Source organism: Paraburkholderia sp. J41, from assembly GCF_905220235.1.
Taxonomy (GTDB): Bacteria; Pseudomonadota; Gammaproteobacteria; order Burkholderiales; family Burkholderiaceae; genus Paraburkholderia.
Window position 1 is genome coordinate 56,990 of sequence record NZ_CAJMZE010000014.1, and the last position, 57,671, is coordinate 114,660.

The 57,671-nt window shown below is 66.0% G+C and carries 49 protein-coding genes (2 of these 49 running past the window's edge); 32 read left to right on the top strand and 17 right to left on the bottom strand.

Going from position 1 to position 57,671, the window contains the following annotated elements; all coding sequences use genetic code 11:
• The 7 genes from U5805_RS16500 to U5805_RS16530 form a co-directional block, all read left to right on the top strand.
• On the top strand, positions 1-39 hold the final stretch of the coding sequence (locus U5805_RS16500; protein ID WP_322104559.1) for an ABC transporter permease. Its footprint begins 999 nt before the window's first position; the window shows 39 of its 1,038 coding nt (coding positions 1,000-1,038); its start codon lies off the left edge, out of view; the stop codon is at positions 37-39.
• A 29-nt stretch (positions 40-68) separates the two neighbouring features.
• A complete protein-coding gene (locus U5805_RS16505) occupies positions 69-386 on the top strand; it encodes a UxaA family hydrolase (protein WP_322104653.1) in 318 nt (105 codons plus the stop codon).
• A gap of 47 nt (positions 387-433) precedes the next feature.
• Positions 434-1,741 carry a UxaA family hydrolase gene (locus U5805_RS16510; protein ID WP_322104560.1) on the top strand — a complete coding sequence of 436 codons (1,308 nt, stop codon included), beginning with the start codon at positions 434-436 and terminating at the stop codon, positions 1,739-1,741.
• Positions 1,742-1,755: 14 nt separating this feature from the next.
• Entirely contained in the window at positions 1,756-2,790 is a 1,035-nt protein-coding gene (locus U5805_RS16515; RefSeq protein ID WP_322104561.1) for an aldo/keto reductase, read from the top strand.
• 19 nt (positions 2,791-2,809) lie between these two features.
• Positions 2,810-3,661: an amidohydrolase family protein gene (locus U5805_RS16520; RefSeq protein WP_322104654.1), complete on the top strand. Its 852-nt coding sequence runs from the start codon at positions 2,810-2,812 to the stop codon at positions 3,659-3,661.
• A 254-nt stretch (positions 3,662-3,915) separates the two neighbouring features.
• On the top strand, positions 3,916-4,665 hold the full coding sequence (locus tag U5805_RS16525; protein ID WP_322104562.1) for an SDR family oxidoreductase: 750 nt from the start codon (positions 3,916-3,918) through the stop codon (positions 4,663-4,665).
• A 43-nt stretch (positions 4,666-4,708) separates the two neighbouring features.
• Positions 4,709-5,557 (top strand): ureidoglycolate lyase, encoded by an 849-nt coding sequence (locus U5805_RS16530; RefSeq protein ID WP_322104563.1) that lies wholly within the window; start codon positions 4,709-4,711, stop codon positions 5,555-5,557.
• 84 nt (positions 5,558-5,641) lie between these two features.
• Here U5805_RS16530 and U5805_RS16535 read toward each other — a convergent pair whose 3' ends face one another.
• Positions 5,642-6,070: a PaaI family thioesterase gene (locus tag U5805_RS16535; RefSeq protein WP_322104564.1), complete on the bottom strand. Its 429-nt coding sequence runs from the start codon at positions 6,068-6,070 to the stop codon at positions 5,642-5,644.
• A 303-nt stretch (positions 6,071-6,373) separates the two neighbouring features.
• On the opposite strand from U5805_RS16535, the gene U5805_RS16540 reads away from it, so the two are divergent.
• Complete coding sequence (locus U5805_RS16540; protein WP_322104565.1) at positions 6,374-7,936, top strand: methyl-accepting chemotaxis protein; 1,563 nt, start codon at positions 6,374-6,376, stop codon at positions 7,934-7,936.
• A gap of 28 nt (positions 7,937-7,964) precedes the next feature.
• On the opposite strand, the gene U5805_RS16545 is transcribed toward U5805_RS16540, so the two are convergent.
• A complete protein-coding gene (locus U5805_RS16545) occupies positions 7,965-9,059 on the bottom strand; it encodes an AGE family epimerase/isomerase (protein ID WP_322104566.1) in 1,095 nt (364 codons plus the stop codon).
• Between the two features lie 139 nt (positions 9,060-9,198).
• On the opposite strand from U5805_RS16545, the gene U5805_RS16550 reads away from it, so the two are divergent.
• The 5 genes from U5805_RS16550 to U5805_RS16570 all read left to right on the top strand — a co-directional run bounded on the left by U5805_RS16550 (position 9,199) and on the right by U5805_RS16570 (position 12,658).
• The gene (locus U5805_RS16550; protein ID WP_322104567.1) at positions 9,199-9,885 is read left to right on the top strand and encodes an MgtC/SapB family protein; all 687 of its coding nucleotides are present in this window, start codon (positions 9,199-9,201) and stop codon (positions 9,883-9,885) included.
• A 209-nt stretch (positions 9,886-10,094) separates the two neighbouring features.
• Positions 10,095-11,063 carry a hypothetical protein gene (locus U5805_RS16555; RefSeq protein ID WP_322104568.1) on the top strand — a complete coding sequence of 323 codons (969 nt, stop codon included), beginning with the start codon at positions 10,095-10,097 and terminating at the stop codon, positions 11,061-11,063.
• Positions 11,064-11,250: 187 nt separating this feature from the next.
• Positions 11,251-11,406, top strand: a complete 156-nt coding sequence (locus tag U5805_RS16560) for a hypothetical protein (RefSeq protein WP_322104569.1) — start codon at positions 11,251-11,253, stop codon at positions 11,404-11,406.
• A 217-nt stretch (positions 11,407-11,623) separates the two neighbouring features.
• Complete coding sequence (locus U5805_RS16565; RefSeq protein ID WP_322104570.1) at positions 11,624-12,238, top strand: flavin reductase family protein; 615 nt, start codon at positions 11,624-11,626, stop codon at positions 12,236-12,238.
• A gap of 123 nt (positions 12,239-12,361) precedes the next feature.
• A complete protein-coding gene (locus U5805_RS16570; protein WP_322104571.1) occupies positions 12,362-12,658 on the top strand; it encodes a hypothetical protein in 297 nt (98 codons plus the stop codon).
• A 142-nt stretch (positions 12,659-12,800) separates the two neighbouring features.
• Here U5805_RS16570 and U5805_RS16575 read toward each other — a convergent pair whose 3' ends face one another.
• A complete protein-coding gene (locus U5805_RS16575; protein WP_322104572.1) occupies positions 12,801-13,952 on the bottom strand; it encodes a porin in 1,152 nt (383 codons plus the stop codon).
• Positions 13,953-14,150: 198 nt separating this feature from the next.
• On the opposite strand from U5805_RS16575, the gene U5805_RS16580 reads away from it, so the two are divergent.
• Entirely contained in the window at positions 14,151-16,802 is a 2,652-nt protein-coding gene (locus tag U5805_RS16580) for a penicillin-binding protein 1A (protein WP_415914617.1), read from the top strand.
• A 305-nt stretch (positions 16,803-17,107) separates the two neighbouring features.
• A complete protein-coding gene (locus tag U5805_RS16585; RefSeq protein WP_322104574.1) occupies positions 17,108-17,980 on the top strand; it encodes a peptidyl-prolyl cis-trans isomerase in 873 nt (290 codons plus the stop codon).
• Positions 17,981-18,121: 141 nt separating this feature from the next.
• On the opposite strand, the gene U5805_RS16590 is transcribed toward U5805_RS16585, so the two are convergent.
• Entirely contained in the window at positions 18,122-20,116 is a 1,995-nt protein-coding gene (locus U5805_RS16590; protein WP_322104575.1) for a Cache 3/Cache 2 fusion domain-containing protein, read from the bottom strand.
• A 237-nt stretch (positions 20,117-20,353) separates the two neighbouring features.
• Complete coding sequence (locus U5805_RS16595; RefSeq protein ID WP_322104576.1) at positions 20,354-22,858, bottom strand: heavy metal translocating P-type ATPase; 2,505 nt, start codon at positions 22,856-22,858, stop codon at positions 20,354-20,356.
• Between the two features lie 311 nt (positions 22,859-23,169).
• On the opposite strand from U5805_RS16595, the gene U5805_RS16600 reads away from it, so the two are divergent.
• Both U5805_RS16600 and U5805_RS16605 read left to right on the top strand, forming a co-directional pair.
• Positions 23,170-24,609: a DUF1254 domain-containing protein gene (locus tag U5805_RS16600; protein WP_322104577.1), complete on the top strand. Its 1,440-nt coding sequence runs from the start codon at positions 23,170-23,172 to the stop codon at positions 24,607-24,609.
• Between the two features lie 380 nt (positions 24,610-24,989).
• Positions 24,990-28,844, top strand: coding sequence for a DUF748 domain-containing protein (locus U5805_RS16605; RefSeq protein WP_322104578.1), 3,855 nt, complete (start codon positions 24,990-24,992; stop codon positions 28,842-28,844).
• A gap of 7 nt (positions 28,845-28,851) precedes the next feature.
• On the opposite strand, the gene U5805_RS16610 is transcribed toward U5805_RS16605, so the two are convergent.
• A complete protein-coding gene (locus U5805_RS16610) occupies positions 28,852-30,384 on the bottom strand; it encodes a PLP-dependent aminotransferase family protein (protein ID WP_322104579.1) in 1,533 nt (510 codons plus the stop codon).
• A gap of 175 nt (positions 30,385-30,559) precedes the next feature.
• Between U5805_RS16610 and U5805_RS16615 the strand changes: the two genes are divergently transcribed.
• From U5805_RS16615 to U5805_RS16630, 4 genes are all read left to right on the top strand, one after another.
• Complete coding sequence (locus tag U5805_RS16615; RefSeq protein WP_322104580.1) at positions 30,560-31,660, top strand: ABC transporter ATP-binding protein; 1,101 nt, start codon at positions 30,560-30,562, stop codon at positions 31,658-31,660.
• A 128-nt stretch (positions 31,661-31,788) separates the two neighbouring features.
• On the top strand, positions 31,789-32,832 hold the full coding sequence (locus U5805_RS16620; RefSeq protein WP_415914618.1) for an ABC transporter substrate-binding protein: 1,044 nt from the start codon (positions 31,789-31,791) through the stop codon (positions 32,830-32,832).
• 73 nt (positions 32,833-32,905) lie between these two features.
• The gene (locus tag U5805_RS16625; RefSeq protein WP_322104581.1) at positions 32,906-34,195 is read left to right on the top strand and encodes an ABC transporter permease; all 1,290 of its coding nucleotides are present in this window, start codon (positions 32,906-32,908) and stop codon (positions 34,193-34,195) included.
• A gap of 9 nt (positions 34,196-34,204) precedes the next feature.
• Positions 34,205-35,044 carry an ABC transporter permease gene (locus tag U5805_RS16630; protein ID WP_322104582.1) on the top strand — a complete coding sequence of 280 codons (840 nt, stop codon included), beginning with the start codon at positions 34,205-34,207 and terminating at the stop codon, positions 35,042-35,044.
• Positions 35,045-35,122: 78 nt separating this feature from the next.
• Here U5805_RS16630 and U5805_RS16635 read toward each other — a convergent pair whose 3' ends face one another.
• Positions 35,123-36,598 carry an amidase gene (locus U5805_RS16635; RefSeq protein WP_322104583.1) on the bottom strand — a complete coding sequence of 492 codons (1,476 nt, stop codon included), beginning with the start codon at positions 36,596-36,598 and terminating at the stop codon, positions 35,123-35,125.
• A 514-nt stretch (positions 36,599-37,112) separates the two neighbouring features.
• Here U5805_RS16635 and U5805_RS16640 point away from each other — a divergent pair.
• Entirely contained in the window at positions 37,113-37,715 is a 603-nt protein-coding gene (locus tag U5805_RS16640) for a response regulator transcription factor (protein WP_322104584.1), read from the top strand.
• Between the two features lie 190 nt (positions 37,716-37,905).
• On the top strand, positions 37,906-38,772 hold the full coding sequence (locus U5805_RS16645; RefSeq protein ID WP_322104585.1) for a M48 family metallopeptidase: 867 nt from the start codon (positions 37,906-37,908) through the stop codon (positions 38,770-38,772).
• Positions 38,773-39,033: 261 nt separating this feature from the next.
• On the opposite strand, the gene acnA is transcribed toward U5805_RS16645, so the two are convergent.
• From acnA to U5805_RS16670, 5 genes are all read right to left on the bottom strand, one after another.
• Positions 39,034-41,751 (bottom strand): aconitate hydratase AcnA, encoded by a 2,718-nt coding sequence (gene acnA, locus U5805_RS16650; RefSeq protein ID WP_322104586.1) that lies wholly within the window; start codon positions 41,749-41,751, stop codon positions 39,034-39,036.
• A 65-nt stretch (positions 41,752-41,816) separates the two neighbouring features.
• Positions 41,817-43,268 (bottom strand): bifunctional 2-methylcitrate dehydratase/aconitate hydratase, encoded by a 1,452-nt coding sequence (locus U5805_RS16655; RefSeq protein ID WP_322104587.1) that lies wholly within the window; start codon positions 43,266-43,268, stop codon positions 41,817-41,819.
• A gap of 19 nt (positions 43,269-43,287) precedes the next feature.
• Positions 43,288-43,821, bottom strand: coding sequence for a hypothetical protein (locus U5805_RS16660; RefSeq protein WP_322104588.1), 534 nt, complete (start codon positions 43,819-43,821; stop codon positions 43,288-43,290).
• Between the two features lie 266 nt (positions 43,822-44,087).
• Positions 44,088-45,098 (bottom strand): HpcH/HpaI aldolase/citrate lyase family protein, encoded by a 1,011-nt coding sequence (locus tag U5805_RS16665; RefSeq protein WP_322104589.1) that lies wholly within the window; start codon positions 45,096-45,098, stop codon positions 44,088-44,090.
• Between the two features lie 179 nt (positions 45,099-45,277).
• Complete coding sequence (locus tag U5805_RS16670) at positions 45,278-46,264, bottom strand: malate dehydrogenase (RefSeq protein WP_322104590.1); 987 nt, start codon at positions 46,262-46,264, stop codon at positions 45,278-45,280.
• Between the two features lie 595 nt (positions 46,265-46,859).
• Between U5805_RS16670 and U5805_RS16675 the strand changes: the two genes are divergently transcribed.
• The 7 genes from U5805_RS16675 (at position 46,860) to gltA (ending at position 52,773) form a co-directional block, all read left to right on the top strand.
• Positions 46,860-47,654: a GntR family transcriptional regulator gene (locus U5805_RS16675; RefSeq protein ID WP_322104591.1), complete on the top strand. Its 795-nt coding sequence runs from the start codon at positions 46,860-46,862 to the stop codon at positions 47,652-47,654.
• Between the two features lie 148 nt (positions 47,655-47,802).
• Positions 47,803-48,219 carry a succinate dehydrogenase, cytochrome b556 subunit gene (gene sdhC / locus U5805_RS16680; protein ID WP_322104592.1) on the top strand — a complete coding sequence of 139 codons (417 nt, stop codon included), beginning with the start codon at positions 47,803-47,805 and terminating at the stop codon, positions 48,217-48,219.
• A 3-nt stretch (positions 48,220-48,222) separates the two neighbouring features.
• Complete coding sequence (gene sdhD / locus U5805_RS16685) at positions 48,223-48,591, top strand: succinate dehydrogenase, hydrophobic membrane anchor protein (protein WP_322104593.1); 369 nt, start codon at positions 48,223-48,225, stop codon at positions 48,589-48,591.
• Positions 48,592-48,595: 4 nt separating this feature from the next.
• Positions 48,596-50,371: a succinate dehydrogenase flavoprotein subunit gene (sdhA, locus tag U5805_RS16690; protein ID WP_322104594.1), complete on the top strand. Its 1,776-nt coding sequence runs from the start codon at positions 48,596-48,598 to the stop codon at positions 50,369-50,371.
• Positions 50,372-50,399: 28 nt separating this feature from the next.
• The gene (locus U5805_RS16695) at positions 50,400-51,101 is read left to right on the top strand and encodes a succinate dehydrogenase iron-sulfur subunit (protein WP_158952683.1); all 702 of its coding nucleotides are present in this window, start codon (positions 50,400-50,402) and stop codon (positions 51,099-51,101) included.
• 12 nt (positions 51,102-51,113) lie between these two features.
• Complete coding sequence (locus tag U5805_RS16700) at positions 51,114-51,380, top strand: succinate dehydrogenase assembly factor 2 (RefSeq protein WP_158952682.1); 267 nt, start codon at positions 51,114-51,116, stop codon at positions 51,378-51,380.
• Positions 51,381-51,471: 91 nt separating this feature from the next.
• Positions 51,472-52,773, top strand: a complete 1,302-nt coding sequence (gltA, locus tag U5805_RS16705; RefSeq protein ID WP_322104595.1) for a citrate synthase — start codon at positions 51,472-51,474, stop codon at positions 52,771-52,773.
• A 115-nt stretch (positions 52,774-52,888) separates the two neighbouring features.
• On the opposite strand, the gene U5805_RS16710 is transcribed toward gltA, so the two are convergent.
• The gene (locus tag U5805_RS16710; protein WP_322104596.1) at positions 52,889-53,353 is read right to left on the bottom strand and encodes a VOC family protein; all 465 of its coding nucleotides are present in this window, start codon (positions 53,351-53,353) and stop codon (positions 52,889-52,891) included.
• A gap of 203 nt (positions 53,354-53,556) precedes the next feature.
• Between U5805_RS16710 and U5805_RS16715 the strand changes: the two genes are divergently transcribed.
• Positions 53,557-54,870 carry a sensor histidine kinase gene (locus U5805_RS16715; protein ID WP_322104597.1) on the top strand — a complete coding sequence of 438 codons (1,314 nt, stop codon included), beginning with the start codon at positions 53,557-53,559 and terminating at the stop codon, positions 54,868-54,870.
• 21 nt (positions 54,871-54,891) lie between these two features.
• Positions 54,892-55,548 (top strand): response regulator transcription factor, encoded by a 657-nt coding sequence (locus tag U5805_RS16720; protein ID WP_322104598.1) that lies wholly within the window; start codon positions 54,892-54,894, stop codon positions 55,546-55,548.
• A 93-nt stretch (positions 55,549-55,641) separates the two neighbouring features.
• Here U5805_RS16720 and U5805_RS16725 read toward each other — a convergent pair whose 3' ends face one another.
• The 4 genes from U5805_RS16725 to U5805_RS16740 all read right to left on the bottom strand — a co-directional run.
• Positions 55,642-56,052, bottom strand: coding sequence for a TerB family tellurite resistance protein (locus tag U5805_RS16725; protein ID WP_322104599.1), 411 nt, complete (start codon positions 56,050-56,052; stop codon positions 55,642-55,644).
• A 57-nt stretch (positions 56,053-56,109) separates the two neighbouring features.
• The gene (locus U5805_RS16730) at positions 56,110-56,394 is read right to left on the bottom strand and encodes a zf-TFIIB domain-containing protein (RefSeq protein WP_322104600.1); all 285 of its coding nucleotides are present in this window, start codon (positions 56,392-56,394) and stop codon (positions 56,110-56,112) included.
• Positions 56,395-56,500: 106 nt separating this feature from the next.
• Complete coding sequence (locus U5805_RS16735; protein ID WP_322104601.1) at positions 56,501-57,487, bottom strand: TerC family protein; 987 nt, start codon at positions 57,485-57,487, stop codon at positions 56,501-56,503.
• 165 nt (positions 57,488-57,652) lie between these two features.
• Positions 57,653-57,671: the end of a MipA/OmpV family protein gene (locus U5805_RS16740; RefSeq protein WP_322104602.1), read on the bottom strand. 908 nt of this gene lie beyond the right edge of the window; the window shows 19 of its 927 coding nt (coding positions 909-927); its start codon lies off the right edge, out of view; the stop codon is at positions 57,653-57,655.

Sequence of the window (57,671 nt, forward strand, 5' to 3'; positions counted from 1 at the left end):
ATGGTGGCGCGGCTCGCGGGCGGCGAGGCACAGAACTGAGGCATTCAGCGGAGATTCATGTGAACGCAATCACAACGCAGACGGACTCGCGTCTCATCCTGCTTTCGCCCGACGACAACTGCCTGATCGCGGCGGCGCGTCTGGAAGCGGGCGAGACGCTGGAGATAGAAGGCGAGCGCGTGACGCTCGCCAGGACCATCGAACTCGGCCACAAGGTCGCGCGCCGCGCGCTCGCGCAGGACGAAAAGGTGGTGCGCTACGGCGCGCGCATCGGCCATGTGACCACGGCGGTTGCGCGCGGCGAGCATCTGCATACGCATAACGTCGAAAGCGATTATCTGCCTACTTACACGCACGACGCGGGACACGAATTCGTTTCGCACTAGCGCGAACGCCAGCACGAACATCAGCACGCACCAGCAGGATTCACGTCATGACTTCAAGCAACGTCACTTCATTGCCGACCGATGCGCCCATGCTCGAAGGCTGGTTGCGCAACGACGGCCGCAAGGGCATCCGCAACGTGGTTGCGGTGGCCTATCTCGTCGAATGCGCGCATCATGTGGCGCGCGAAATCGTCGCGCATTTCCGCGTGCCATCCGATATTTTCGGCGATGGCGAGGCGCCCCGCGAGCCGCCCGTGCATTTGATCGGCTTTCCCGGTTGTTTTCCCAACAGCTACGCCGAAAAAATGATGACGCAACTCGCCACGCACCCGAACGTGGGCGCGGTGCTGTTCGTTTCGCTCGGCTGCGAAAGCATGAACAAGCATTATCTCGTCGATCAGGTGCGCGCGAGCGGCCGGCCCGTAGAAGTGCTAACGATTCAGGAAAAAGGCGGCACGCGCAGCACGATTCAATATGGCGTGGATTGGGTGCGCGAGGCGCGCACGCAACTCGCACAACAAAAGAAGGTGCCGATGCGCCTGGACGAACTCGTGGTCGGCACGATTTGCGGCGGCTCGGACGGCACGAGCGGCATCACGGCGAACCCGGCGGTGGGCCGCGCGTTCGACAAGCTGATCGACGCGGGCGCCGCCTGCATCTTCGAAGAAACCGGCGAACTCGTGGGCTGCGAATTCCATATGGAAAGCCGCGCGGCACGGCCGGAACTGGGCGCGGAAATCGTCAAGTGCGTGGCCAAGGCCGCGCGTTACTATTCGATCCTCGGGCACGGTTCGTTCGCCGTGGGCAATGCCGACGGCGGCCTCACCACCCAGGAAGAAAAGTCGCTGGGCGCCTATGCCAAAAGCGGTGCTTCGCCGATCGTGGGCATCGTGAAGCCCGGCGACGTGCCGCCGACCGGCGGCTTGTATCTGCTCGACGTGGTGCCCGACGGCGAACCTCGTTTCGGATTCCCAAACATTAGCGACAACGCCGAAATCGCGGAACTCATTGCGTGCGGCGCGCATGTGATCCTGTTCACGACAGGGCGCGGCTCCGTGGTCGGGTCGGCGCTCGCGCCCGTAATCAAGGTGTGCGCGAATCCCGTTACCTACCGCAATCTGTCCGGCGACATGGACGTGGACGCGGGCCGCATACTCGAAGGCCGCGCCACGCTCGACGAAGTGGGCAGCGAGGTGTTCGCGCGCACGCTGGAAGTCGCGCGCGGAATTCGTTCGAAGTCCGAAGAATTAGGGCATCAGGAATTCATTCTTACGTACAAGACATTCGAGCCGGTCGGTCCCGCTTGCCTGCCCGCGAGCGCGCGCTTGCCGATTGTCGAAGCAGCGCCGCACTGAGCCGGAGCGAGCAGATGCAGCCCCATCCGAAGGTAACGCAAAAGCGCCGCGTCGGCCGCACGGCGCTGGAAGTGACGGCGTTGAGTCTAGGCACCGCGCCGCTCGGCGGCCTTTATCGCGATCTCAGCGAAGAAGAGGCGCAAGCCACGGTCGACGCCGCATGGCAAGCGGGCATCCGCTATTTCGACACCGCGCCGCATTACGGTCATACGAAGGCCGAGCATCGGCTGGGCGCGGCGCTGCGCCGTTATCCGCGCAACGAATACGTGCTCTCGACCAAAGTGGGGCGCCGCTTCGTGCCGCGCACGCATCCCTACGACGGCAGCGAAGGCTGGCAAGATCCCCTGCCGTTCGAGGCGATTTACGACTACACGCGCGACGGCATTCTGCGTTCGTTCGAGGACAGCCAGATGCGGCTTGGCATCGTCGATATCGACATGTTGCTCGTACACGATATCGGCCGCGTTACGCATGGCGATCGCAATACGCATTACTGGCGCCAGCTCGGCGAAGGCGGCGGCTTTCGCGCGCTCGACGAATTGCGCGCGGCGGGCGCGATCAAGGCGATCGGGTTTGGCGTGAACGAGCGCGAAGTGATACGCGAAGCGATGCGCGAGTTCGATATCGACTGCGCCTTGCTCGCGGGCCGTTACACGCTGCTGGAGCAAGCGCCGCTCGACGATCTATTGCCCGAATGCGAGAAGAAAGGCGTGAGCATTCTGCTGGGCGGCGCGTTCAATTCGGGCATTCTCGCGCGCGGTTTGCTCGGCGATCTCAGGTTCAATTACGGCGATGCGCCGCGCGACGTCGTCGATCGCGTCGCGCATCTCGAAGCCGTGTGCCGCGCGCACGATGCGCCGCTCGCGGCCGCCGCGTTGCAGTTTCCCTATGCGCACCCGGTTGTGGCCACGGTGCTCAACGGCGCGCGCAGCGCGGCCGAAGTGCGCGAGAACGTGGCGTCGTTCGAAACCGCGTTGCCGCGCGACTTGTGGCTTGCGTTGCGCGACAACGGTCTCGTCGATTCGCGCGCGCCGTTGCCGCAGGTGTGAGATGAACCTGCCGATCGTGATTGCCGTCGACGCTCATCAGCATTACTGGAACCCCGCGCGCGGCGACTATGGCTGGCTCACGCCGCAAATGACCGCGCTCTACCGCACGTTTGCTCCCGCCGATCTCGCGCCGTTGCGCGCCGCGTGCGGCGTTCAGCGCACGGTGGTCGTGCAGGCCGCGCCGACTGTCGACGAAACGCGTTACCTGCTCGATCTCGCGCGCCACGACGATTCGATCGCGGGCGTCGTGGGCTGGGTGCCGCTCGACGATCCGCACGCCGCAACGTTGATTGCCGAACTCGCGCGCGAACCGAAGTTGCGCGGCGTGCGGCCGATGCTGCAAGACTTGCCCGACGACGACTGGATCGCGACCGCGAACACGGCGCGCGCCGTCGATGCACTGATCGCGCACGACCTCGCTTTCGACGCGCTCGTTTTCACGCGCCATGCGAATGCGCTCGCCGCCTTTCTCGCGCGGCATCCCGCGTTGCGCGTGGTGATCGACCATGGCGCGAAGCCGCCGATTGCCGATGGCGCGCGACACGAGGCCGTCGATCCCGCGTGGTTCCAGGCGATTGCGCGGCTCGCGCGGTTTGCGCAAGTGCATTGCAAGCTTTCGGGCCTTGCGACCGAAGCCGCGCCGGGTTGGAGCGACGCCACGCTCGCGCCGTGGGTCGCGCATCTGCTCGCGAGCTTCGGCGCGCGGCGCGTGATGTGGGGCAGCGACTGGCCCGTGCTGAATCTCAACGGCGATTACGCGCGCTGGCACGCGTGCGCGCAGCGTTTGCTCGCGCCGTTGACGGACGAGGAACGCGCGGCGGTGTTCGGCGGCAACGCGGCGCGTTTTTATCGGCTGGCTCGAATGGATTGACGCGTGGGTCAATGCATGGCTCAAGGCATGGATCAACGCACGGATCGGCGTGAACGAATGCGGGTCGGTTAGCGTGGACGCCGGTCCAGCCGGTTAGACAACGCCTGGCGAACGCCACGCAACGCGTGGGCGTCGCCATAATGTCGGGCTGCATCGTCGTGACGTCTTCCGCTGGCTTTTTCCTTTCAACGCGGCATGAGGCGCTTACTGCAATACCGGGTATCGCCGCGCCGCGCTTCCAACCGGAGTGGCAGATGGTACAAAGACTGGCCGGCAAGACGGCCTTGATCACCGCGGCGGGCCAAGGCATCGGCTACGCCACCGCCGGGTTGTTCGCGCGCGAAGGCGCACGCGTGATCGCGACGGACATCCGCGTCGACTCGCTGGCCGCGCTGGGCGGCCAGGTGGAGGCCCGCAAGCTCGACGTGCTCGACAATGCCGCCGTGCAGGCGCTCGCGAAGGAACTGGGCGCCATCGACGTGCTGTTCAATTGCGCGGGCTTCGTGCATGCGGGCTCGATTCTGGAGGCGAGCGAGGAAGATTGGGACTTCGCGTTCGACCTGAATGCGAAGGCGATGTACCGCACGATTCGCGCGTTCTTGCCCGCGATGCTGGAAGCGGGCGGCGGCTCGATCATCAATATGTCGTCGGCGGCTTCGAGCGTGAAGGGCGTGCCGAACCGCTTCGTCTACGGCGCTTCGAAGGCCGCTGTGATAGGGTTGACCAAGGCGGTCGCCGCCGATTTCGTCACGCGCGGCGTGCGCTGCAACGCGATTTGTCCCGGCACCGTGAATTCGCCGTCGCTGGAAGAACGCATCGCCGCGCAAGCGGCGGCGCAAGGCACGAGCGTGGATGCAGCGCGTGCGGCGTTCGTCGCGCGTCAGCCGATGGGGCGCGTGGGTCGGCCCGAAGAAATCGCGGCGCTCGCGCTTTATCTCGCTTCGGACGAAGCGTCGTTCACCACCGGCCAGGCGCATGTGATCGACGGCGGCTGGTCTAACTAGTTGGTCGGTTCGCAGACATTCCGTACATAAGGAACTTGAGACGATGAAACTGCTTCGCTATGGCCCGAAGGGCCACGAAAAACCGGGTCTGCTCGACGCGCAAGGCGGCATTCGCGCGCTTTCGGGCGCCGTGGCCGATATCGCGGGCGACGTGCTTTCCGACGCCGGCCTCGCGCAACTGCGCTCGATCGACCCCGAAACGCTGCCGCTCGTCGGGGACAATCCGCGCATCGGGCCGTGCGTGGGCCAGATCGGCAAGATGGTGTGCATCGGCCTGAATTACGCCGATCACGCGGCCGAATCCGGCATGCCGGTGCCCGCGGAGCCGGTCGTGTTCAACAAGTGGACGAGCGCGATTGTCGGCCCGAACGACGACATCGAAATTCCGCGCGGCTCGAAGAAAACCGACTGGGAAGTCGAACTGGGCGTGGTGATCGGCAAGTACGCGAAGAACGTGAGCGAAGCCGAGGCGCTCGACTACGTGGCGGGTTACTGCGTCATCAACGACGTGTCCGAGCGCGAATGGCAGATCGAGCGCGGCGGCCAGTGGGACAAGGGCAAGGGCTTCGACACGTTCGGCCCGACCGGCCCGTGGCTCGTTACGCGCGACGAGGTGCCCGATCCGCAGAATCTTTCGATGTGGCTCGAAGTGGACGGTCATCGCTACCAGAACGGCAGCACGCGCACGATGATCTTCACGGTCGCGAAGCTCGTGTCGTATCTCTCGCAGTGCATGAGCCTCCAGCCGGGCGACGTGATTTCCACGGGCACGCCGCCGGGCGTGGGCATGGGCGTGAAGCCTTCGCCGGTGTATCTGAAGGCGGGGCAGACGGTGCGGCTCGGCATCGAAGGGCTCGGCGAGCAGACGCAGAAGACGCGCGCGGCGGAATAAGCGCGGCGTCGCCGATAAAGCGCGCGAAGCGGGGCCGGTCAACGCCGGTTTCGCCTCGCGCGCGGTATGTTGCGCCGCCGTCAATCAGTCGTCGAGATTTTTCCCTTCGCCCATGCGGCTCACGGTGCCTTGCGCGATCGCGATCAGCCGCTCGTCGCCGTTTTCCATCACATACACGCTGCATTGGCAGGTCGCCTGCTGGCGCCCCGCGTGTACCACGCGCGCCCGCGCCATCAGCGTGCCGGTAAGCGCCGGCCGCAAATAGTTGATCTTGTATTCGGCCGTGACCACGCGCGGCCCGAGCGCGAGCGCGCCCGCGAACGTGAGCGCGTTGTCGGCGAGATAACTGACGACGCCGCCGTGTACGAAGCCGTGCTGTTGCTTCAGCTCCTCGCGCACAGGCAGCCGCAGCGTGAGTTCGCCGGCGCCGACGTGCGTGAGTTCCGTGCCTAGCAGCATGCTGAACGGTTGAGCATGCAGCGCGCCGCGCGCGCGATCCGCGAGATCCGTCATTGTCGAATTCCCTGGGCCAACGCCCGCGTGGTGTCCCAACCACTCTAGGAAGCTTTCCGGCGGCGTCAAGGTGAATCGCCGGAGCGCCGCCGAGAGGATTGTTGCGGGAATTGCGCGAAATCGGCGCGCGAATATTCCCGAAACGATCCGGCGCTGTTTTTCGCGCGCTTTTTTCCGCTTTTTTCCGCTTTTTTCGTGTGCCGCACCTCAAAACAACGTTTGCGTAGCCGTAAACCGCAGTGCGGGCCCGAGCGATCACATGCGCGGGGCCGCGCTCAATTCACTGCTATCCCAGGGTTCCCGATGTTCAGCAAGATCAAGGTCGCATCCGGCCTGTTGTGCGTTCTCGTCGCGTTTTGCGTATTGCAGCTCGTGACCGAAGGACTTGGTTTCTGGTCGCTCACGCGCAGCCACGACGACGTGGCCGCGCTGTCGAAAGTGGCGCTGCGTCAGGCGAGCGCCGCCGACGTCATCACCCAGCAGTTGATGGACGCGCGCATCAACCTGTCGCGCGCCGGCACGCGCATGGTGCGCGGCGGCGCCGTGCCCACCGAAATGGTCAACCACGCGCGCGATCAGCTCAGCCTGGCCGACCGCTCGTTCGCCGAACTGATGGACGTGCCGCCGATCAACGACGACAACCGCGAACGCGTGGCCGCACTCGCGCAGCGCTACCAGGTGCTGCGCAAGGCGCTCGGCGAACTCGTCGACGATCTCAACAGCAACAATCTGCAAGCGTTTCTCGACCAGCCCACGCAGTCGTATCAGGACGCTTATCTCGCCGAATTGCACAATTTCGCGCAGTTCAACGCCGCGACGAGCCATGCTTCGCTTCAGTCGATCGACTCGCGTCTCGCGGTGTTCGAGGGCGTGGGCGCCGTGATTCTGATCGTGCTGATCGCGCTGGTCGCGGGCGTGCATGTCTCGCTGCGCCGTGGCCTCGTCGAACCGCTCGAGGAAGCGGGGCGCCACTTCGAGCGCATCGCGCGGGGCCGCCTTGACGAGCGCGTGAGCGCGCGCGGCAACAACGAAATCGGCCGCCTGTTCCAGGGTCTCGCGCTGATGCAGTCGAGCCTCGCGCGCACGGTCCACACGGTGCGCGAAACGGCCGGCTCGATTCATGTGGGCGCCGACGAAATCGCCACCGGCAACGCCGACCTTTCGGCGCGCACGGAATCGCAAGCGGCCTCGCTCGAAGAAACGGCCGCGAGCATGGAGGAGCTGACCGGCACCGTGCGCAACACGGCCGAAAACGCGCGCGAAGCGAATTCGCTCGCCGAAGCCGCGCTCGACGCGACCGCGCGCGGCGGCGCCGTGGTGGGCGAAGTCGTGGAGCGCATGCGCGGCATCGCGCAAAGCTCGGACAAGATCGCGGAAATCATCGGCGTGATCGACGGCATCGCGTTCCAGACCAACATTCTCGCGCTGAACGCGGCCGTGGAAGCGGCGCGCGCGGGCGAGCAGGGACGCGGGTTCGCGGTCGTGGCGGGCGAAGTGCGCGGCCTCGCGCAGCGCAGCGCGCAGTCGGCGAAGGAAATCAAGACGCTCATCAGCGAATCGGTTTCGCAGATTCGCGGCGGCTCGGAACTCGTGGAACGCGCGGGCGAAGCGATGCGCGAAGTGTCGAATTCGATCTCGCGCGCCACGCAGATGATGGCCGGCATCAGCGCGTCCTCGCTGGAGCAAAGCACCGGCATCGACCAGGTGAATCAGGCCGTTTCGCAGATGGATCAGATGACGCAGCAGAACGCCGCGCTCGTGGAGGAGGCCGCCGCCGCCGCGGCTTCGCTGCATCAGCAGACGCAGGCGCTCGCGCAGGCCGTGGCGGCGTTCGAGATTTCGCCGGCGGTGCTGGCGGCGAGCTGAGCGCCAGCCGCCGAAGCCGCGGCGCCGCTCAGACGCCGATGCCCATGTAGGCCGTGAGCAGGTGATAAGGCGTGGTCGACGGCATGTCGGCGCGCGCCACGTTGCCCGCCGCATCGCGGCATTCCACCCAGCCTTGCGCCGTGAGAAAACGCGGCGCGAAGCGCGCGATCTGCGGCGCGAGCTGGTCGCGCACGGCGCTTTCGCCGTGCGTGGCGATCGCGCGCAAATATTCCGTTTGCGCCCAGATGCGCTGGGTCGCGTCGATCACCTGGCCGCTTTCGTCGAGCGCGGCGGCCACGCCGCCCGTGGCCGGGTCCAGCCCGTGCTGCTGTGCGAAGACGAACGCGCGCCCGAGCGCTTCCTCGAGGCCCGAGTCGCCCAACCGCGCGCCCGCGCGCGAAGCCAGCCAGAACCATTCGAACTGATGCCCCGGCTCCAGCCGGTTGCCCGCATCGCCCATCGGCAATTCGGCGATACAGCCCGTGGGCGCGTGCAGGAACGTGCGCGCGACGGCTTCCACGAGACGCGTGATGGCCGTGTCGAACGCGGTGTCGCCGGTGGCTTCGCTCGCCACGAGCCACGCTTCGACCAGATGCATCAGCGGATTTTGCAGCAGCCCGCTGGCGGCGTTTGCAAACGAGACGTCGAGCGCGGCGTGGAGCAGGCCGTCGCGCGCCTTGAAGCGGTCGACGATGAGCGCCGACGTTTCGCGCGCCACGTCCAGCGCCTCCGTCACGCCGAAGCGCTGGCCGTAGGCGGCGCACGCGAACACGACGAACGCATGCGTGTAGAGGTCTTTGGTGGTGTCGAGCGGCGCGCCGTCGGCGCCGACGCTGTAGAACCATCCTCCGTGCGCGCGGTCCAGAAAATGGTGGCGCAGCGTTTCGAACAGCGTGTGGCAATGGTTTGCATCGCCTGCTTGCGAGAACACGAAAAGCTGGCGGGCGCAGGCCATTGCGCGATAGCGCGCGGCGGGCAGCGTAGCCGCGCCGCTGGCGTCGAGTGCCTCGAACGGCAGGCGCAGCGCGGCGTTGAAACCGGGGCCGCGCCACAGCGGCAGCACGACGCGGTCGAAATGTTCGCGCAGGCCGGCCGCGCTCGGTGTGGGGGTGATCGCGCTCATCGGAACGGGCAGGTAAGAGGGGTGAGGTCAGCGATTGTACGCTCTGCGTTACGCGCCTGGCCACGCCGAGCCGTGCGTCACCTCGATCAATCAGGCGGCCCGCTCTCGCGGCGACCGCCGACGACGGCAAGGAGCAACCATGATCGGAAACTGGGAACTCGTTGCGCGGCTCGTGCTGGCGGCCGCGCTTGGCAGCGTGATCGGCTTCGAGCGCGAGCGGCTTTCGTGGGCGGCCGGGCTGCGCACGCATATGCTCGTGTGCGTGGGATCGGCGCTCATCATGCTGGTTTCGGCATTCGGTTTCGCCGATGTGCTTTCCGCCGACCACGTCGTGCTCGACCCTTCGCGGATGGCCGCGCAGGTGGTCTCGGGCATCGGCTTCCTGGGCGCGGGCTCGATCCTGCTGCGCGGCGAGATCGTGCGCGGCCTCACGACGGCGGCGAGCCTCTGGTCGGTGGCCGCCGTGGGCCTTGCGGTGGGCGGCGGTCTCTACACGGCCGCAATCGCCGCGACCATCATCATTCTCATCATTCTCGCGGGCATCAAGCCGCTCGAGCGGCGCTTCATCACGTTCCGGCAGCGGCGCCAGTTCACGCTGCTCGTCGAGCGCGGCACGCTCACGTTCCACTCGTTGCACGACGCGCTCGGCACGTCCAGCTCGCGCGTGAAGCAGTTCGTGATGCAGCAAAGCGACGATTCGCCGGAACTCGACGAAGTGATGATCACGCTGAGCCGCGTGTCGTCGATGGAATACGAGGTGATTTGCGGCACGCTGCGCAAGCTGCCGGGCGTGAAGGAGTTTCGCGGCGACGGCGCGAACGGTTGAGCGGCGAACGTCGAACGGTTGAACGTCGAACGGCGAACGGCGAACGTCGAGACGATGCGGCGCGGGTCGATTCCGAATTCGGAGACGGCGCGGCCATGATGGCATGCGACAATGCGGGCTCGAACGCAGGATGTTGCAGAAGGACGTCGCGCGATGGCCGGCCGGCCCGCGCGGCGAGGACCGCATCGTTGATTCATGGCTTCGGATTCATGGCTGATTACGCAGATACCGCATTGAGCACCTCGCGCCCCGAGCGCAGCGCGCCGTGGAAGCGTCGCGCATCGTCTGATTCGTCCGTTGTTGCTACCGATATTGCCGACCCGCTGACGCCGGACGCCGACGCCGGTATTGCGGCGCGCGAAGCCTTGTTGTCGGCTTCCGCGGCTGCGGCTGCGGCGACGTCAGTGGACGCGCCGCCCGCCGCATCGGCTGAATCGCTACCCTCGCACGAACCGCTAGAACCGGAGGCGCCCGTGCGGCAGGGCACGCTCAGCGGTTTCGAGATGCCCGAGCACGAACGTGCCTTGAACGAGGAAACGAACGCCGCGCCCGCGCCCGCGCGTCGCGCCCCGCGCGGCAAGGACGCGAGCGCGCCGCTGGACGCGCCGCCGCTGCCCGAATTCGGCGATATCGAGCCGCAACGCGTCGAGCCCACGCTGTTCGCCGCCGCCCCCGCGTCCACGCAATTCGCGCCGGCGGACGAACCGCCCACGCTCGCGAGCCGCATCGACGCGCTGCATGCCGCGCTCGCCGACCAGCAGCGCGTTGCGGCGGCTTCGGCGCGCCGGCTCAAGTGGACGCTCGCCGCCGCCGTGGCGGCCGTGATCGCGACGCTCGGCTTCGGCCTTGCGCAGTCGGTGCGGTTCGACAGCTTTGCCAACGAATCGCGCGCCGAAACGGCGCGGCTCGAACAGCTCGTGCTGAGCGAGCATGCGGCGCTGGAAGGCGTATCGCAGCGGCTGGCGGAGCAGGCCGCGGCTGCGGCGGCTGCGCGCGTTGCGCCGGTCGAAGCCGCCCCCGAGGCGCCCGCCGAAAGGCCCGCTCCGGCGCGCACGAAGGCGGCCGCCAAGGCTACCCGGCCCGCCGCCAAGCCGGCAGCCAAGCCGGCAGCCGCACACCGCGCCCCTCGCGCCGCCCGCGCCGAGAACGCTCACCACGCGCAAAAGCCGGCGCGCTGAGCGCCGATTTCCCCTTATCCGTGCAAGCGATGTGTTGCGTTGCAGCAACGCATCGCTTGCGCGCGCGCCCGTGCGACGGCGCGTCGCAGCTTTTTTATTGCAACGCGCTGGTGTTGGCCTAGGGAAAACCCTATAATTCGCCATGTCCTAGGGAAAACCCTTAACCAGCAGTCAACTGGGAGTCGCCATGAGCTTGATCCTTGCCCTGTTCCAAAAGGTGAGCGACCTCTTCGCATCGCCGTATCTGCCGATGGATTCCGATTACTCGTACGCAGCGCGTCATCGCGAAGCGCAACGTCTGCGCCGCGCGCAATACACGCCGTTCGGCTTGCCGCGCGACTGATCGAAGCGTAAGCGCTTCGGCCGCATGTGCGGCGCAACGCGCTTTTCCGTTTCCGGTCGGACCGCCAGGAAGATTCGACGAGGCCGGTTCCCAAGAGGGAGCCGGCCTCGTTGCATTTGCGGCGCGTGAATACGACGCGATGGCGCGCGGACTCGGCGGCAGCCGCGCCCGCGCCGTGTCATAGTGTTGCGCCAGATCACGCTACGTCACTTCTTCCATGTCCGACACCTACTTCTACGATCCCGCTCAAGGCCACGGCCTGCCTCACGATCCGTTCAAGGCGATCGTCGCGCCGCGCCTGATCGGCTGGATTTCGAGCCGCGCGAGCACCGGCGTGCTCAATCTCGCGCCGTACAGCTTTTTTGGCGCGTTCGCGTCGTTTCCGCCCGTCATCGGCTTTTCCAGTGAAGGGCGCAAGGACAGCATCGCGAATATCGAGGCAACGGGCGAATTCGTCTGGAATCTCGCGTCCAAGCCGCTTGCCACGCACATGAACCAGACCTCGGCGCCGGTTGCCGCCGACGTCGACGAATTCGCGCTCGCGGGTCTCACGCCCGCGCCGGGCCGTAACGTCGCGGTGCCGCACGTCGCCGAAGCGCCGGCGGCGCTCGAATGCAAGCTGTTGCAAGTGGTGCGGATCAAATCGCTCGACGGCACGCCGATGAACAACTGGCTCGCGCTCGGCCAGGTGGTGGGCGTGCATATCCGCGAGGAATTTCTGAAGGACGGCCTGTTCGACACGCACGCGGCGCAGCCGGTGATGCGCGCCGGTTATCGCGCCGACTACGCGCAGATCGGCGAGATGTTCCAGATGGTGCGCCCGGGCGCCTGACGCGGCGCGCGGCGGCGGCTTTCGGCGCGCGGCGGCTCGTGAGCCCATGCTGCGGCGGCGTTGCCGCTCCCCGCGCATGCGCCGATAATGGCCCGACAGCGCGTGGCGCGCGGGAGGCCTTCCATGCAATCTCCGGCGGGATCGGTGGCGGCGCTCAGTTCGGCCGCCGCGACGATGTTTTCGGTCGGCATGATCTTTCTCGGCTACTGGGGGCTGCACGAGTCCTCGGCGTGGCATGTGAGCGACGTGGTGGTGGTGGCGCTCGCGCTGCTGGGTTTCGCGTGCCTCGGCAGCGTTCCGTGGATCGCCACCTCGCCCGCCAAAGCCGACGACGAATCGCGCCTGATGCTCGCGCGGCGGGCGTTTCTGGTGGGCGTCGTGGCGGTTTGGGTTTCGATTGCGGTTTCGGTGATCTGGTGAGGCCGCTCGTGCGACATCGGCGCTTGCCCGAACGAATCAATCGGAATCGCCAGTAAAAAGGCGGCCGCAGCCGCCGGAAACTCCTTGACTGGAGCGCGCCGAATCCAGCTCATGGACTTGGATCACGCGCAATCGCTCACCCTCAAAAACGCGCGCGCATTCCCACCGTTCCCACGACCTGATTCGCCGTTGAAGACGCCCCGCCCGCCGTATTGATAAACGCCACGTAGTCATGCCCCGAAGCGTGCTGATACATCGCTTCGCCGTACACGTCGGTGCGCTTCGAAAGTTTGTACACCACCTGCGCGTCCACTTGCTGCCACTTCGGATCGGCGCCGTACGTGGTCGTGCGGTCCACGTGCGCGTCGGTGAAGGTGTAGGCGAGGCCCACGCTCCACGCCGGATTCAACGAGTATTTGCCGTTCACTTCGTAGTTGTTGAAGCTCATGTCGCCGTTGCGCGAGCCGAACGCGCTCGTGCCCGCGTACTCGCTGCGTGTGAACACGAAGCCCGCCGTGGCCGGTCCGAACGCATAGTTGATGCCGCCGCCGAACGAACGCAAACGCGCCGCGCCGAGCGCGAAGCCGCCCTTGCCGTTGGCCGTCGATTCGGCGAGATCCACGGCGCCCGCGCTGCCCGCGCCCGCGCCTTGCGTGCCGTTCAATTGCAGATAGCCCGCCGCGATCGCGAGCGGTCCGTGGTTGTAGCTCGCGCCGAAGCTGTACGCGCGATTCGCGGAAAAGTCGGCTTGATTCGAGAACGCATAGAGCGCGCCGAATTTCAGGCCGCCATACGTGTTGCTCGTGAATTTCACCGCATTGCTGATGCGCAGCGAGTGATTGAGGTTGTCGTTGTCGAACGGATGCGCGAAACCGGCGTCGCCGAAAGTGCCCGCCGTGGCCGAAAGCGGTGCGACGAAATCCACGAGCGAGTCGTACTGGCGGCCCATCGTGAGCGCGCCGAGCGTGTCGCTCGCGAGGCCCGCATAAGCCTGGCGGCCGAACATGCGGCCGTCCTGGCCGGTCTTGCCGTTTTCCACGTTGAAGCCGTTTTCGAGCACGAATACCGCATGCAGGCCGCCGCCCAGATCCTCGCTGCCGCGCACGCCGAAGCGGCTGCCGTTGATGTTGCCGCTCGTCGCTTGCCAGAGCGCGTGGCCCGAGGCGTTGTTCGTGTACATGATGCCGGCGTCGATCAAGCCGTACAGCGTGACCGAGCTTTGCGCGTGCGCGGCGCTCGCGCCGACGAAGCCGATGGCGCCGAGCACGGCGGCGAGCGTTTTAGTGGGGTTCATGAAAAGCTCCTGAAGCGTGGGTTATCGACAGCGACAGGAGTGTAAGGAGCGCGCGCCGTCAGAAAATCGGCTGTGCGTGGAGAGGATTCTTCCGTATTCGAGAAGGATAAATTCATTCTCGCGTCATAATTTGTCGATGCCGGGATCAGGCGCAGGTAAGACAAAACGTCGGCGGAAAGAAAGCCGCGCCCGGCGAGTTTGGTACGATGCACGCTTTGCCAGCCGACCCGACCTGCCCACGTGAAGCGTTACGTGCCGTTGATCCGCGATCGAATCGCGATGTTGTTCGCCCGCCTCAAGTCCGCCGCCGCGCGGCTTTGCGCGCTTTCAGGCCCGCTCGCCGGTCGGTTCGTCAGGCAATGGCTTCGTCCCTTGCTCGCGCGCGCGTTCCATCGCGTCCGGCATCCGACGTTGCGCGGCGTGCTGCTTGCCGTCGCGGCGCTGCCCGCGCTGCTGCTGCTCTACACGATCGTGCTGATCCCGTTCACGCCGGGCATCGGCGACATTCGCAAGGCGCGCGTGGACGAGCCGGCGCAAATCCTTTCCGCCGACGGCAAGCTGCTCGCCGAGTTCAAGCCCTCGAACCGCGAATGGGTGCCGCTCGCGCAAATCTCGCCGCACATGGTCGACGCGCTGATTTCCACCGAAGATCACCGCTTCTACGAGCATCACGGCATCGACTTCAAGCGCACGGCGGGCGCGGCGCTGCACACGTTCTCGGGCGACCGGCAGGGCGGCTCGACCATCACGCAGCAACTCGCGCGCAATCTGTATCCCGACGAAATCGGCCGCGCGCCCACGCTCACGCGCAAGCTCAAGGAAGCGATCACGGCGTTCAAGATCGAGGCCGTCTACAGCAAGCCGCAGATTCTCGAAACGTATCTGAACACGGTGCCGTTTCTCTACAACGCTTACGGCATCGAGATGGCGGCGCGCACGTATTTCGGCGTTTCGGCGGATCAGCTCGACATTCTGCAAAGCGCCACGCTCACGGGCATGCTGAAGGGCAACGCCTACTACAATCCGGTGATCAATCCCGAGCGCGCGCTCGCGCGCCGCAACACCGTGCTCGGCCAGATGGTGAAGTACGGCAAGCTCAGCGAGGCGCAGTTCGCGACGCTTTCGAAAAAGCCCTTGCGCCTCGACTTCGAGCGGCAGACCGAAGCGCCCGGACCCGCGCCGCATTTCGCGCTGCAACTGCGCAAATGGCTGATTTCGTGGGCCGACCGCAACGACTACAACATCTATTCCGACGGCCTCGTCGTGCGTACGACGATCGACTCGCGGCTTCAGGCGATGGCGACGGCGGCGCTGCGTCAGCACGCGGCGCAACTGCAAGGCGTGGCGAACGGCGCGTGGAGCGGGCGCAACGGCTGCGTGGCGAGCAACGATCTGTTCGCCACGTTCATGCGCGAAACGCCCGACTACAAGCGCGCGCACGACGCGGGCGCAAGCGACGCCGATGCGCTCAAGCAGCTTGCCGCCGACCGCGCGTTCATGCGCGATCTGTGCAAGGACAAGACGGAAGTGCAGGCGGGCTTTCTCGCCATCGACCCGCGCAACGGCCAGATCAAGGCGTGGGTCGGCAGCCGCGATTTCACCGACGAACCGTTCGATCACGTTCAGCAGGCGCGCCGTCAGCCCGGCTCGACGTTCAAGCCGTTCGTCTACGGCGCGGCCTACGCGGCGGGCGCGAAACCGACCGACACGTTTGTCGATCAACCGGTGGAAATTCCGCTGCGCGGCGGCGAAATCTGGAAGCCCACCGACGACGTGCCGCCCAGCAATCGCCCGATGACGTTGCGCGACGCGCTCGCGTACTCGCGCAACCGCATCACGGCGCAACTCGTGCAGACGGTCGGCGCGGACAAGGTGGCGAATCTCGCGCGCGCGATGGGCGTGCGCGACAGCCAGCTCGATCCGGTGCCCTCGCTCGCGCTCGGTACGAGTCCGGTCACGCTGAAGGAAATGGTTTCCGCCTACAGCACGATCGCCAACGACGGCTCGTATCTCGAGCCGCGCATGGTGACGCGCATCGAAAACCGCAAAGGCGAGGTGCTCGCCGAATTCGCCGATGCATCGCCGCAGCGCGCGCTTTCGGCGGCGGCGGATCGCACGCTGCTCGACACCATGCGCGACGTGGTGAATCGCGGCACCGGCGCGAGCATTCGTTCGCGTTTCGGCATTCGCGCGGACGTGGCGGGCAAGACCGGCACCACGCAAGGCAACACCGACGGCTGGTTCATTCTGATGGACCCGCAACTGGTGGCGGGCGCGTGGGTCGGTTTCGACGACGGCCGCGTGACGCTCGACGACTACTGGGGCCAGGGCGCGCGCAGCGCGTTGCCGATCGTGGGCGACTTCTTCCAGCGCGCGCTGCGCTCGCGCCTCGTCGATCCGCGTGCGCGCTTCGACACCGAAATTGCGCCAGGCACGTTCGACACGTTCCGCGACAAGCTGCGCGCATGGATCGACGCGCTGTTCCACAAGCGCGACAGTGCGCCGCCGCCGAGCGCGCCGGTCCATCACGCGCCGCCGCGCGTGCCGGCTCCGGCTTCCGCTCCCGAGCCCGCATCGCCGGCGGCGCCGGCTTCCTCGGTCACGGAAGTGTGGGAAAGCGGCGGCGGCGTGCCGTCGGGTGCGTCGGGCGCGTCGGCGACGCGTGACATGGGCTTGCCGCCGATCATCGGTCCGGCGAGCGCGCCGCCGTCCACGCCGCCCGCGCCGCCGTCGTATCCGGCGCAGGAACCGTCGCTTGCGCCCACGCCGACCCCCGACATCGCCGATCCCGACACGCCGGGCGCGAGCGCGAGCTACACGCCGCCCGTCGCGCAGCCGCAAGGGCAGTGACGCGCACGCCGGTTTTCGCGCCGCCGCGCGCATCGCGGCGGCGCGTTTCGATATTGCGGTTCGCCATCGGCTCGCGTCGCCGTGGATCGACGTGCGCGATTCGCTCGCGTGGGCGGCGCATCGCGAAAATTACGGCGTTCTCACTTTGATCTGACGCAAACTCTGCTGCGCTAACGTGCGGTTTTGACACTTCCTGACAGCGCGCCATTTTGAGTTCCGCTAGTCTCGCGGCGATCCGGGTTTGGCGGACGGAACGCGCCGCGCCGCCTCGTCCGCGCCTATCTATCGAGTTGGAGTCAATCGCAATGTCCTATATGTCCCGCTGGATTCGCACGCTGTGCAGGGTCGCGTTCGTGTCCGTCACGGCCGGCGCCATGCTGCCCGCGCTCTCTCATGCTGCCCCGACCGCCACGCTGCCCGCCGGCGCCATGGCGCTCGTGAATGGCCAGACCATTCCGCAAGCGACGCTCGACGAAGCCGTGCGCAAGGTGACGAGCAACGTCGGCGCGCCCGACACGCCGCAACTGCGCGCGGCGCTCAAGCAGGATCTGATCGCGCGTGAACTGCTGCGCCAGCAGGCGCTGCGCGCGCACTACGACCAGCGCCCCGAAGTCGCGCAGGCGCCCGCCGAGCAGAAAACCGACGCCGCGATCCGTGCGTGGGTCATGGACAACGTCCACGGCGCGCCCGTGACCGACGGCGACGTCAAGGCGCGCTACGACGCCGTCATCAAGACGCTCGGCAAGGACGAGTACAAGCCGCAGGTGATCGCCGTGGCCGACGAGGCGACCGCCAACACGGTGATCGCGGCTTCGAAGTCGGGCAAGCCGTTTGCCGATCTCGCGCGCGAAAACGGCATTGGCGCCACCAAGGCGAACGCGGGCGCGATGCCGTGGATCAGCTTCAGGCTGCCGCTTGCCGAAGGCAACACGCATGGCGTGCCGATGCCGCTCGCGCAGGCCATCACGAGCCTCAAGCCGGGTGAAACGCTGGCGCAGCCGCTCAAGGCCGGCGACGGCTGGCTGGTCGTGCGTCTCGAAGCGAAGCGCCCGATGGCGATGCCGAAGTTCGACGCGTCGAAGGACGAGATTCGCGGCACGCTGCAAGCCGAGGCAATGGACCGCGCGGTCGCGCAGCGCGTGTCGCAGCTCGCGCAGGAAGCGACGATCGTCGAATAAGCGCGGCATTGCCGCTCTCGAAGCAAAAAAATGCGGCGCTCGATGCGCCGCATTTTCTTTGGCACGGCCATTTACACCGCGCGTTTGCTCACGCGAGCGCCGCTTACCGGCTTCGCGCCGAAACCCGCCGCTTCGCGGCGCTCAATCGCGCACCTTGAACACGGAAACGAGTTCCGCCAGCGTGGCCGCATGTTCGTGGAGCGCGGCCGCCGCGCGTTCCGCATCGCCCACCAGCACCGCGTTCTGCTGCGTGGCCGCGCCGATCTGCGAGACGGCGATGTTGACCTGCTCGATGCCGCCCGACTGCTCGCGCGACGCCACGCTGATCTCGCCGATGATGCCGCGCACTTCCTCCACGCGCGCCACGATATCGCGCATGGTCGTGCTTGCTTCGCCCGCGAGGCGGTAGCCGGTTTGCACCGTCGCCGACGACTCCGCGATCAATTCCGCGATTTCCTTCGCCGCCGCCGCGCTGCGCTGCGCGAGCGCGCGCACTTCGCTCGCGACCACGGCGAAGCCCTTGCCGTGCTCGCCCGCGCGCGCGGCTTCCACGGCGGCGTTCAACGCGAGAATGTTGGTCTGGAACGCGATGCCGTCGATCACGCCCGTGATGTCGGCGATCTTCTGCGAGGCGCGGCTGATGTCGTTCATCGTTTCCACCACGCGTCCCACCGCGTGGCCGCCGCCCAGCGCCGCGTCGGCCGCGCTGCTCACCACCGTGTTGGCGCGCGCGGCGTGATCGGCGTTTTGCTGCACCGTCGAAGTCAGTTCCTCCATGCTCGCGGCGGTTTCCTCCAGGCTGCTCGCCTGGCTCGCGATGCGCGCCGCGATCTCGCCGCTGCCCGAAGCGATGCGCGACGTGTCCTCGCTCATCTGCGCGGTCGCGCCGCGCACTTGCGCGACGATTTGCGCGAGTCCTTCGCCGATGCCGTCGATGGCGCGCGTGAGGCGGCCGATCTCGTCGGCGCCCGTGGGCGCGCCGGCGTCCGGCAGCGCGGGATCGGCGGCTTTTGCCGCGATGCGCACCGTGAGGTCGCCCGCCGCGAGCTGGCCCGCCGCGCGCGCCGCGGCGTCGAGCGGACGGCTCACGAGACGGCGCGCCGCAGAGATCGAAAGCGCCGCGAACGCCGCCACCAGCACGAGGCCGATGGCCGCGAAGCGGTCGCGCGTGGCGGTCACGTCGGCCATGATTTCGTCGTCCGCCGCCACGCCGCCCACGAGCCATTGCCATTGCGGCACGGTCACGAACGAGGCGAATTTCGCGCGCGCGCCGTGCTCGCCGAGCGTCGCGTCGGCGGCGGTGTAGTCGAGCGTGCCTTCGCGCGCGGCCAGCATCTTCGACCACGGCGCGTCGCTGTCGTCGTAATGACGGCCCACGGCCGAGGGATGCACGAGGAACGTGCCGCGCGCCGGACCGTCCGACGCGTCGATCACGAAGTAATAACCCGTCGCGCCAATCTTCAGCTTGGCGATCTCGCTCTTGAGCGCGTCGATCTGCGCGCCCACGTCCACGCCCACGAACAGCGCGCCGATCACGCGGCCGCCAGCGTCGCGAATCGGCCGGTATTGCGTGATGTACTGCTTGCCGAACAGTTGCGCGAGGCCCGTATAGCTGCGGTTCGCGAGGATCGGCGCGTAGGCCGGGCCCTTGCGGTCGAGCAGCGTGCCGATCGCGCGCGTGCCGTCTTGCTTCTTGAGCGAAGTGGTCACGCGCACGAAGTCGTCGCCGCTGCGCGCGAACACCGTGGCGATCGCGCCGCTGCGCGCGAGAAACTGGTCGGGAATCGTGAAATCGAGATTCAGCACGCGGTCGCCGGACTTGAACGTGGGCGTGGGCTGGCCCGCGATATCGACGGTCTGCGCCGGGTCGAGCGCGAACTCGCCGGGCAGGAAGCTCGCGAACAACGTCATCGAGCGGTCGACTTCGGCGGCGAGCGCGCCGTCGATGAGCGAGATCGACGAGGCAACCGAACGGTCTTTCTCGGCGATGCGCGCGCGCACCTGGTCGCCGATCTGCGTGGCGGCCGCGCGCGTGAGCGTCCAGGTGAACGCCGCGAAAATCAACGCGACGATGACGCAGGACAGCAAGGCGAGGCGCACGCCGACACTCGTGCGGCGCGAAAAACGTGAAAGCATGAAATCGTTTCCAGATAACGGCGGGATGAGCGCGCACCAAAAAGCGGCGTTCGCATGACACATTACGGCGCACTTGCGGCCAACCTTTAGGGTTGACCGCTCCTGGGCCATCTCCGCGCCACGGCGTTGTATCAACTGGGATATTTCGTTCGAGATATGCCGAGCGGTTTTTCGTCGCCGAAAGCAAAAACGGCGCATCGAAGCGCCGTTTGCGGATCGCGCTGGCGCGCCGCGCCGCTAGCGCCGCGCGCGCCAGCGGCGCAGCAGCAGCGCGTTCGTCACGACGCTGACGCTCGAAAACGCCATTGCCGCGCCCGCGATCATCGGATTGAGCAGCCCGAACGCCGCGAGCGGTATGCCGATCAGGTTGTAGACGAACGCCCAGAACAGGTTCTGCTGGATCTTGCGCCAGGTGCGCCGCGAGATGTCGATGGCGGCCGCGACGAGCGCCGGGTCGCCGCGCATCAGCGTGATGCCGGCGGCGTGCATGGCCACGTCGGTGCCGGTTGCCATGGCGATGCCGATATCGGCGGCGGCCAGCGCGGGCGCGTCGTTGATGCCGTCGCCGGCCATCGCCACGATGCCGCCCGTGCGGATCTTGAGGTCGCGGATCGTGCGCGCCTTGTCGTCGGGCAGCACTTGCGCATGCACTTCGTCAATGCCGAGTTGCGCCGCCACGGCCGCCGCGCTGCCCGCGTTGTCGCCGGTCACGAGCACGCTGCGCACGCCCATTGCCTTGAGGGTCGCGACGGCTTCGCGCGCCGTGGGCTTTAGCGTGTCGCCGAACGCCAGCAGCGCGAGCACGGCCCGGTCGCGGGCGTCGTCGTGCGGCGCGATCAGCCACGAAACCGTGTTGCCTCCGTTCTCCAGCGTTTGCGCGCGCGCGGCGAGCGCGGGCGGCACGGCGAGCGCGAGTTCGTCGATCCAGCGGGCGCTGCCGATGGCGAGCCGGCGGCCGTTCACTTCGGCTTCCACGCCGCGTCCGGGCACCGCGCGGGCGTGCCGGGTCTCCAGCGGCGCCGCGCGATGGGCTTCGCTTTCGTAGGCCCGCACGACGGCCTTGGCGAGCGGATGATCGCTCTGGCGCTGCACGGCGGCGGCGAGCGCGAGCGCGTCCGCGCGCGTGATGCCGTCGGCGGTGTCGAGCGCCGTGAGCGCGGGCTGGCCGAGCGTGAGCGTGCCGGTTTTGTCGAAAGCGACCACGCCCACGTCGTGCGCCGTTTCCAACGCTTCGGCGTCCTTGATGAGCACGCCGTGACGCGCGGCCACGCCGGTGCCCGCCATGATGGCGGCGGGCGTGGCGAGACCGAGCGCGCATGGGCACGCGATCACGAGCACGGCCACGGCGTCGAGAATGGCGGTTTCGGCGTTCGCGCCCGCCAGCAGCCAGCCGCCGAGCGTGACGACGGCAATTGCCAGGATCGCGGGCACGAACACGGCGCTCACGCGATCGACGAGACGCTGAATGGGCGCCTTTTCCGCCTGCGCGCTCTCGACCAGACGGATGATGCGCGCGAGCGTGGTTTCCGCGCCGATGGCCGTGGTGCGCACGGCGAGCGCGCCTTCGCCGTTGATCGAACCGGCCGTCACGGCGTCGCCGGGCGACTTCGGCACGGGCAGGCTCTCGCCCGTAATCAGCGATTCGTCGATATGGCTGCGGCCGTCGATCACCACGCCGTCCACCGGCAAGCGCTCGCCCGGACGCACCGCCACGAGCGTGCCCACGCGCACTTGCGCGAGCGGCGCGTCGCGTTCGGCGCCGGTTGCCTCGTCGCGAATGCGCGCGCGTTCCGGGCGCAGCGCGTTGAGCGCGCGAATGGCGTCGGTCGTCTGGCGCTTCGCGCGCGCTTCGAGCCACTTGCCGAAGCGCACGAGCGTGATGACGACCGCCGACGCCTCGAAGTACAGGTGCGCCATGTCGCCGGGATGCGCGGTCATCTCGTAGACGCTCACGCCCCACGCCGCCGAGGTGCCGAGCGCGACGAGCAGGTCCATGTTGCCCGCGCCCGCGCGCACGGCTTTCCACGCGGCTCGGTAAAAGCGCGCGCCGAAGCCGAACTGCACGACGCTCGCGAGCGCGAGTTGCACGAGCGCGGGCAGCATGGCGTGCGCGCCGAACCACGCGCCGATCATCGGCACGAGCAGCGGTGCGGTGAGCGCGGCCGAAATCAGCACGGCGCGCCATTCGCGGCGCGCTTCGTCGGCTTTCGACAGCGTTTGCGCGGACGTTTGCGCGGCGGCCTCGTCTGCGTCGGCGGCGAGCGGCGTGGCTTCGTAACCGGCTTTCTTCACGGCGGCCACGATCCGGTCCTGCAAATCGCCGGTCAGCGGCGCGCGCAGGTTGACGGTGGCCTGCTCGGTCGCGAGGTTCACGCTCGCGCCGGCCACGCCGGGCACGCGCGCGAGCGCCTTTTCCACGCGCATCGCGCAGGCGGCGCAGGTCATCCCGCCAATGGCGAAGGCCGTGCTCTCGGTCGCCACGGGCACGGCCTCGTAGCCCGCCTTGCCGACGGCGGCGGCGAGCGCGGCGGGCGCCACGCCTTCGACGGACTCGACGGTGGCTTTTTCGGTGGCGAGATTGACGGAGGCGCGCGTCACGCCCGGCACCCTGGCAAGCGCCTTTTCCACGCGCGTCGCGCACGCGGCGCAGGTCATGCCGCGGATTTCGAATTCGGCGACGGCGGTGTTCGTGGCGGCGCTGGCGCTTCGCGCGGCCGGATCGGCAATTAAGGGTTCGTTCATGATGGAAGTGAACGCGGGAGATATCGTTGTCAGGCAGTATCTACGTTCCCATCATGGGAAGGTCAAGAGGCCGTTTGCTTTCTTTTGCATTGCCGTTTCGGACGAATCGTTGCGTGCGAAATCTCCGCTCTATCTGTGAGGCAGAATTACTTCTGACAGACTTTTCACACGCCAGCGCGGGCGATACGATAGCATCCGCCGGCAATGGCACTTTGTCGCGCGCATCGACGACGGTCCTTGGGGGGACCCGCGCGCGACGCATGCCGGCCGACGTCTTTTCCTGGACCGCCTGCTTCGCACATCAATTACCAATGACAACAATACGTCGAGAGTTTTCCCTGTTGCGCACTTGTCTTGCGCTAACGGGTTTCGCGTTGATGGCGGGTTGCGCGTCCGCGCCCGACACCGCCGCGCCGAAGGCCAGCAACGGCTGGGTGAAAGACGAAGTATCCGATTCCTACGTGTTCGGCTATCCGCTCGTGCTGATGGACGTCACGCGCGAGGCCGCCACCGGCAACGCGCCCGGCCAGGCCGCGCCGAACACGCTGCGTCACGCGCAGTCGTTGCCGCCCGTGGGCGCGTCCAGCCCGCCGGAGCCGAACCTCGACACGCTCGCGTCCAGCGGCTGGCTCGACGTTTCGAGCGAACCCGTGATCGTCGCGCTACCCGATTCGCATGGCCGCTATCTCGACGCGCGCGCGCTCGACATGTGGACCAACGTGGTCTGGTCGACGGCCGCCGCACAGGGCGGCGAGCACGTTGCCGGCCAGAAGGCGCAAACGATTGCATTCGTGCCCGCCGGCTGGAAAGGCACGCTGCCCGCGCGCGCGAAGCGTGTGGACGTGAGCACGCGCTACGTGTGGTTCCTCGCGCGCGTGCAGACGCGGGGCGGCGCCGACCTCGCGGCCGTGCGGCGCTTGCAGCGCGGCATTCGGGTGGAGCCGCTTTCGGCGTGGGACGATCGCGGCGCGCGCTCGGCACGCGGCAACGAGCCTGGCGGCGCGACGCAGAGCGGCGATCCCGTCGCGTCCGGCACGCCCGCGGCGCAAGTCGCGGCGCTCGACGCCAACGGTTTCTTCACGCGCCTCGCGACCGCGCTCGAGGACAATCCGGGCACGTCCGACGACGCGCATGCGATCAAGATTCTCGGCGATATCGGCGTGCAGCCCGGCGATCCCGCGCAGTTGCCCTCGGGCGCGAAAGTCAAGCCGATCGTCGATGCGGGTTTCGCCGACGGCCGCGCGCGCGTCGCCACGCCGCCTTCGAATCTGCTGGCGGGCAACGGCTGGCTCTGGATCGGCGACGACGCGGGCAACTACGGCGCCGACTATGCGTTGCGCGCCTACGCGGCGTACGCTTCGCCGGGCCTGCCCACGAGCCGCGACGAAGTGCGCGCGCGCGTGAGCCAGGACAGCGACGGTCACGCGCTCAACGGCGCGAACCGCTACACGATCCACTTTGCCGCGAAGCAGTTGCCGCCCGCGCGCGCGTTCTGGTCGATCACGGCCTACACGACCGACGGCGCGCTCGACGCGGACTCGCCGGTGCGCGTGGCGTTCGGCGACCGCGCGGGCGCGCGCCGCAACCGCGACGGCTCGCTCGACGTGCAGGTGAGCGCCGAGCGCCCGCGCGGCGCGTCGAACTGGGTGCCGGTGCCGCACGGCGACTTCCGCCTCGTGCTGCGCCTGTACGCGCCGAAGCCGCAAGCCACCGACGGCTCGTGGCAGCCGCCGGCGGTCGAGCGCCGCTGATTTTTGGGCGCTTGCGAGTGCTTACGGGCGCTTGTGAGTGCTTGTGAGTGCTGACGGCGGCTTGTGGGCGCTCACGGGCGCTCACCGTCGCTGCCGCTCGCGCATCGCGTCGTGTTCTCGATCGCCATCCGTTCGCGCATCGTTCGCGCATCTTCCCGCACGCGGCGCCTGTCACCGGCGCCGCGCTCGCGCAACGTTTCCTGACTTCCTGATGCCGGTTTGACCTGCGTTCGCGATGGGCGATGCGCGCGGGCGTTTTACCGTCGTCGCGCTTGCCATCGGGCCTATACTTTCGCGTGTCGTGGACGCCGCGTCGCGCGCCGTCCGTCACCGTCCCACGTCGCGCGGCGGGCCAGTTGCCGCGTCATCCGCAAGCAAGCATGGCAAGCCTGAACAAAGCGTCGCTCAACTCTTCCCTGCAATCGGTGCGCGCCGTCGCGCGTGCGCCGCGCACCCGCCGCGTTTTCGCGGGCGTGCTCGTCTTTCTCGTCGTGTTCGGGCTGCTCGGGTTTTTCGCCGCGCCGCCGCTCATTCGCCATGTCGCCGAACAGCAGTTGAGCAAGCAGCTCGACCGGCCCGTCACGATCGGCCGCATTGGCCTGAATCCGTACACGCTTCGCCTCGAAGCCGATAACGTGCATGTCGGCGAACGCGGCGGCAACGGCAGTTTCTTCGACGTCTCGCGCGCCGTCGTGCGGGCTTCGTGGTCGTCGGTGTTTCGCGCCGCGCCTATCGTCGACGAAGTGCAGATCGACTCGCCGCGCGTGAACATCGTGCGGCTCGATGCGCAGCGCTTCAATTTCACCGATCTGATCGAAAAATTCTCGAAGCCTTCGCAGCCGTCGAGCAAGCCGACGCTGTTTTCGGTGTCGAACATTCGCGTGGAAAACGGGCAGATCACGTTCGACGACCGTCTGCTCAACGAGAAGCACGTGGTCGATCGCTGGTCGCTCGGCATTCCGTTCATTGCCACCTTGCCGTCGAAAACCGACATCTTCGTGGAGCCGCTGCTGCGCGCGCGCATCGACGGCGCGAGCACGCTCGCCATCGACGGCAAGACCAAGCCGTTCGCCGCGTCGCGCGAGTCGGAAGTGGAACTGCGCATGACCGGTCTCGACGTGCCGAAGCTGCTGAGCTATGCGCCCGCGAAGCTGCCCGTCAGCGTGACGAGCGGGCGGCTCACGACCGACCTCAAGCTCGCTTTCGTGATGACGGGCGAGAAGCCGACGCTGCGCGTCTCCGGCACGACCGATCTCGCCGACCTGCGGGCCACCGACGCCGCGCACGCGCCGCTCGTCAACGCGCGCGCCTTGCATCTGGCGGCGGCTTCGCTGGAACCGTTCAGCAACATTTATCGTTTCGACGAGATCCGGCTCGACGCGCCCACGGTCTGGCTCGCGCGCGACAGGCAAGGCGTGCTGAGCGTCGAAAAGCTCGTGGGCGCGCCCGCCGCGAGGACGGAGCGAACGGCCGCGCAGGGCGTTGCTGCCGCGCCTGCGCCGGGCGCTTCGGCGGCGGCTGCTTCCGGTTCCGCTTCCGCTCCTGTTTCCGCTTCCGCTTCCGCTTCCGCCTCGGCGGCTTCGGCTCCCGCTTCGAGCGCGCAAAACGCCGAAGCGAAACCCGCGCCGCTCGATCTTTCGATCCGCCATTTCGCGCTCGACGACGGCACACTGCACATTCACGACGAAGCGCCTTCGCGGCCGGTCGACGTCGATCTCACGCAACTGGCCGCCACGCTCGCGAATTTTTCGACGACGGCGAAAGCGCCCGCGCCTTATACGCTCGCGCTCGCTATTCGCGACGGCGGCGCGGCGAAGGTCTCGGGCGCGCTGAGTCTCGCCGCCAAAACCGCCGACGCGAACATCGCGCTGCAAGGCGTGAATCTGCCGCCCGCGCAGCCGTACATCGACAACGCCACGGCCGCGCAAATCGTCGACGGCAAACTCGATCTGAATGCCACGCTCAAGGCGAATTGGGGCGCGCAGCCGGTTGCCGTGCAGATCGGCCAGAGCACGCTCGGCCTTGCCTCGCTCAAGGTCGCGGCGCGCGGCGAGAAAACGCCGGCCATCTCGCTCGCGCAGGGCACGGTGAAACTGGACAGCATCGACCTCGCGGCGCGCAAGGTGCAGATTGCTTCCGTCGATGCGAGCGGCCTGGGCGTCAACGTGGCGCGCCAGAAAGACGGCAAGATCGACCTGCTGCGGCTGGCCGCGCCGCACGAAGCCGCGCCCGAGCGCACGGCCATTCGCAAGGCGCAGAAGTCGGTGCGGGAAGGCCCGGCCTGGCATTACGCGATCGACACGCTCAACGTGAGCAACGGCGCCGTCAATTTCACCGACAAAGCCGCGCCGCGCCCGGTCAAGCTCGCCATCGCGCCGCTCGATCTCAAGGTCCGGCAGATCAGCGACGACATGCGTCGCGCGCTGCCCATCGACCTCAAGGCCACCGTCAATCGCAAAGGCACGCTCGCGCTCGGCGGCAGCGTGAACCCGACGCCGCTCAAGGCGCAATTGAAGATCGACGCGAACCGGCTGGACGCCGCCGCGTTCGAGCCGTATTTCGGCAATCAGCTCAATGCCGTGATCGCGAGCGCGCTGCTCGACCTGAACGGGCAACTCGCGGTGGAGCAGGACAAGTCGCTCAAGGCGAACTATCGCGGCGACGCGGCGCTCGTGGACGTGCGCATGCTCGACAAGGCGACCTCCGGCCCGTTCGCGGGCTGGCGCTCGCTCGCGCTCTCGAACCTCAAGGCGAATTACGACGACGCGCGCGGCACCGACGTGGATGCGAGCCGCGTGACCTTCGCGGGTTTCTATGGCCGCGTGGTGCTCGACGCGCAAGGCAAGCTCAACCTCAAGAACGTGGTGGCGCACGAAACCGGCGAGGCGCAGTCCCTCACCCAGGGCGCGATCGCTTCCGACGCCAAACGCGGCGGCCGCGAGCCGGTGCCGCTTTCGCCGCAAGCGAACGCGCCTGCCGCCGCCGCTTCGGCCGCGGTCGCGGCTTCCGCGCCCATCGTGCAGGCCGCGCAAGCGCCGAAGCATCCGGTGCGTCTGCACTTCGGCCAGCTCGTGCTGCAAAACGGCCGCGTCAATTACACCGACAACTTCATCAAGCCCAATTACAACGCCGATCTCGTGCAGATCCAGGGCACCGTGGGCGCGTTCGGCACCGAATCGACGGCGCCCGCGCCCGTGGACGTTTCCGCGAAACTCGCCGCGAACGGGCCGATCACCATCAAGGGCAGCGTGAATCCGCTGATCGACAAGCCGTCGCTCGACCTGACGGCCACGGCGCACGACATCGAACTCACGAATCTCACGCCGTATTCGACCAAGTACGCGGGTTATCCGATCACGAAGGGCAAGCTCAACGTCGACCTGCATTATCAGCTCGCCAACGAGCAGCTCACCGCGAACAATCACATCTTCATCGACCAGCTCACATTCGGCGATCATGTCGACAACGACACGGCCACCAAGCTGCCTGTGCGTCTCGCGATTTCGCTGCTGAAGAACCGGCGCGGCGAGATCGACGTGAACGTGCCGGTGTCAGGCTCGCTCTCGAATCCCGAATTCAGTCTGGGCGGCCTGATCTGGAAGGCCGTGCTCAACCTGATCGCGAAGGCCGTGACGGCGCCGTTCTCGCTGCTCGCGAACGCGTTCGGCGGCGGCGGGGAAGAACTCGGCTACGTGGAGTTCGCGCCGGGCACGGCCACGCTCACCGATGCCGACAACGGCAAGCTCGACAAGATCGCGAAGGCGCTCGACGACAAGCCGTCGGTCAAGATCGACCTGATCGGCCGCGCCGATCCCGCCGTGGATACGTCCGCGCTGCGCGAGCAATACGTGGACGATCTCGTGCGCCAGGAAAAGGTGAAGGACACGGTGGGCAACGGCGAAAGCGTCGATACGTCGCAAGTGAAGGTCGACGCCAAGGAATACCCAAAGTATCTGACGAAAGCGTATAAGGACGCCGACTTCAAAAAGCCGCGCAACCTGATCGGCATGACCAAAACGCTGCCCGAGAACGACATGAAGCAGGCGCTCGCCGAACACGCCGCCGTGGACGAAGCCGCGTTGCGCGATCTCGCGCAGCGGCGCGCGCAAGCCGTGCAGCAGTATTTCGACGGCAAGGTGGATTCGAGCCGCGTGTTCATCGTTGCGCCGAAGCTCGACGCCAAGGGTATCGACGACAAAGGCGCGACCACGCGCGTCGATTTCGGCCTGAAATAGCGCCTCTTTAGCCCGCGCGACGCCGCTTCTGCGGCTTCGCGAACGCCTGCGTTTCGATTACCCGGGCAAGCGTCGCGAACGCGGGCGCGATCTGCTCGTGCGGCACGCACGCATAACCCGTCAGCAGTCCCTGCGGCGGCTGCCGCGTGCTGTAGTAGGCCGTGAGCGGGCGCACGATCACGCCCGCTTCGAAAGCCGCGGCGGTAATGGCGCGGTCGTCGGCGTCGGCGGGCAAACCGAGCACGAAATGCAGGCCCGCTTCGTCGCCCATGACGGGCAGCGCGTCGCCGAAATGCTGCGTCACCGCGTCGATCAATAGCTGGCGGCGCTCGCCGTAAAGCGTGCGCATGCGGCGCACGTGCGAGGTGAGATAGCCGTCCATGATGAATTCGGCGAGCACGGCTTGCTGCATCAACTGGCCCTCGCGATACAACTCCGCCACGCCGGTGCGGAAGGTGGCCGCGAGCCGCTCGGGCACGACCATGTAGCCGATGCGCAAGCCCGGAAACAGCAGCTTGCCGAGACTGCCCACGTAAATCACGCGGCCCGAGTCGTCGAGCCCTTGCAGCGAGGCGAGCGGCCGGCTGCCGTAGCGGAACTCGCTGTCGTAGTCGTCCTCGATGATCCACACCTTGTGCTGGCGCGCGAATTCGAGCAGCGTGCGGCGGCGCGCGAGACTCATCACCATGCCGAGCGGATATTGATGCGACGGCGTGACGAGCGCCATGCGCGGCGGCTCGCGCAAATCGGCTTCGCGCGGATTCAGCCCTTCCTCGTCGACGGGAATGGGCGCGAGCGTCAACCCCGACGACTGCAATACGCTGCGCGCGCCCCAATAGCACGGCTCCTCGACCCACGCGCGGTCGCCCACATCGGCGAGCAGGCGCACGGCCAGGTCGATCGACTGGTGAATGCCGGTCGTGATGATGATCTGATCCGGCGTGCAACGCACCGAGCGCGCCACGCGCAAATAGTCCGAAAGCGCGCGCCGCAGCGGCCGGTAGCCGCCGCCGGGCGCATACGTGAGCAGGCCGTGATTCGCCGATTTCCACAGACGCGATTGCAGGCGGCTCCAGGTGCGCGCCGGAAATTCGGCCACGTCGGGCACGCCCGGCATGAACGCGCCCCACTGTTTCGCGGAAACGCCCGCTTCGTCGATCAGGCGCTGGCCGCGCTTCGACATGTCGCCGCGCGGGCAGGTCGCGCGCACTTCGGCGTCGGGCGCGGCGCCGGGCGCGCTTTCCGCGTTCGCGGGCGGGTTCACGGCGGCGCTGTCCGGGCGCGTGTCGGCCACGTAGGTGCCGCTGCCCGTGGTCGAGATCACGTAGCCTTCGGCGCTCAGTTGATCGTACACGTGCAGCACCGTGTTGCGCGCCACGCCCAGGTCGCCCGCGAGCGTGCGCGAGCTGGGCAGTTTCGTGCCGGGCGCGAGCCGGCCGGTGAGGATGGCTTGCTGCATGAGTTGCAGAAGCTGGCGGTAAGCCGGTTCGGCGCTGCGTTTGTCGAGTTGCGCCGCGAGCCAGTCGGACAGGATCACCATGGCCTAAGTGGTTCCATCGGGAATAATGAAATGGCTCCATGGAATAGAGCCTAACCCATCTATAGTAATTCGCACGTTAGCTCCGGTTAATGCCTTTGTCGGGCATTTTTAACTGGACCCAAAAAACGCGGTTTGCCGCAGGCAAACATCTGAGGAATAAGGAAGGAGACCGGCGATGAAAACCTCGGACGTGATCGTCAGCTTTCGCGGCGTGCGCAAGACGTACGACGGCGAAACGCTCGTCGTCAAGCAACTCGACCTCGATATTTACCAGGGCGAGTTTCTGACGCTGCTCGGGCCGTCCGGGTCAGGGAAAACCACGTGTCTGATGATGCTCGCGGGTTTCGAGTTTCCTACCGGAGGCGAGATTCGCCTCGAAGGCAAGCTGCTTAACAACGTGCCGCCGCATAAGCGCGACATCGGCATGGTGTTTCAGAACTACGCGCTGTTTCCGCATCTCACCGTCGAGCAGAACGTGGCGTATCCGCTCGGCGTGCGCAAGGTGCCCGCGGCGGAGCGCGCGCAACGCGTGAACGACGCGCTCAAGATGGTGCGCATGGAAGGGTTCGCGAAGCGTTATCCGGCACAGCTTTCGGGCGGCCAGCAGCAGCGCATTGCGTTGGCGCGCGCGCTCGTGTTCGAGCCCAAGCTCGTGTTGATGGACGAGCCGCTCGGCGCGCTCGACAAGCAGCTTCGCGAGCACATGCAGTACGAACTGAAGTCGCTGCACGAAAAGCTGGGCGTGACGTTCGTGTACGTGACGCACGACCAGGGCGAGGCGCTCACGATGTCGGACCGCGTGGCCGTGTTCGACAAGGGCATCGTGCAGCAGCTCGACAGCGTGGACCGGCTGTACGAGTCGCCGTGCAACGAGTTCGTGGCCAACTTCATCGGCGACAGCAACCGGCTGCGCGGCACCATCGCCGCCGTGGACGGTGAGTTCTGCGAAATACATCTTGCCGACGGCACGCGCCTCAAGGGCCGCAACGTCGCGGGCGCGCAGGCCGGAGCAAGCGCCGTGGCGTGCATCCGGCCCGAGCGCATGAAGCTCGCGGCGCACGGCGCGCAGCGCAACGGCGCAACCGCCAACGCGCTGGCGGGCGAGGCGCGCGGCCTGATCTATTTCGGCGACCACGTGCGCATGCGCTGCGGTTTGCCTCAGCAAGACGAGTGCTTCGTGAAAGTGCCGCTCGGCACGCAGGCGCTCGACCAGTTCGCGCCCGGCCAGCCGGTCGCGCTCGAGTTCGCGCCGGAACATCTGCGCGTGTTCGCGTGAAGCGCGCGGGCGCGGCGCACGCCATGCGCCTCGCACGACGCCTCGACGACCGGGCCGCGATCGCATTAAAGCGTTCCGGCGATTCAGCGGCCCGGCATGACAAGCCACCAAGGAGAAGGGACTCAACCATGAAGCAGATCGGCAACATGCGCGTTGCAGCAGTCGCGGCCGCGCTCGCACTTTCGTTCGGCGTGGCGCACGCCGCGGAGCTGACCGTCGTGAACTTCGGCGGCGCGAACGGCAATGCGCAAAAGGCGGCGTTCAACGAGCCGTTCCAGTCGCAAACGGGCAACAAGATCACCGCTGTCGAATACAACGGCGAACAGGCCAAGGTGAAAGCCATGGTCGAAGCGAAGCACGTGAACTGGGACGTGGTGGAAGTCGAAACCGGCGATATCGCGCGCGGCTGCGACGAAGGTCTCTACGAGAAGCTCGACTGGGCCAAACTCGGCAACAAGAGCGACTTCATGAAGGCCGCGCAGCAGCCGTGCGGCGCTGGCTTTTTCGTGTGGTCCACGGCGCTCGCCTATAACGCCGACAAGCTCAAGAGCGCGCCCACGGGCTGGGCCGACTTCTGGGACACGAAGAAATTCCCGGGCAAGCGCGGCATGCGCAAGGGCGCGCAATACAACCTCGAATTCGCGCTGATGGCCGACGGCGTGGCGCCGCAAGACGTCTACAAGGTGCTGTCGACGAAGGCCGGCCAGGATCGCGCGTTCAAGAAGCTCGACGAATTGAAGCCGAACATCCAATGGTGGGAAGCGGGCGCGCAGCCGCCGCAGTTCCTCGTGGCCGGCGACGTGGTGATGTCCACGGCGTTCAACGGCCGTATCGACGCTGCGCAGCGCGAGGGCAAGAACCTCAAGGTGGTGTGGAACGGCAGCATCTACGACCTCGACTACTGGGCGATTCCGAAGGGCGCGCCGAACAAGGCGCTTGCGGAGCAGTACATCGCGTACACGCTTTCGCAGAAGCCGCAGCAGGACTACGCGCAGCACATCGCCTACGGGCCGGTTAACGCGAACGCGATCAAGTCGCTCGACGCGAAGACGCTCGGGAATTTGCCCAACTCGCCGGCCAACGGCAAGAACGCGGTGCAGCAGAACCTCACGTTCTGGACCGATCACGGCGACGAACTGGAGCAGCGGTTCGCTTCGTGGGCGGCGAAGTAAGTCCGCAGCGTGTCGTGCGGAGCCGGCGTTTTTGCGCCGGCTCCCGTTTCACACCGGAAGGGTGTAGCCAACCATGACCACGATGACCACCGCGACCAACCTGGCGAGCACGACTGCGCGCGAGGAAACCGCACGCCTCAAGCGCGAATTGCGCATGGCGCAGGCGAAAAAGCGCACGATGGCGCTCCTGCTGATCGCGCCGCTTGCGATCTTTCTGTTGCTGATTTTCGTGGTGCCGATCGCGGCGCTGCTCACGCGCGCCGTGCAGAACCCCGAAGTCGCGACGGCGCTGCCGCACACCGTCGCCGCGTTGCGCGGCTGGGACCGCAAGAGCGCGCCGCCCGACGCTGCGTATGCGGCGCTCGCGCAAGACCTCGCGGCGGTGCAGGACGGCGACGCCATGGGCGCGCTCGCGCGCCGCCTGAACGTGGAAATCGCCGGCTATCGCTCGCTGGTGGCCAAGACCGCGCGCGCGATGCCGCTCGCCGACGACGACGGCAAGCCGCTCGCGCTCACACCCGCGCAAACCCGCGCAAAGCTCGCGGAACTCGATGCGCGCTGGGACGACGTGACGTACTGGCAAGCCATCGCGAAGAATAGCGCGCGCTACTCGCCGTTCTATTTGCTTGCTTCGCTCGATCATCGGCAGGATGCGTTCGGGCATATCGTGCAGTCCGACCCCGATCAGCAGATTTATCTGGACGTGTTCGGGCGTACGTTCGTCATCAGCGTGTTCGTGACGTTGTTTGCGCTGCTGCTCGGCTATCCGCTCGCGTACTGGATTTCGACGCTTTCCGAGCGCCGCGCGAATCTCGTCATGATCCTCGTGCTGATTCCGTTCTGGACCTCCATTCTCGTGCGCGTGGCCGCGTGGATCGTGATCCTGCAAGGCGAAGGTCTCGTCAACAGGGCGTTGATGGGCAGCGGGCTCGTTTCGCATCCGCTCGCGCTGCTGTTCAACCGCGTGGGCGTCTATATTTCGATGACGCACATTCTGCTGCCGTTCATGGTGCTGCCGCTCTACAGCGTGATGAAGTCGATCCCGCCCACGTATCAGCGCGCGGCCGTTTCGCTCGGCAGTCATCCGTTCGCGGCGTTCTGGCGCGTGTACGTGCCGCAAACGTATCCCGGCGTGGGCGCGGGCGTGCTGCTCGTGTTCATTCTCTCGATCGGCTACTACATAACGCCCGCGCTGCTCGGCGGTCCCGGCGATCAAATGGTGAGCTATTACGTGGCGTATTTCACGAACGTGTCGATCAACTGGGGCATGGCGTGTTCGCTGGGCGCGTTGCTGCTTGCGGCAACCACGGTGCTGTATTTCGTTTATGGGCGCTTCACGCGCACGCAACTGAGTCTGGGCTAAGGAGCGCTCATGAAATTCGCGAAACCGCTCTTTGCGCCGCATACGTCGGCGGTCGAACGCGTGTGGTATTTCGTGCTGCGCGCGCTTGTCGTGCTCACCCTGCTGTATCTGATCCTGCCCGTGCTCGCGATCGTGCCGCTGTCGTTTTCGTCGAGCACGTTCCTCGTGTATCCCATTCCCGGCTGGTCCCTGCGCTGGTACGAAAATCTCGTGATGTCGGACGAATGGCGTATGGCGGCGAAGAACAGCTTTATCGTCGGCCCGGCGGCGACCGTGGTGGCCACGGTGCTCGGCACGCTCGCGGCCATCGGCATCACCAAGGCCGATTTTCGCGGCAAGGCGCTGCTCATGGCCGTGCTGATCTCGCCGATGATCGTGCCCGTGGTGGTCGTGGGCGTGGGCATGTATCTGTTCTTCGCGCCGCTCGGTCTCGCCAACACGTATCTCGGGCTGATTCTCGCGCACGCGGCGCTGGGCGTGCCGTTCGTCGTCACGACGGTGGCCGCCACGCTGCAAGGCTTCAATTACAATCTCGTGCGCGCGAGCTTGTCGTTGGGCGCGAATCCGGTCACGACGTTCTTCCGCATCACCTTGCCCGTCATCGCGCCGGGCGTGATTTCGGGCGCGCTGTTCGCGTTCGCGACCTCGTTCGACGAAGTGGTCGTCACGCTCTTTCTCGCGGGCGCCGATCAAACCACGCTGCCGCGCCAGATGTTCACCGGCATCCGCGAAAACATCAGCCCGACCATTGCCGCGCTCGCGACGATTCTCATCGTGTTTTCGACCTGTTTGCTGCTCGCGCTCGAATGGCTGCGCGGCCGCAACGCGGCGCGCGCCGTGAAGGCATGAGGCGGCGCGCGCGGTTTTCGTCGACGTGAAAAGAGCGGCGCCGCAGCGCTGCTTTTTTTTCGATGCCCGTAGCGCCCGTCAGGCGGCAAGCGCTGGCGGCACGCGCCGCTCGACCCATTGCGTTGCCTGATCGTACGCATGAGCGAGTTGCAGCACGGCAAGGTCGGCGTGCGGCTTGCCGATCACCTGCAAACCCATGGGCAAGCCTTGCGCGTTGAACCCGGCCGGCACGCTGATAACGGGCAGGCCGGCCAGGCTCGCGCCGATCACGACCTCCATCCAGCGGTGATAGGTGTCCATCGCGCGGCCCGCGATGGACCTGGGCCAAGATTCGCGCGCGTCGAACGCAAAGAGTTGCGCGCTCGGCAGCGCGAGATAGTCGTAGTGCTCGAACAGCGCGAGCAATGCGTTGTACCACTGGCTGCGCGTGACGGATGCGTTCCACACGTCCTCGCCCGAAAGCTTCAGACCGCCTTCCACTTCCCACTGCGCCTCGGGTTTGAGCCGCGCGCGCTTTTCTGCGTCGCGATAGAGCGCCCCGAGCGTGCCTGCGCACGAAAAGTGGCGCAAGGTGAGCCACGTTTGCCAGACGCGCTCCAGGGCGAAGCCGGGGTGCGCGGCATCCACTTCGCAGCCGATCGATTCGAACGATTTCAGCGCCGATTCGCACAGCGCGAGCACGCCGTCTTCCATCGGCAGATAACCGTCGTAATTGCCGAGCCAACCGATGCGCGTGCCGCCGAAATCGCGCGCGAGCGAGCCCGCGAACTGCGCGGGATCTTCGGCGATGGAAAGCGGCGCGCGCGCGTCGAAGCCGGCCTGAGTCGAGAGCAGCATGGCGACGTCGGCGACGCTGCGGCCCATCGGCCCCGCATAGCCGAGCTGGTGGAAGAACAAGTCGTGCGCGGGCACCGAAGGCACGCGGCCCTGCGACGGACGAAAGCCGAACACGTTGTTCCAGCCCGCCGGGTTGCGCAGCGACCCCATCATGTCGCTGCCGTCCGCGACGGGCAGCATGCGCAGCGCGAGCGCCACGGCCGCGCCGCCGCTGCTGCCGCCCGCGCTGCGCGTGGGATCGTAGGCGTTGAGCGTGGTGCCGAACACCGTGTTGTAAGTGTGCGAACCGAGCCCGAATTCGGGCGTATTCGTCTTGCCGATGAAGATCGCGCCGTGCGCCCGCATGCGCGCGGCCATGAGCGCGTCGGCGGCCGGTATTTCGTTGCGAAAGAGCGGAGAGCCTTGCGTGGAGGCGATGCCGGCCGTCGCGGTGAGATCCTTCGGCGCTTGCGGCAGGCCGTGCATCCAGCCGAGATAGTCGCCGCGCGCGAGTTGGGCGTCGCGCTCGCCGGCTTCGGCAAGCAGCGCGGCGCGCTCGCGCAACGAAACAATGGCGTTGGCGGCGGGATTCACGCGCTCGATATGGTCGAGGAACGCGCTCATCACTTCGCGGCAGGAAATCTTGCGCAGGCGAATCCATTGCGAAAGCTGAAGCGCGTCGGCCATCACGAGATCGCGCGGCGTGGACGGAGCGGGGAATGACGAAGCCTGGTTCATGCGTGACTCTCGTTATCGGATGAGACGGGGAGGCGGTCATTGTCGCCTGGGCGGCGTGACAGCAACAGGAAACGGCTGGTTGTCTCGTGGACGAATGGTTGCCTCGTGCGTAGGCCATTTAATTCGTATTCCGAAGCGACCGAGCGACATAGGTGCCATGCGCGACGTGCGCGACATACGCGACATAGGTGCCATGTGCGACATAGGTGCCATGTGCGACATGCGCGGCACGGCATCGCGCGCGGACACGGGACGATTCGCGCCGTCTCGTAATGCATCGGGAATATGCCACTTTCGTTGACGATTCGCCGACATTGCATGCAACGAACTTGCGCCGCGTCCGACGGTGTGGGCGGCGCGGCGCGGCACGCCCGCGCTGTTCCGGGGCTCGATCGTGTCTGGCATGGCTCGGGGCGTTTCAGAACTTTCCTATACAAAAATGGCGAAGTGTCAGTCAGTCTGTGAGATTCCCGCCGAAGGGTCAAATAAAAGTCACACCGCCATGGAATACAAAATGAAGCGCATCGTAGTCATCGATGATCATCCCATCGTCCTGAAGATGCTCGCCAACGTGCTGAACACGGAATACGAACTGGTGGGCGAGTGCGGCGACGGCGAAGAGGGTTTGCGTCTCGTTAATGAGTTGCGGCCCGATCTCGTGATCCTCGATCTCGAATTGCCGAAGCTGGACGGCCTTTCCGTCATTCGCGGCATTCGCTCGAAGCAGCCCGAGGCGCGCATTCTCGTGCTTTCGGCCAAGCCCGAGCTGGTCATGGCCAATCACACGCGTGTTGCCGGGGCGAACGGCTACGTCAACAAGAATCGCGGCGTGGAAGAACTGTGCGGCGTCGTCAAGGCGGTGTTGCTCGGCTACGACTGCTTCCCGGCGGGCAGTTGCGGCGGCGGCCGCGACGTCGCGCTCAACGGCCTCTCGCCGCGCGAGGTCGAAGTGCTGCAATATCTCGCGCGCGGCATGAGCAACAAGGGCATCGCGGCGCGTCTCGGCCTTTCGGACAAGACCGTGAGCACGTACAAGACGCGCGTGCTCGACAAGCTCGGCGTTTCGTCGCTGGCGGCGCTGATCGAATTCGCGACGTTGAACAAGCTCATCGAATAAGGCGTTCCGGACGCCGGACAGGCGGCGTGGGTCATTACCCTCGTCGCGAATACTCATCCCAAAAAAGCGGGCCGTTTCGTTCCGAACGGCTCGCTGCCGGCAGCGGGGCCGCTGTAGCATGTCGTCGCATCGCTCTCAGGCCGTTAATTAAAACGCATAACGCGGTTCTTTCGATCACACGGGGTAAGCCATGAAAAGCAGCATCAACAAGCTAAGGACAGCGAAGGAAAAGATCTATGCGCCGATCATGTTGATCGTCGGCGTATTGCTCTGGATTGCCGCCGTGAAGTATGTCGCGGCCAAATGGAGCGCGCCGAAGGAGGGCGCGATACTGAAGGTCTATGTGGCTTACGCGGTGCTGGCGTTACTTTTCGTGTTCTTTTCCGGCCTGGCGTATCGGGCGCGCGCATTCGGCAATATGGTGCTTCTCGGGCCGTCACAATTCCCGGCGCTGCATGCGATGGTCGTGGAGGGCGCGCGCGACATCGGCCTTGAAACCACCCCTACGACTTTTCTGTACAACTCGCAGGGGCGTTTCAACGCGTTCGCGCGGCGCGTGTTGGGCGGCCGATATGTGTTCCTGACGTCCGCGCTCGTGGAGGCGGCCAGCGACGAGCAAGTACGTTTCGTGATCGGTCACGAACTCGGCCATCATGCGGCGGGGCATTTGAACCCGTGGCTGAACTTCGTGAAATTGCCCGCGAAACTGGTGCCTTTTCTCGGCAGCGCCTATTCGCGGTCCCGCGAATATACGTGCGACAACGTGGGTGCGTATCTCGCCAAAGACTTCCACGCGTCGCGCAGCGCGCTGCAATTGCTCGGTTGCGGTTGCGGCCGTCTGAATGCTTCGATGAATTGCGAGGCGTTCATGGCGCAAGAACAGCAGGTGCCGCCGGTGTTCGGTTTTCTGACCGAGATTTCCAGTTCGCACCCGCGCCTCACGCGCCGGGTCGCGGCCATTCGCGCGGGTGTGGAAGGCGCGGGCCAACGCGAGACGTGCGCCGCGCGAACCTTGCCTGTCGACGACTTCGAGCCGCGATTTCACAATGCGCCTTAGAGGGGTGGTTTCGCGCGGTCGAATGGAATCGTGATTCCTCAAGCCCTCAAGGGCCCACGATGACTGCCGCCATCCGCCGCGCGCTCCGGGTTACTGTTGTTCTGCGGCCGTATGTCGATGCGAATTCGACGTGTCTCACGCCGTAAAGCCACTCCCCGAACCCGCCAAAAAGCGCCGGCAAAAAACCAAAAAAAAGCCCGACTTTCGTCGGGCTCGAAGTGTAACCGCACCCGTTGCCGGGCGCGGCACCTGCAAAACCGCTTACGCCGCAAGCAGCGAGCGCAGCACGAACGGCAGAATCCCGCCGTGCTTGTAGTAGTCCACTTCGATAGGCGTGTCGATGCGCAGCAGCACTTGCACGCGCTCGTCCTTGCCGTCCTTGCGGTGGATCACGAGCGTCAGGTCTTGCTGCGGCTTGAAGTCGTCGGTCAGACCTTCGATATCAAACGTCTCTTCGCCGGTCAGGCCGAGCGACTGAACGCTGTCCGAGCCCTTGAACTGCAACGGCAGCACGCCCATGCCCACGAGGTTCGAGCGGTGGATACGCTCGAAGCTGCGTGCCACCACGGCCTTCACGCCCAGCAGTTGCGTGCCCTTCGCGGCCCAGTCGCGCGACGAACCCGTGCCATACTCCTCGCCCGCGAACACCATGGTCGGCGTGCCGGCGTCGATGTACTTCATGGCGGCGTCGTAAATCGAGAGCTGTTCGCCGCTCGGCTGGTGAATCGTCAGGCCGCCTTCCACGCGCGTGCCGTCGGCCTTCGCCGGGATCATCAGGTTCTTGATCCGCACGTTCGCGAAGGTGCCGCGCATCATCACGTCGTGGTTGCCGCGCCGCGAGCCGTAGCTGTTGAAGTCGGCCTTCTGCACGCCGTTGTCCTTGAGCCACTTGCCCGCGGGCGAGTCTTCCTTGATCGAGCCGGCCGGGCTGATATGGTCGGTCGTGACCGAGTCACCGAAAATACCCAGTGCGCGCGCGCCCTTGATTTCCGGCACGTCCGACGAAGGCGTCATCGAAAAATCGCTGCCGAAGAACGGCGGCTCGGCGATGTACGTCGACTTCGGCCAGTCGTAGACCTGACCTTCCTCGCCTTCGATCTTGCTCCAGAGGTCGCCCTTCTTCGTGAGGTGACTGTAGTTTTGCTGGAACGCCTGCGGGTCCAGCGCGAACTTGAGCAGCGCGTTGACTTCGTCGCTCGTCGGCCAGATGTCGCCGAGATAGACGTCGCGGCCGCCCTTGCCCTTGCCGACCGGTTCCGTCATCAGGTCGCGCGTGATGTTGCCCGCGATCGCGTAAGCGACGACCAGCGGCGGCGAGGCGAGGAAGTTCGCGCGAATATTGGGGTGAATGCGCGCTTCGAAGTTGCGGTTGCCCGAGAGGACCGCCGCCGCGACCACGTCGTTCTTGACGATCGACTCGTTCAGTTCGGCCGTCAGATCGCCCGCGTTGCCGATACAGGTCGTGCAGCCGTAAGCCGCGAGTTCGAAGCCGAGCTTCGAGAGGTACGGCAGCAAGCCCGTTTTCGTCAGGTATTCGGTGACGATGCGCGACCCCGGCGCGAGCGAAGTCTTGATGTGCGGCGCGACCGTCAGGCCCGCTTCCACGGCCTTCTTCGCGAGCAGGCCGGCGGCCAGCAGCACGCTCGGGTTCGACGTGTTCGTACACGACGTGATGGCGGCGATCAGCACGTCGCCGTTGTGCAGCTTGACCTTGTCGCCCGCGGCGTATTCGGCCGTGAGGTCGGCGGGCTTCTTGTTGAAGCCGTTTTCCGCGACCGGCTTCGAGAACAGGTCCGTGAAGGTCGACTTCACGTTGCCGATTTCGATGCGGTCTTGCGGGCGCTTCGGACCGGCCAGCGAGGGCGCGACCGTGCCGAGGTCGAGGACGAGCGTTTTCGTGTAGTCGATCTCGCCGGCCTTCGGCACGCCGAAGAGTTCCTGCGCCTTGAAGTAGTTCGCGAAGGCGTCGATTTCGGCTTGCGTGCGGCCCGTGCCCTTGAAGTAGTCGATGGTTTTTTCGTCGACGGGGAAGAAGCCCATGGTCGCGCCGTATTCCGGCGCCATGTTGCCGATGGTCGCGCGGTCGGGCACGCCGATCGACTCCGTGCCTTCGCCGAAGAACTCCACGAACTTGCCGACCACCTTCTCCTTGCGCAGCATTTCCGTGATCGTGAGCACGAGGTCGGTGGCCGTGCAGCCTTCGCGCAGCTTGCCCTTCAGCTCCACGCCCACCACGTCCGGCGTGAGGAAGTACACCGGCTGGCCGAGCATGCCCGCTTCGGCTTCGATGCCGCCCACGCCCCAGCCCACCACGCCGATGCCGTTGATCATCGTGGTGTGCGAGTCGGTGCCCACGAGCGTGTCCGGGTAGTAGACCGTATCGCCGCCTTCCGTCTTTTTGTGTACGCCGCGCGCGAGATATTCGAGGTTCACCTGGTGAACGATGCCGATGCCGGGCGGCACGACCTTGAACGTGTCGAACGCCTGCATGCCCCACTTCATGAACTGGTAGCGCTCGTTGTTGCGCTGGAATTCCAGCTTCATGTTGAGGTCGAGCGCGTCTTTCTGGCGGAAGTAGTCGATCTGCACCGAGTGGTCGACCACGAGGTCCACGGGCACCAGCGGCTCGATGACCTTCGGGTCCTTGCCGACCTGCTTCGCGACGCCGCGCATCGCGGCGATGTCGGCGAGCAGCGGCACGCCGGTGAAGTCCTGTAGCACGACGCGGGCCACGACGAACGGGATTTCGTCGACGCGCGCCGCCGTGGGCTTCCAGTTCGCGAGTTGCTCGATATGCTCTTCCGCGATCTTCTTGCCGTCGTAGTTGCGCAGCACGGACTCGAGCACGAGACGGATCGAGACCGGCAGGCGATCGATCTTCACGCCAAGCTGCTTGCCGAGTTGCGGCAGCGAATAGAACTTGCCTTTGCCGGAACCGCTGTCGAATTCCTTTAGCGTTTTGTGGAGATTGTGAGCCATGGTGTTTTCCTTCGTTTAATCGCGGAAATAACGCTTGCTACAGGTTTGCTGCTGTTGCTGATGTCTCAGATCACATACAAGTCGACGTACTCGTTGACCGGCATGGCAAGAAGCCGCGCCTCGTCGAGCGAGACGTCGAGAATCGCCTGCTGCTGCTTCGCGGGGAAACGCCGCGCGAGGTTGGTCCGGAACTTCTCGATCAGCAGCGGGATGCCGGCTTCGCGGCGTCGCTTGTGGCCGATCGGATACTCCACCACGACTTCGTCGAGCGTCGTGCCGTCGTTCAGTTCGACGGTCAGCGCATTCGCGATCGAGCGCTTTTCGGGGTCGTGATAATCGCGCGTGAAGCGCGGGTCTTCCACGCACGCCGTTTTGGCGCGCAGGGCGTCGATGCGCGGGTCGCGTGCCACTTCGTCCTCGTAATCGGCGGCGGTGAGGCGGCCGAACAGCAACGGCACCGCGACCATGTACTGAATGCAGTGATCGCGGTCGGCGGGATTGGTCAGCGGCCCGGTTTTGTCGATGATGCGGATGGCCGCTTCGTGCGTGCGAATGGTGACGCGCCGGATGTCTCCCGCCGATTTGCCGCGCTGCGCGAGCGCGCCGTGCAGGATCATCGCCGCTTCGGCGGCGGTTTGCGCATGGAATTCGGCGGGAAACGCAATCTTGAACAGCACGTTCTCCATCACGTAGGTGCCGTAGGGACGCTGGAACGCGAACGGCTTGCCGTGAAACGAAACGTCGTAGAAGCCCCACGTCCTGGCCGTGAGCGCAGACGGATAACCCATCTCGCCCGTTTTCGCGATCAGCGCGAGGCGCACGGCGCGCGAGGTGGCGTCGCCGGCCGCCCACGACTTGCGCGAGCCCGTGTTGGGCGCATGCCGATAGGTGCGCAGCGCCTGGCCGTCGACCATCGCCAGCGTGAGGGCGTTGACGAGTTCGTCGCGCGTGAGGCCGAGCAACTGGCCGACCACGGCGGTGGACGCGAGCTTCACGAGCAGCACGTGGTCGAGCCCGGCCTGGTTGAACGAATTCTCGAGCGCGATGCAGCCCTGGATTTCGTGCGCCTTCACCATGGCTTCCAGCACGTGCTGCATGGCGAGCGGCGGCTTGCCCTGCGCCACGGCCGTGCGCGAGAGCCAGTCGGCGGTGGCGAGAATGCCGCCCAGGTTGTCCGACGGATGACCCCATTCGGCGGCGAGCCAGGTGTCGTTGAAGTCGAGCCAGCGGATCATCGCGCCAATGTTGAACGCGGCCTGAACCGGGTCGAGCTGGAATGAAGTGCCGGGCACCTTCGCGCCGTGCGGCACGATCGTGCCGGGCACGAGCGGCCCGAGCAGCTTGGTGCAGGCGGGGTAGGAGAGCGCCTCGAGCCCGCAGCCGAGCGTGTCGATCAGGCAATGCCGGGCCGTCGTCAGCGCGAGCGCACTGTCGATGGCGAAATCGCGCACGTAATCGACAATGTCGACCAGCACGCGATCCGGTTGCGGCCTGACGTTCGAGGTCGGCGCGGACATCGAGGCGCTCCCGCGGCCCTTACTGGCCGGCTGCGCCGCTTGCCGGCGCGGCGCGGTTGGCCGGGTTGAGCGCGTTGGCTTGCGTCGGCGCCATGGCGCCGGCCTGCATGGCGGCGGTCTTGCACTCGTCGGCGAGGCGCGAGCTGTCCTTGTCCGAGAACAGCATGGCCTTCGTCGGGATCACGACGAGGTCGAGGCCGGTGGCGGCGTCGTGGAAGCGGTCGGCGCCCGTGGTGGTCGTCTGACGCGGCAGGTTGTAGTTCTTGCCGGCCCAGTGAACCGTGAGGATCTGGTCACGCGCCATGTCGCCCTTCAGGTCGAACTGCATGCCTTCGGCGCAGCTCCAGTGCTCCGAGCCTTCCGGGACCGCATCGACCTTCGCTTCCTTCGCCGGATTGGCCTTGCGCTTGATGAGGCGGTTCTTCGGGGCCGGCTTCTTCGGCGTCGCCTTCCTGGCGGTGGTCGACGTGGTTTGTGCAGCGGCGTCGGTCGCGGCAAGCATCATCGTCGAGGACAACGTGCCGATGACAGCGGCGATCAGCAATTTCTTCATGGGAGTCAAACCTTTATCTCAATTCATCGGTTTATCAGTGCGCGGCCGCGGCATGCGGCCGCCGTTTGCACTGCGCACGCCCCGTGAGCGCGCAGCGGACGCTATTTTCACCTATTTATCGCCATGAACTTCAATTTCTCCGGGCGGCTGTTGCGCGCGCCGCGACTCATAACGCGCCCGCAATGGGCCTGGCGCGGCAATGCGCGGCGCCGCGCCCCGGCGCAACACGTTGAAAACGTTTTCGGCGCGCCGCCGCGAAGCGGTCATCACGCGGGCTCCCGCGCGTCGCTTGCGCCAAAGAGCGGCGCCGTTTCGGCCGGCACGGCGCGGCCGGTCGAACGCGCGCGCCGCAATACCGACCAGTAATAGCGATAGCTCGCGCGGTCGTGCAGCGTGCTGCCGTGGCGCGTCGGGCCCCAGTGCGCGTGCTGGGCTGCCAGCAAGATTTCTGCCGCGCTGACGATTTCCTCGTCGCGCGGCGCGAACGCGGCCACGATCGCGGGGATTTGCGCGGGATGAATGCTCCACATGCGCGTGTAGCCGAACTCGTTGCGCGCGCGGCGCGCGTCGTTCGCGACCACGTCCATGTCGCGCACTTCGGTGCTCACGTTGTGCGACGGCACGCGGCCGAACGCGTGGCAGGCCGCCGCGATTTCCAGCTTCGCGCGGCGCACGAGCGGGTGATCGAACTGGCCCGGCGAGCGCATGGCGGTGTCGGGAATCGCGCCGTCGTGCGCGGACACGAAATCCATCAGCCCGAAGCTCAACGACTCCACGCCGCGCAGCGCCGCCAGGTCGAACACGCGCGCGAGCGCGCCGTGCGTTTCCACGAGCAACTGAACGGGAATGGGTTGGTCGATGCCGAGTTCGACGCGCGTGGCTTCGATGAACGCCGTCATTTCGGCGGCGTCGGCCACGGCGCGGATTTTCGGCAGCATGATGAAGGCCGGCGCGCGCTTCGCGGCGCGCAGGATCAGGCGTACGTCGTCGCGCCAATGCGGGTGATGAAAGTCGTGGATGCGCACGCCCACGCGGCCGAAGCGGTCGTGCTCGCTGCCGAGCAACGACGCCGCGAGTTCCGCGTGTTCGGCTTCGCGGCCGACTTGCGCGCCGTCTTCGCAGTCCAGCGTGATGTCGAAAACCGGGCCGAGCTGCTGCTGCATCGCGAGCGATTTCAGCATCAGCTTCTCGCTGCCCGCGTAGTGATCGCACGCGGGCAGGATGGCGGGTGGCGCTTCGCCGTCAAACAGCACTTCGGCGGGTGTGAGGGCGCGCATCGTCGGCGTCAGGGCTTGGATGGTGGGTAGGGACCGGATTCGCATGCGTCCTGCGGGCCGAACTGTGGACCAGGGCGCATGCGAATCGCGGAGGGCGCGGGCGGCGTGCCGTCATGCTGACGCGCCGCGCCCTGCGAACCGGAGCGGCGCAATGCGCGCGCCCCGGCCTTGCAGCGGGCTTACTTGCCGAGCAGGTGAGCCACGCCGTCGCGTTCTTCGAGCAGCTCGTTGAGCGTGCCGTCCATCTTTTCGCGCGAGAACGCGTCGATTTCGAGGCCTTCGACGCGCTTGTATTCGCCGTTTTCGCAGGTGACGGGCACGCCGTAGATGATGTCTTCGGGAATGCCGTACGAGCCGTCCGACGGAATGCCCATCGTGACCCACTTGCCGTTCGTGCCGAGCACCCAGTCACGCACGTGGTCGATGGCCGCGTTGGCCGCCGAAGCCGCCGACGAGAGGCCGCGCGCTTCGATGATCGCCGCGCCGCGCTTGCCGACCGTCGGGATGAACGTGTTGCGGTTCCATTCTTCGTCGTTGATCAGCTTGGTCAGGTCCTGGCCTTCAGCCGTGGCAACGCGGAAGTCGGGGTACATCGTCGGCGAGTGGTTGCCCCACACGGCGAGCTTTTCGATGGATGCGACTGGCTTGCCCGACTTGGCGGCCAGTTGCGAAAGCGCGCGGTTGTGATCCAGACGCAGCATGGCCGTGAAGTTCTTCTTCGGCAGATCGGGCGCCGACTTCATGGCGATGTAGGCGTTCGTGTTGGCCGGATTGCCGACCACGAGCACCTTCACGTCACGGCTCGCGACGTCGTTGAGCGCCTTGCCTTGCACCGTGAAGATTTCCGCGTTGGCCGAGAGCAGATCCTTGCGCTCCATGCCCTTCGAGCGCGGACGCGCGCCAACCAGCAGGGCGACGTCGGCGTCCTTGAACGCAACCTTCGGATCGTCGGTGATGACCACGCCCGCGAGAAGCGGGAATGCGCAGTCGTCCAGTTCCATCACGACGCCTTTGACGGCGGCTTGCGCTTGCGGCAGGTCGAGCAGTTGCAGGATGACGGGCTGGTCCTTGCCGAGCAGGTCGCCATTTGCGATGCGGAACAGCAGGGAGTAAGCGATCTGACCTGCGGCGCCGGTGACGGCAACGCGCTTTGCGGGCTTAGCCATTGAAAATCTCCAGGAAGATGCGTTAGACGCCAAGGGAAAACGCCATTCTATATGCGCGCTACCCGAAGCGTTGGTGAAACAGGCGGTCTTGCTGCCCGCCCGCGCCATGCGGCGCATGAGCCGCGGCGCGCGCAGCCGGCGCGGACCGCCGTGCCGGTAACCTGTGCTGCTCGACCAACAAGCGAGGATTGAACGCGCTGCCCGCAGGGGGAACGCCTGACGCTGGCCGCTTCGCGTGTGCCGACTCCTGCAACAGCTCGCTTGGGCCGGTCCACGGATGCGCGGCGCGGAAGGCGCGCCGGCCGGGCGGATCGAAACCTTGACTGCGTGTACTGCGTGACTGCACGAGGGAACAGCATGAGGCAAGGCGGCCCGCGGCGCATTCGCCACATGGAGGGAACGCTGCCGGCCGCGCCCGGAATGCCGATTTCGCGTCTTGAAATCAGCTCGCAACGCCGCCTGCAAACCCTTGCTCGAACGGGAGTTTAGGAGCCGAAAGGGTCAAAGTCAACCGTATCTTATGTCTTATATAAGACATATCTATTGCGGGCAAAATGCTGGACGCGTAGGGTAGCTTTATGTTGAAATGCGCGCCATGAGTGCGAACCCGGCCAGCAACGCGAATCCCCCCGCTCCCGAGAGCGGCGCCGCCGCGTCCGCGCCCGCTTCGCCGTCTCCTACCTTCAGTCCGCTTTATCAGCAGATCAAGGGGCTCATTACGCAGAGCCTCGAGTCCGGCGAATGGAAGCCCGGCGAAATCATCCCCAGCGAAGTCGAACTGGCCGCCCGCTATAAGGTAAGCCAGGGAACCGTGCGCAAGGCGATCGACGAACTCGCCGCCGACAACCTGCTGGTGCGGCGCCAGGGCAAGGGCACCTTTGTTGCGACGCACAATGAGGAGCGCGCCCAGTTTCGCTTCCTGAGATTACTGGCCGATGACGGCGCCGAGCATCCGCACGTGAGCCGCCTGCTGGAGTGCCGCCGCATGCGCGCCTCGGCCGACATCGCGCGCCAGCTCGAGCTGCGTCCCGCCGATCCCGTGGTGCTCATCAAGCGTTTGCTGCAATTCGACGGCGAGAGCACCGTGCTCGACGAAATCTGGCTGCCCGGCGGCGTGTTCCGCGGGCTCACGAGCGAGCGTCTCGCCGACTACAAAGGCCCGCTCTACGCCATGTTCGAGGCGGAGTTCGGCACGCGCATGATTCGCGCGAGCGAGAAGATACGGGCCGTGGCCGCCGAGCCGGCCGTGGCCGACGTGCTCAACGTACCCACCGGTTTTCCGTTGCTGTCGGTCGAGCGCGTGTCCTATACCTATGGGGATCGGCCGGTCGAGGTACGTCGCGGTTGGTATGTCACAACCGGGTACTACTATCAGAATGATTTGAGTTGAGAAGGCGGCCGCGCGAGCGACGCGGCCCCGTTCCCACGCGCCTTCGCATGCCTGCGCACAGCGGTTTCCCGCCGTGGATTTCGCTGCAGCGCGATATGAAAAGGCGCTAAAATTGCGAATTAGTGTTACTACATAGTAGGGGTCTAGCATGGCAGAAGCCGCAAAAAAACCGAGGCCGGAATACCGGAACATCGGGCTTGGGCAGATTTTGTTCGCATACCGCCTGCCGTTGGCAGGCCGCGTGTCGATCGGCCACCGTGTCAGCGGTGCGCTGTTGTTCCTGTTCCTGCCTTTCATCCTGTTCCTGTTTGACCAGAGCCTCACCTCGGAACTCAGCTTCGAGGTATTCAAGGGCTTCCTCTCGAACATCATCGTCAAGCTCGTCGTGCTGGTCCTCGGATGGGCTTTCCTGTTTCACTTCTGCGCCGGCGTGCGCCACCTGTGCATGGACTTCAGCCATGACCTCGTGAGCAAGGAAAAAGGCAAGTCGACCTCGCTCGTCGTCGTGATCGTCTCCACGATCCTCACGATCGCCCTCGCGGCAAAACTCTTCGGAGCGTTCTAAAAAATGTCGGCAAAAAACGGTATCGGTCCGAAGCGCCTCGTCGTCGGCGCGCACTACGGCATTCGCGACTGGATCGCACAACGCGCCACCGCCGTGATCATGGCGATCTACACGGTCGTGCTGCTCGTCCTGTTCTTCGGCGCGCACGACTTCTCGTATGACGGCTGGGCTTCGATTTTCTCGGCGCAGTGGATGAAGCTCGCCACGTTCGTCACGCTCGTCGCGCTGTTCTATCACGCCTGGGTTGGCGTGCGCGACATCTGGATGGACTACATCAAGCCGGTCGGCCTGCGCATCACGCTGGACGTCCTCACGATCGCATGGCTGCTGGGCAGCCTCGGCTACGCCGCTCAGATTCTCTGGAGAGTGTAAAAGAATGGCTGCAATCAAGAATTCACTGCCGCGTCGCAAGTTCGACGTGGTGATCGTCGGCGCTGGCGGCTCGGGGATGCGCGCCTCGCTGCAACTCGCACGTGCCGGCCTGTCGGTCTGCGTGCTCTCGAAGGTGTTCCCCACGCGCTCGCACACGGTTGCGGCGCAGGGCGGCATCGGCGCTTCGCTCGGCAACATGAGCGAAGACAATTGGCACTATCACTTCTACGACACGATCAAGGGTTCCGACTGGCTCGGCGACCAGGACGCGATCGAGTTCATGTGCCGCGAAGCCCCGAACGCCGTCTACGAGCTGGAACACATGGGCATGCCGTTCGACCGTAACGCGGACGGCACGATCTACCAGCGCCCGTTCGGCGGCCACACGGCCAACTACGGCGAAAAGCCGGTTCAGCGCGCCTGTGCTGCCGCCGACCGCACCGGCCACGCGCTGCTGCACACGCTGTATCAGCAGAACGTTGCCGCCAAGACCACGTTCTTCGTCGAATGGATGGCGCTGGACCTGATCCGCGACGCCGAAGGCGACGTGCTGGGCGTGACGGCCCTCGAAATGGAAACGGGCGACGTCTACATCCTCGAAGGCAAGACCACGCTGTTCGCCACGGGCGGCGCGGGCCGTATCTTCGCGGCATCGACCAACGCGTTCATCAACACCGGCGACGGTCTCGGCATGGCGGCCCGTTCGGGCATTGCGCTGCAAGACATGGAGTTCTGGCAGTTCCACCCCACCGGCGTGGCCGGCGCGGGCGTGCTGATTACCGAAGGCGTGCGCGGCGAAGGCGGCATTTTGCGCAACGCGAACGGCGAGCGCTTCATGGAGCGCTACGCGCCCACCCTGAAAGACCTGGCGCCGCGCGACTTCGTTTCGCGCTCGATGGACCAGGAAATCAAGGAAGGCCGCGGCGTGGGTCCGAACAAGGATCACGTGCTGCTCGACCTCTCGCACATCGGCGCGGAAACCATCCTGAAGCGTCTGCCGTCGATTCGCGAAATCGCGCTGAAATTCGCGAACGTCGACTGCATCAAGGAACCGATCCCGGTCGTTCCGACCATCCACTACCAGATGGGCGGCATTCCGACCAACATCAACGGTCAGGTGGTCGGCACGCCGAAGGGCCACGAAGAAGTCGTCAACGGCTTCTACGCCGTGGGCGAATGCTCGTGCGTTTCGGTACACGGCGCGAACCGCCTCGGCACGAACTCGCTGCTCGACCTCGTGGTGTTCGGCCGCGCGGCGGGCAACCATATCGTCAAGCACGTCAAGGAGTTGAAGGAGCACAAGCCGCTGCCGGCCGACGCCGCCGACTTCGCGCTCTCGCGCCTGGCCGAACTCGACAAGTCCACGTCGGGCGAGTACGCGCAAAGCGTCGCGAACGACATCCGCGGCTCGATGCAGAAGCACGCAGGCGTGTTCCGCACGTCGAAGCTGCTCGCAGACGGTGTGAAGGACATCGCGCAGGTTGCCGAGCGCGCGAAGCACATCCATCTGAAGGACAAGTCGAAGGTGTTCAACACGGCGCGCGTGGAAGCGCTCGAAGTGGCGAACCTGGTGGAAGTGGCGCGCGCCACGATGGTTTCGGCCGAAGCCCGCAAGGAAAGCCGCGGCGCGCACGCGCAAAGCGACTTCGAACACCGCGACGACGAAAACTGGCTGCGTCACACGCTCTGGTTCAGCGAAGACAACCGCCTTGAGTACAAGCCGGTTCACATGCAACCGCTGACCGTCGAGTCCGTGCCGCCGAAGGCGCGTACGTTCTAAGGCACACGCCAGTCAAAAGGAATTGGAAATGGCCAAGAGAATTTTTGAAGTCTACCGCTACGACCCGGACAAGGACGCGGCGCCGCGCATGCAAACGTACGAGCTGGACATCACGCACGAGCGCATGCTGCTCGACGCGCTGGTCAAGCTCAAGGAACTGGACGAAACGCTGTCGTTCCGCCGCTCGTGCCGCGAAGGCGTGTGCGGTTCGGACGCCATGAACATCAACGGCAAGAACGGTCTGGCGTGCCTCACGAACCTGAACGAACTGCCGCAGAAGATCGTGCTGCGTCCGCTGCCGGGCCTGCCCGTCGTGCGCGACCTGATCTGCGACTTCACGCAGTTCTTCAACCAGTACCATTCGATCAAGCCGTACCTGATCAACGACACGCCGCCGCCCGAGAAGGAGCGTTTGCAGTCGCCCGAGCAGCGTGACGAACTCGACGGCCTGTACGAGTGTATTCTGTGCGCAAGCTGCTCGACGTCGTGCCCGAGCTTCTGGTGGAATCCGGACAAGTTCGTCGGCCCGGCAGGTCTTCTGCAAGCTTACCGCTTCATCGCGGACAGCCGCGACGAAGCAACCGGCGAGCGCCTCGACAACCTCGAGGACCCGTACCGTCTGTTCCGTTGCCATACGATCATGAACTGCGTCGACGTTTGCCCGAAGGGCCTGAACCCGACAAAGGCGATCGGCAAGATCAAGGAACTGATGTTCCGCCGCGCGGTTTGACGTGCCGTTCTAATGGAATCGCATCAGTCTGATCCGCATCGCCGCGCGCGCCTTCGCTGGCGCGCGCGGCGCGGTATGCTCGAAAACGACATTATTTTCGAGCGTTTTTTCGACCGCTATGAGCATGACCTCAGCGACGCCGACGTGGGTGCGCTCACGCGCCTGCTCGAGCTGAGCGATAACGACCTGATGGACTTGCTGCTCGCGCGCAAGGAACCTGAGGGCAATCTTGCCGACCCGGACGTGAAGCGGGTGCTGGAGCTGCTTCGCAACGTCTGAAAGCGCGGTGCCCACCGCAGTTGTAAGGCGGTGCGCCGCGCCCGACGTGCAACTATCGAATCCTGTGTTTATCTTCGATTGAGGATGTGCTATGACCCCGTCTGATGTAAAAGCCACGCTATCGTTCAGCGACAATTCGCCGAGCGTCGAAATGCCGATCTACAAGGGCACGCTCGGCCCGGATGTGATCGATATCCGCAAACTGTACGGTCAGACCGGCAAGTTCACGTACGACCCGGGCTTCATGTCGACGGCGGCTTGCAACTCGGCGATCACCTACATCGACGGGGACAAGGGCGAGCTGCTCTATCGCGGCTACCCGATCGACAATCTCGCTGAAAACGCCGACTTCCTCGAAACCTGCTTCCTGCTGCTCAAGGGCGAGCTGCCGAACCAGGCCGAGAAGGACGAATTCGTGAAGACCGTCACGCAGCACACGATGGTTCACGAGCAAATGCAGTTCTTCTTCCGCGGCTTCCGCCGCGACGCGCACCCGATGGCGATTCTGGTCGCCGCGGTGGGCGCGCTGTCGGCGTTCTATCACGACTCGCTCGACATCAACAACGCGAAGCACCGCGAAGTTTCGGCCATCCGCATGATCGCCAAGTTGCCCACGCTCGTGGCCATGGCGTACAAGTATTCGATCGGCCAGCCGTTCGTGTACCCGCAGAACGACCTCTCGTACAGCGCGAACTTCATGCGCATGATGTTCTCGAACCCGTGCGAAGAGTACAAGGTCAACGACGTGCTGGTGCGCGCGCTCGACCGCATCCTGATCCTGCACGCCGACCACGAGCAGAACGCGTCCACCTCCACGGTGCGTCTCGCGGGTTCGTCGGGTGCGAATCCGTTCGCGTGCATCGCGGCCGGTATCGCCTGCCTCTGGGGCCCGGCGCACGGCGGCGCGAACGAAGCCGCGCTGAACATGCTGGAAGAGATCGGCTCGGTCGACAACATTCCCGAGTTCATCAAGCAGGTGAAGGACAAGAATTCGGGCGTGAAGCTGATGGGCTTCGGCCACCGCGTGTACAAGAACTATGACCCGCGCGCGAAGCTCATGCGCGAAACGTGCCACGAAGTGCTCGAAGAACTGGGCCTGCACGACGACCCGCTGTTCAAGCTCGCCATGGCGCTCGAAAAGATCGCGCTGGAAGACGAATACTTCGTGTCGCGCAAGCTCTACCCGAACGTCGACTTCTACTCGGGCATCGTGCAGCGCGCGCTGGGCATCCCGACTTCGATGTTCACGTGTATCTTTGCGATGGCCCGCACGGTAGGCTGGATCGCTCAGTGGAACGAAATGATTGCCGACCCCGAGCAAAAGATCGGCCGTCCGCGTCAGTTGTTCATCGGCGACACGCCGCGCGAAGCCAAGCCGATCTCGGCACGCTAAGCCTTCACGTTGCACGCGCCTACGCGTGCATCACGCCTGAAAGCGGTATCGGAAACGCCTCGACGGTTCGCCCGTCGAGGCGTTTTTATTTGCCGATTCATGCCGATCTTCGTGCTCAAATCCAGCCGTCGATTTTCAGGCCGCTCGCCTTTTCCGCTTCTTCGCGCGTGACCTCGCGCGCCGTTTCGCCGAAGCTCCATACGTGTCCTTCGGGATCGACGGCGGCGTACACGCGGTCGCCGTAAAACTGATCCTCGGGCTCGCGCACGATTTTCGCTCCCGCGTTGCGCGCGCGTTCGCAATGCGCGTTCAGACCGCGCTTCAATTGCACATGCACCGACTGCGTGTTCTTGCCGTCGAGCGCGGCGGGGCTGGACGCGGGCATGCCGGGCCATTCGCCGCAAATCATCAGATAGCCGTCTTCGAAGCGCATTTCCGAATGGCAAAGCTTGCCGTCCGGCGATGTCACGACGAATTGCCGCGTGAAGCCGAACGCTTTTTCGAGCCAGTCGAGTGCGGCGAACGGATCGCGGTAATAAACGGCGGCGCCGAAAACGGGGCGCGTTGAGGTGTCGCTCATGATCGTCTCCTTGGTCTGCGCGAGCGGCGGGCGAGCCGAAGCGCAGCACCGTAATCTAGCACTGCGAAACATCGTGCGCGCGCGGCTTGTGCGTGGCTTGTGAGTGGCTTGTGCGCGCCGTTTGCCGCAGCGCGGCGCCGCGCGTTCGGCCGCGGGCGGCGAATCCCTTATGATGGAACGTACTTTCTTCCACGGGACGCGCCATGTTCTTCGCTGCGCACTCGCTGCATCGCCGCTTGAGCATTGCGATCGGCACGCTTGCGGTTCTCGTTGGCGTGCTGGGCGCGCTCGGCACGTTCCTGGTCGTGCGCAGCCTCGCGAGCGAGTTCAACGCGAGCCTGCGCGACGCCGCGGCGCACGTGCAGACCGGCGCGCCGCACCGCGCGGCCGAAGCCGGGCAGCGCAAGCCGTCGGAAGATTTCGTCGTGCAGATCTGGTCCGCCGACGACGGCGCCGCGCCCAGCCGCACCAGCAACGCGGCGCTCGCGCTGCCGCGCGCGCCGAGCGGCTTTTCGTCGATCGACTATGACGGCGAGGCATGGGACGTGTTCGCGCTCGCGGCCGGCGACGAATACATTCAAGTGGCCGAATCGCGCAGCATGCGCAACCGCAACGCGCTGCGCGTGGCGTTCTGGAGCCTGTTGCCGGTGCTCGCGCTGTTGCCGCTGCTCGTGCTCACCATCGCGGTCACGGTGCGGGTGTCGCTGCGTCCGCTGGAGCGCGTGGGGCGGCGCGCCGCGAAGGTCGATCTGCACGATCTCAAGCCGCTCGAAGTCGCGCAGGCGCCCGTCGAATTGCGGCCGTTCGTGGAGTCGATCAATCGCATGATCGAGCGCCTTTCGGTGCTCGTGAACGCCGAGCGCGCGTTCATCGCCGACGCGGCGCACGAACTGCGCTCGCCGATCTCCGCAATGCAGTTGCAGATCGACAATCTGCGCGCCGCGCCGCCCGAGCAATACGCCGAGCGCTTCGACGAATTGCGGCGCGGCGTGGCGCGCACGGGCTCGCTCGTTTCGCAGTTGCTGGGGCTCGCGCGCGCCGAAATTGGCAGCGTGGAGCGCGCGGCCGACGACGTGCCGCTGCGGCCGCTCGTGAGCGACGTGCTGGCCGATTTGCTGCCGCTCGCGGACGCGCGCCGCATCGACCTGGGCGCCGAGCGGCTGGACGAGGTGAGCGTGCGCGCGGCCGCAACCGACTTGCGCGTGCTGGTGCGCAATCTCGCCGACAACGCGATTCGCTACGCGCACGAAGGCGCGCGCGTGGACGTGACCGTGCGCCGCGAAGGCCAGCTCGCGATAATCGAGGTGATCGACGAAGGGCCCGGCATCGCCTCCGCCGACTTGCCGCGCGTGTTCGACCGCTTTTTTCGTGCGGCGGGACACGACGCGCCGGGCAGCGGGCTTGGCCTCGCGATCGTGCAGGCGCTCGCGCAGAGCTATCGCGGCCGCGTGACGCTCGAGAATCGCCGCGACGGCCCAACGGGCGTGATCGCAAGAATCGAATTGCCGCTTTCGTAACGCCGCAAAGGACTCACGACGATGCGCATTCTGCTGGTCGAAGACGATCTGCTGATCGGGCCCGCGCTGCTGCGCGCGCTGAAAGACGCCTCATATAGCGTCGATTGGGTGCGCACGGGCGAGAGCGGCCGCGCGGCGATGCGCGACGGCTCGTACACGGCCGTCCTGCTCGATCTCGGTCTTGCCGACATGAGCGGCCTGGACCTGCTGCGCGGCCTGCGCGAATCGAGCGACGCCACGCCGGTGCTCATCGTCACCGCGCGCGACGACGTAGACACGCGCGTGCAAGGGCTCGATCTGGGCGCCGACGACTATCTCGTGAAGCCGTTCGAGAGCAAGGAGCTGCTCGCGCGCATTCGCGCCGTGGTGCGCCGCAAGTCCGGTTTCGCCTCGCCGACGATGGGCAGCGGCCGCGTCACGCTCGACATGAACGCGCGCCGGCTCACGTTCGACGGCCAGGCCGACGACTTGTCGGCGCGCGAATATGCGTTGATGCTCGCGTTGCTGGAGCGGCCAGGCGCCATTCTCTCGCGTCAGCAACTTGAAGAACGGCTGTACGGCTGGGGCGAGGAAGTGGAAAGCAACGCCGTGGATGCCGTGATCTACAGCGTGCGCCGCAAGTTCGGCCACGCCGTGATCCGCAACGTGCGCGGCCTTGGCTGGGCCGTGTGCGTGTAAATAAAAAGCGGCGAGACCGGTCGCTCGCCGCCAAACCGATGCGCCGGGGAAGCCGCGCATCGTCCGCAAACCCCCGTCAAGGGAATGCGCTCGTCATGCGAGCAGGCGTTGCCACGGTTCGTCCTGCCAGGCGCGGCCGAGCGTGGCAAGCAACGCGACTTCGGTGTCCGCGACGTGACCATCCGCGTAGACGGCCACGTGGCACAGGCTCAACACCTTCGAGCGCAACGCGGGATCGTCGAGTTCGTGCATGACTTGCTGCATCACGTCGGAGTCGAGCTTGCACGCGTCGCTCCAGTTCATGTGCGCATTCGTCAGCAGCAGGTCTTCGCAAAGCCCTTGCATGATCGAGCCGAATTCGCCGGGCGCGAGGCCGAGCCGCTCGGCAATGCGCGCGCGATGCACGGCCACGAGTTCCTCGTTGCTCAGATGGCCGTCCGCGAGCAGCGCGATGGCGACGATGCGGCCGGCGGCTTGCGGGCTATTGTGGAGATAAGTGCGCATGATCAGGAATCCTCTTCAAGTTGCATGATGTCGATGAAGGCGTGACGCGTGGGCGGCTCAGTCGAACAGATCGCCGAGCCACGACTTGCGGCGGCGCTCGTGTCCGTCGCGGCGGTCGTAGGCGCGACGCGGCGCGTGATCGTCACGACTGCCATGGTTGCCGCGATCGTCATGACTGCCATGGCCGCCATGAGATGCGCCGCCGCCGTTGCCGCGTTCGATCAAACGGTCGAGTTCGCCGCGATCGAGCCAGATGCCGCGACACTGCGGGCAGTAGTCGAGTTCCACGCCTTGGCGCTCCGTGAGCGAGAGCGTGACGTCGGGGCAGTTCGGGCATTTCATGATGCGCTCCAGGTTGAGTGGCGGGTCGTCGCGCCGTGCGAAGGGGGTAGGGCGGCGTCGATGGGAACCATCGTATCGACGCAAAATGAGCGAAGAATGAGGACGCTCACGAAGCGCTCGCCGGCGCTTTCCGGCCGCGCGTCTTGATGAGCGACGCCGCCACGCCGCCCGCGAGCAGCGCGAGCGTCACGCCAAGACTCAGGGGCGCGGGAATCTTGCCGACGATGCCCACGAGAAAGATTTTCGCGCCGATGAAAACCAGCACGAGCGCGAGCGCGTGCTTGAGATAGCAGAAGCGGTGCGCCATGGCCGCGAGCGCGAAAAAGAGCGCGCGCAGGCCGAGCACGGCGAAGATGTTGCTCGTATAGACGATGAACGGGTCGGTGGTGATGGAGAAGATGGCGGGAATCGAATCGACGGCAAAAATGAGGTCGGCGAATTCGATCATCAGCAGCGCGACCAGCAATGGCGTGGCGAACCGCGCCGTCTTGCCGGTTGCCGGATGCGCGCGCCGCACGACGAACGCGCGGCCTTCCACGCGCGGCGTGACCGGCAGCACGCGGCGCAGCCAGCGCAGCACGGCGCTGTCCTGCACGCCCGGCTCGGCCTGCCTGCTCACGAGCATCTTCACGCCGGTGATGGCCAGAAAAACGCCGAACACGTACAGCATCCACTCGAACTGCGCGACGAGCGCGGCGCCTAGCCCGACCATCAGCGCGCGCAGCACCAGCACGCCCACGATGCCCCAGAACAGCACGCGATGCTGATACTGGCGCGGCACCGCAAGCGCACCGAAGATCGACGCGATCACGAACACGTTGTCGAGCGAAAGCGATTTTTCGATCAGATAGCCGGTGAGGTACTCGGTGGCCGGTTGCGCGCCGAGCTGCCACCAGATGAAGCCGCCGAACAGCACGCCGATCGCGATATAGCCGAGCGAGAGCCAGAGACTTTCGCGTATGCCGATCTCGCGGTCGTTGCGATGGAGCACACCCAAATCGAGCGCGAGCAGCACGAGCACCACCGCGAGAAAGGCGGCCCAGAGCCAGAGCGGCTGTCCGAGGAAAGAGGCGGCGATGAGCGGCGCGAGCATGAGCGGGTTCCTGTGGCGACGGTGGAGATGCGGCACCGTCGCGGTGCGCAGGACGCCGCGGCCGGACCGTGTCGTATCGACAGGTCAGCGTAGCCGCGCAGAGTGAGGCGAGAATGAGCGCGAGGCGGGCGCCCGGAACTCGCCTGGAACCTGCCTGGAACTTGCCTAGAACTGATAATTGATC

Bases quoted from the DNA above. Each gene is read 5' to 3' on its own strand.
- U5805_RS16665 (WP_322104589.1), bottom strand. From the start codon at position 45,098: ATGCGCGCCCTCACACCCGCCGAAGTGCTGTTTGACGGCGAAGCGCCA.
- U5805_RS16605 (WP_322104578.1), top strand. From the start codon at position 24,990: ATGGCAAGCCTGAACAAAGCGTCGCTCAACTCTTCCCTGCAATCGGTG.
- U5805_RS16570 (WP_322104571.1), top strand. From the start codon at position 12,362: ATGCAATCTCCGGCGGGATCGGTGGCGGCGCTCAGTTCGGCCGCCGCG.
- U5805_RS16585 (WP_322104574.1), top strand. From the start codon at position 17,108: ATGTCCTATATGTCCCGCTGGATTCGCACGCTGTGCAGGGTCGCGTTC.
- U5805_RS16530 (WP_322104563.1), top strand. From the start codon at position 4,709: ATGAAACTGCTTCGCTATGGCCCGAAGGGCCACGAAAAACCGGGTCTG.
- U5805_RS16515 (WP_322104561.1), top strand. From the start codon at position 1,756: ATGCAGCCCCATCCGAAGGTAACGCAAAAGCGCCGCGTCGGCCGCACG.
- U5805_RS16510 (WP_322104560.1), top strand. From the start codon at position 434: ATGACTTCAAGCAACGTCACTTCATTGCCGACCGATGCGCCCATGCTC.
- U5805_RS16545 (WP_322104566.1), bottom strand. From the start codon at position 9,059: ATGAGCGCGATCACCCCCACACCGAGCGCGGCCGGCCTGCGCGAACAT.
- U5805_RS16715 (WP_322104597.1), top strand. From the start codon at position 53,557: ATGTTCTTCGCTGCGCACTCGCTGCATCGCCGCTTGAGCATTGCGATC.
- U5805_RS16540 (WP_322104565.1), top strand. From the start codon at position 6,374: ATGTTCAGCAAGATCAAGGTCGCATCCGGCCTGTTGTGCGTTCTCGTC.
- U5805_RS16725 (WP_322104599.1), bottom strand. From the start codon at position 56,052: ATGCGCACTTATCTCCACAATAGCCCGCAAGCCGCCGGCCGCATCGTC.
- U5805_RS16550 (WP_322104567.1), top strand. From the start codon at position 9,199: ATGATCGGAAACTGGGAACTCGTTGCGCGGCTCGTGCTGGCGGCCGCG.
- U5805_RS16560 (WP_322104569.1), top strand. From the start codon at position 11,251: ATGAGCTTGATCCTTGCCCTGTTCCAAAAGGTGAGCGACCTCTTCGCA.
- U5805_RS16625 (WP_322104581.1), top strand. From the start codon at position 32,906: ATGACCACGATGACCACCGCGACCAACCTGGCGAGCACGACTGCGCGC.
- U5805_RS16595 (WP_322104576.1), bottom strand. From the start codon at position 22,858: ATGAACGAACCCTTAATTGCCGATCCGGCCGCGCGAAGCGCCAGCGCC.
- U5805_RS16615 (WP_322104580.1), top strand. From the start codon at position 30,560: ATGAAAACCTCGGACGTGATCGTCAGCTTTCGCGGCGTGCGCAAGACG.
- U5805_RS16620 (WP_415914618.1), top strand. From the start codon at position 31,789: ATGAAGCAGATCGGCAACATGCGCGTTGCAGCAGTCGCGGCCGCGCTC.
- U5805_RS16720 (WP_322104598.1), top strand. From the start codon at position 54,892: ATGCGCATTCTGCTGGTCGAAGACGATCTGCTGATCGGGCCCGCGCTG.
- U5805_RS16640 (WP_322104584.1), top strand. From the start codon at position 37,113: ATGAAGCGCATCGTAGTCATCGATGATCATCCCATCGTCCTGAAGATG.
- U5805_RS16600 (WP_322104577.1), top strand. From the start codon at position 23,170: ATGACAACAATACGTCGAGAGTTTTCCCTGTTGCGCACTTGTCTTGCG.
- U5805_RS16700 (WP_158952682.1), top strand. From the start codon at position 51,114: ATGGAATCGCATCAGTCTGATCCGCATCGCCGCGCGCGCCTTCGCTGG.
- sdhD (WP_322104593.1), top strand. From the start codon at position 48,223: ATGTCGGCAAAAAACGGTATCGGTCCGAAGCGCCTCGTCGTCGGCGCG.
- U5805_RS16635 (WP_322104583.1), bottom strand. From the start codon at position 36,598: ATGAACCAGGCTTCGTCATTCCCCGCTCCGTCCACGCCGCGCGATCTC.
- U5805_RS16730 (WP_322104600.1), bottom strand. From the start codon at position 56,394: ATGAAATGCCCGAACTGCCCCGACGTCACGCTCTCGCTCACGGAGCGC.
- U5805_RS16675 (WP_322104591.1), top strand. From the start codon at position 46,860: ATGAGTGCGAACCCGGCCAGCAACGCGAATCCCCCCGCTCCCGAGAGC.
- gltA (WP_322104595.1), top strand. From the start codon at position 51,472: ATGACCCCGTCTGATGTAAAAGCCACGCTATCGTTCAGCGACAATTCG.
- U5805_RS16670 (WP_322104590.1), bottom strand. From the start codon at position 46,264: ATGGCTAAGCCCGCAAAGCGCGTTGCCGTCACCGGCGCCGCAGGTCAG.
- U5805_RS16655 (WP_322104587.1), bottom strand. From the start codon at position 43,268: ATGTCCGCGCCGACCTCGAACGTCAGGCCGCAACCGGATCGCGTGCTG.
- acnA (WP_322104586.1), bottom strand. From the start codon at position 41,751: ATGGCTCACAATCTCCACAAAACGCTAAAGGAATTCGACAGCGGTTCC.
- U5805_RS16610 (WP_322104579.1), bottom strand. From the start codon at position 30,384: ATGGTGATCCTGTCCGACTGGCTCGCGGCGCAACTCGACAAACGCAGC.
- U5805_RS16660 (WP_322104588.1), bottom strand. From the start codon at position 43,821: ATGAAGAAATTGCTGATCGCCGCTGTCATCGGCACGTTGTCCTCGACG.
- sdhA (WP_322104594.1), top strand. From the start codon at position 48,596: ATGGCTGCAATCAAGAATTCACTGCCGCGTCGCAAGTTCGACGTGGTG.
- U5805_RS16555 (WP_322104568.1), top strand. From the start codon at position 10,095: ATGGCTGATTACGCAGATACCGCATTGAGCACCTCGCGCCCCGAGCGC.
- U5805_RS16525 (WP_322104562.1), top strand. From the start codon at position 3,916: ATGGTACAAAGACTGGCCGGCAAGACGGCCTTGATCACCGCGGCGGGC.
- U5805_RS16710 (WP_322104596.1), bottom strand. From the start codon at position 53,353: ATGAGCGACACCTCAACGCGCCCCGTTTTCGGCGCCGCCGTTTATTAC.
- U5805_RS16645 (WP_322104585.1), top strand. From the start codon at position 37,906: ATGAAAAGCAGCATCAACAAGCTAAGGACAGCGAAGGAAAAGATCTAT.
- U5805_RS16630 (WP_322104582.1), top strand. From the start codon at position 34,205: ATGAAATTCGCGAAACCGCTCTTTGCGCCGCATACGTCGGCGGTCGAA.
- sdhC (WP_322104592.1), top strand. From the start codon at position 47,803: ATGGCAGAAGCCGCAAAAAAACCGAGGCCGGAATACCGGAACATCGGG.
- U5805_RS16535 (WP_322104564.1), bottom strand. From the start codon at position 6,070: ATGACGGATCTCGCGGATCGCGCGCGCGGCGCGCTGCATGCTCAACCG.
- U5805_RS16565 (WP_322104570.1), top strand. From the start codon at position 11,624: ATGTCCGACACCTACTTCTACGATCCCGCTCAAGGCCACGGCCTGCCT.
- U5805_RS16735 (WP_322104601.1), bottom strand. From the start codon at position 57,487: ATGCTCGCGCCGCTCATCGCCGCCTCTTTCCTCGGACAGCCGCTCTGG.
- U5805_RS16575 (WP_322104572.1), bottom strand. From the start codon at position 13,952: ATGAACCCCACTAAAACGCTCGCCGCCGTGCTCGGCGCCATCGGCTTC.
- U5805_RS16695 (WP_158952683.1), top strand. From the start codon at position 50,400: ATGGCCAAGAGAATTTTTGAAGTCTACCGCTACGACCCGGACAAGGAC.
- U5805_RS16590 (WP_322104575.1), bottom strand. From the start codon at position 20,116: ATGCTTTCACGTTTTTCGCGCCGCACGAGTGTCGGCGTGCGCCTCGCC.